The organism is Streptomyces sp. 3-6 (assembly GCF_056323165.1).
Window position 1 is genome coordinate 1 of sequence record NZ_JBWHZP010000006.1, and the last position, 57,349, is coordinate 57,349.

The 57,349-nt window shown below is 72.2% G+C and carries 48 protein-coding genes, 1 tRNA gene and 3 pseudogenes; 26 read left to right on the forward strand and 26 right to left on the reverse strand.

The window, feature by feature from the left end:
* Positions 1-168 precede the first annotated feature (168 nt).
* A pseudogene (locus AC02VZ_RS10390) lies at positions 169-402 on the forward strand (GIY-YIG nuclease family protein); the annotation flags it as partial.
* 102 nt (positions 403-504) lie between these two features.
* Here the strand turns inward: AC02VZ_RS10390 and AC02VZ_RS10395 are convergent.
* From AC02VZ_RS10395 to AC02VZ_RS10420, 6 genes are all read right to left on the reverse strand, one after another.
* Positions 505-636 (reverse strand): hypothetical protein, encoded by a 132-nt coding sequence (locus tag AC02VZ_RS10395; protein ID WP_269809373.1) that lies wholly within the window; start codon positions 634-636, stop codon positions 505-507.
* Between the two features lie 519 nt (positions 637-1,155).
* Entirely contained in the window at positions 1,156-1,446 is a 291-nt protein-coding gene (locus tag AC02VZ_RS10400; protein ID WP_432056575.1) for a hypothetical protein, read from the reverse strand.
* Positions 1,443-2,174 carry a GntR family transcriptional regulator gene (locus AC02VZ_RS10405; protein WP_432056574.1) on the reverse strand — a complete coding sequence of 244 codons (732 nt, stop codon included), beginning with the start codon at positions 2,172-2,174 and terminating at the stop codon, positions 1,443-1,445. The genes AC02VZ_RS10400 and AC02VZ_RS10405 overlap by 4 nt, the downstream gene beginning before the upstream one ends.
* Positions 2,143-2,412: a hypothetical protein gene (locus tag AC02VZ_RS10410; protein ID WP_432056573.1), complete on the reverse strand. Its 270-nt coding sequence runs from the start codon at positions 2,410-2,412 to the stop codon at positions 2,143-2,145. Before AC02VZ_RS10410 ends, AC02VZ_RS10405 begins: the two co-directional genes overlap by 32 nt.
* Before the next feature lie 199 nt (positions 2,413-2,611).
* Positions 2,612-2,905 (reverse strand): hypothetical protein, encoded by a 294-nt coding sequence (locus AC02VZ_RS10415; protein WP_432056572.1) that lies wholly within the window; start codon positions 2,903-2,905, stop codon positions 2,612-2,614.
* Positions 2,906-2,917: 12 nt separating this feature from the next.
* A complete protein-coding gene (locus AC02VZ_RS10420) occupies positions 2,918-3,196 on the reverse strand; it encodes a hypothetical protein (RefSeq protein ID WP_432056571.1) in 279 nt (92 codons plus the stop codon).
* A gap of 79 nt (positions 3,197-3,275) precedes the next feature.
* Between AC02VZ_RS10420 and AC02VZ_RS10425 the strand changes: the two genes are divergently transcribed.
* On the forward strand, positions 3,276-4,031 hold the full coding sequence (locus AC02VZ_RS10425; RefSeq protein ID WP_432056570.1) for a GntR family transcriptional regulator: 756 nt from the start codon (positions 3,276-3,278) through the stop codon (positions 4,029-4,031).
* 188 nt (positions 4,032-4,219) lie between these two features.
* On the opposite strand, the gene AC02VZ_RS10430 is transcribed toward AC02VZ_RS10425, so the two are convergent.
* Positions 4,220-4,306, reverse strand: a tRNA-Ser gene (locus AC02VZ_RS10430).
* A gap of 64 nt (positions 4,307-4,370) precedes the next feature.
* On the reverse strand, positions 4,371-5,912 hold the full coding sequence (locus AC02VZ_RS10435; RefSeq protein ID WP_476475218.1) for a S1C family serine protease: 1,542 nt from the start codon (positions 5,910-5,912) through the stop codon (positions 4,371-4,373).
* A 287-nt stretch (positions 5,913-6,199) separates the two neighbouring features.
* Here AC02VZ_RS10435 and AC02VZ_RS10440 point away from each other — a divergent pair, with 287 nt between their 5' ends.
* The 3 genes from AC02VZ_RS10440 (at position 6,200) to AC02VZ_RS10450 (ending at position 9,233) form a co-directional block, all read left to right on the forward strand.
* Positions 6,200-7,030 carry a glycerophosphodiester phosphodiesterase gene (locus tag AC02VZ_RS10440; RefSeq protein WP_476475219.1) on the forward strand — a complete coding sequence of 277 codons (831 nt, stop codon included), beginning with the start codon at positions 6,200-6,202 and terminating at the stop codon, positions 7,028-7,030.
* 218 nt (positions 7,031-7,248) lie between these two features.
* Positions 7,249-7,887, forward strand: coding sequence for an ATP-binding protein (locus AC02VZ_RS10445; RefSeq protein ID WP_432056567.1), 639 nt, complete (start codon positions 7,249-7,251; stop codon positions 7,885-7,887).
* Positions 7,888-8,264: 377 nt separating this feature from the next.
* A complete protein-coding gene (locus AC02VZ_RS10450; RefSeq protein WP_476475220.1) occupies positions 8,265-9,233 on the forward strand; it encodes a DUF5926 family protein in 969 nt (322 codons plus the stop codon).
* A 595-nt stretch (positions 9,234-9,828) separates the two neighbouring features.
* Here the strand turns inward: AC02VZ_RS10450 and AC02VZ_RS10455 are convergent.
* Both AC02VZ_RS10455 and AC02VZ_RS10460 read right to left on the reverse strand, forming a co-directional pair.
* On the reverse strand, positions 9,829-10,233 hold the full coding sequence (locus AC02VZ_RS10455) for a hypothetical protein (protein WP_432056565.1): 405 nt from the start codon (positions 10,231-10,233) through the stop codon (positions 9,829-9,831).
* Positions 10,234-10,767: 534 nt separating this feature from the next.
* Positions 10,768-11,433 (reverse strand): bifunctional DNA primase/polymerase, encoded by a 666-nt coding sequence (locus AC02VZ_RS10460; protein ID WP_432056564.1) that lies wholly within the window; start codon positions 11,431-11,433, stop codon positions 10,768-10,770.
* A gap of 504 nt (positions 11,434-11,937) precedes the next feature.
* Here AC02VZ_RS10460 and AC02VZ_RS10465 point away from each other — a divergent pair.
* The gene (locus AC02VZ_RS10465) at positions 11,938-13,464 is read left to right on the forward strand and encodes a PP2C family protein-serine/threonine phosphatase (RefSeq protein ID WP_432056563.1); all 1,527 of its coding nucleotides are present in this window, start codon (positions 11,938-11,940) and stop codon (positions 13,462-13,464) included.
* A gap of 129 nt (positions 13,465-13,593) precedes the next feature.
* Positions 13,594-15,060: an aminopeptidase P family protein gene (locus tag AC02VZ_RS10470; RefSeq protein WP_432056562.1), complete on the forward strand. Its 1,467-nt coding sequence runs from the start codon at positions 13,594-13,596 to the stop codon at positions 15,058-15,060.
* 114 nt (positions 15,061-15,174) lie between these two features.
* Here the strand turns inward: AC02VZ_RS10470 and AC02VZ_RS10475 are convergent, their stop codons facing one another.
* Positions 15,175-15,639, reverse strand: coding sequence for an ATP-binding protein (locus AC02VZ_RS10475; RefSeq protein WP_432056561.1), 465 nt, complete (start codon positions 15,637-15,639; stop codon positions 15,175-15,177).
* Between the two features lie 230 nt (positions 15,640-15,869).
* Between AC02VZ_RS10475 and AC02VZ_RS10480 the strand changes: the two genes are divergently transcribed.
* From AC02VZ_RS10480 to AC02VZ_RS10520, 9 genes are all read left to right on the forward strand, one after another.
* The gene (locus tag AC02VZ_RS10480; protein WP_432056560.1) at positions 15,870-16,688 is read left to right on the forward strand and encodes a hypothetical protein; all 819 of its coding nucleotides are present in this window, start codon (positions 15,870-15,872) and stop codon (positions 16,686-16,688) included.
* A gap of 302 nt (positions 16,689-16,990) precedes the next feature.
* Positions 16,991-17,731: a YcnI family copper-binding membrane protein gene (locus tag AC02VZ_RS10485; RefSeq protein ID WP_432056559.1), complete on the forward strand. Its 741-nt coding sequence runs from the start codon at positions 16,991-16,993 to the stop codon at positions 17,729-17,731.
* Between the two features lie 96 nt (positions 17,732-17,827).
* Positions 17,828-18,484, forward strand: coding sequence for an SCO family protein (locus AC02VZ_RS10490; protein WP_432056558.1), 657 nt, complete (start codon positions 17,828-17,830; stop codon positions 18,482-18,484).
* Positions 18,481-18,948, forward strand: coding sequence for a copper chaperone PCu(A)C (locus tag AC02VZ_RS10495; protein WP_432056557.1), 468 nt, complete (start codon positions 18,481-18,483; stop codon positions 18,946-18,948). Before AC02VZ_RS10490 ends, AC02VZ_RS10495 begins: the two co-directional genes overlap by 4 nt.
* Before the next feature lie 13 nt (positions 18,949-18,961).
* Entirely contained in the window at positions 18,962-21,370 is a 2,409-nt protein-coding gene (locus AC02VZ_RS10500) for a copper resistance CopC/CopD family protein (protein ID WP_476475221.1), read from the forward strand.
* 6 nt (positions 21,371-21,376) lie between these two features.
* Positions 21,377-22,666, forward strand: coding sequence for an iron uptake transporter deferrochelatase/peroxidase subunit (gene efeB, locus AC02VZ_RS10505; RefSeq protein WP_476475222.1), 1,290 nt, complete (start codon positions 21,377-21,379; stop codon positions 22,664-22,666).
* A gap of 69 nt (positions 22,667-22,735) precedes the next feature.
* Positions 22,736-23,668, forward strand: a complete 933-nt coding sequence (gene pheA, locus AC02VZ_RS10510) for a prephenate dehydratase (protein ID WP_432056554.1) — start codon at positions 22,736-22,738, stop codon at positions 23,666-23,668.
* An 849-nt stretch (positions 23,669-24,517) separates the two neighbouring features.
* Positions 24,518-25,795, forward strand: coding sequence for a serine--tRNA ligase (gene serS / locus AC02VZ_RS10515; protein WP_432056553.1), 1,278 nt, complete (start codon positions 24,518-24,520; stop codon positions 25,793-25,795).
* Positions 25,792-26,604 carry an HAD family hydrolase gene (locus AC02VZ_RS10520; RefSeq protein ID WP_432056552.1) on the forward strand — a complete coding sequence of 271 codons (813 nt, stop codon included), beginning with the start codon at positions 25,792-25,794 and terminating at the stop codon, positions 26,602-26,604. Before serS ends, AC02VZ_RS10520 begins: the two co-directional genes overlap by 4 nt.
* Positions 26,605-27,265: 661 nt before the next feature.
* Here the strand turns inward: AC02VZ_RS10520 and AC02VZ_RS10525 are convergent.
* From AC02VZ_RS10525 to AC02VZ_RS10540, 4 genes are read right to left on the reverse strand one after another with little or no spacing between them, the layout of a single operon-like run.
* The gene (locus tag AC02VZ_RS10525) at positions 27,266-27,985 is read right to left on the reverse strand and encodes an ABC transporter permease subunit (protein ID WP_432056551.1); all 720 of its coding nucleotides are present in this window, start codon (positions 27,983-27,985) and stop codon (positions 27,266-27,268) included.
* Between the two features lie 9 nt (positions 27,986-27,994).
* On the reverse strand, positions 27,995-28,906 hold the full coding sequence (locus AC02VZ_RS10530) for an ABC transporter ATP-binding protein (protein WP_432056550.1): 912 nt from the start codon (positions 28,904-28,906) through the stop codon (positions 27,995-27,997).
* A gap of 52 nt (positions 28,907-28,958) precedes the next feature.
* Positions 28,959-29,876, reverse strand: coding sequence for an ABC transporter permease (locus AC02VZ_RS10535; protein ID WP_432056549.1), 918 nt, complete (start codon positions 29,874-29,876; stop codon positions 28,959-28,961).
* Positions 29,866-30,828, reverse strand: a complete 963-nt coding sequence (locus AC02VZ_RS10540) for an ABC transporter ATP-binding protein (RefSeq protein WP_476475298.1) — start codon at positions 30,826-30,828, stop codon at positions 29,866-29,868. Before AC02VZ_RS10540 ends, AC02VZ_RS10535 begins: the two co-directional genes overlap by 11 nt.
* A 204-nt stretch (positions 30,829-31,032) precedes the next feature.
* Here AC02VZ_RS10540 and AC02VZ_RS10545 point away from each other — a divergent pair, with 204 nt between their 5' ends.
* The 4 genes and pseudogenes from AC02VZ_RS10545 to AC02VZ_RS10560 all read left to right on the forward strand — a co-directional run.
* Positions 31,033-32,790, forward strand: a complete 1,758-nt coding sequence (locus tag AC02VZ_RS10545; protein ID WP_432056548.1) for an SDR family oxidoreductase — start codon at positions 31,033-31,035, stop codon at positions 32,788-32,790.
* Between the two features lie 413 nt (positions 32,791-33,203).
* Positions 33,204-33,764 (forward strand): RNA 2'-phosphotransferase, encoded by a 561-nt coding sequence (locus AC02VZ_RS10550; RefSeq protein ID WP_476475223.1) that lies wholly within the window; start codon positions 33,204-33,206, stop codon positions 33,762-33,764.
* Positions 33,761-34,219 (forward strand): annotated as a pseudogene (locus tag AC02VZ_RS10555) (hypothetical protein). Before AC02VZ_RS10550 ends, AC02VZ_RS10555 begins: the two are co-directional and overlap by 4 nt.
* A 116-nt stretch (positions 34,220-34,335) precedes the next feature.
* Positions 34,336-34,584 (forward strand): annotated as a pseudogene (locus AC02VZ_RS10560) (LLM class flavin-dependent oxidoreductase); the annotation flags it as partial.
* Positions 34,585-34,637: 53 nt separating this feature from the next.
* On the opposite strand, the gene AC02VZ_RS10565 reads toward AC02VZ_RS10560, so the two are convergent.
* The 4 genes from AC02VZ_RS10565 to AC02VZ_RS10580 form a co-directional block, all read right to left on the reverse strand.
* On the reverse strand, positions 34,638-35,039 hold the full coding sequence (locus tag AC02VZ_RS10565; RefSeq protein WP_432056544.1) for a DNA-binding protein: 402 nt from the start codon (positions 35,037-35,039) through the stop codon (positions 34,638-34,640).
* A complete protein-coding gene (locus tag AC02VZ_RS10570; protein WP_432056543.1) occupies positions 35,036-35,284 on the reverse strand; it encodes a hypothetical protein in 249 nt (82 codons plus the stop codon). Before AC02VZ_RS10570 ends, AC02VZ_RS10565 begins: the two co-directional genes overlap by 4 nt.
* A 55-nt stretch (positions 35,285-35,339) precedes the next feature.
* A complete protein-coding gene (locus tag AC02VZ_RS10575) occupies positions 35,340-36,500 on the reverse strand; it encodes a hypothetical protein (RefSeq protein WP_476475224.1) in 1,161 nt (386 codons plus the stop codon).
* A gap of 99 nt (positions 36,501-36,599) precedes the next feature.
* Positions 36,600-36,911 carry a hypothetical protein gene (locus AC02VZ_RS10580; protein WP_432056541.1) on the reverse strand — a complete coding sequence of 104 codons (312 nt, stop codon included), beginning with the start codon at positions 36,909-36,911 and terminating at the stop codon, positions 36,600-36,602.
* Between the two features lie 101 nt (positions 36,912-37,012).
* Here AC02VZ_RS10580 and AC02VZ_RS10585 point away from each other — a divergent pair, with 101 nt between their 5' ends.
* Positions 37,013-37,906, forward strand: coding sequence for an LLM class flavin-dependent oxidoreductase (locus tag AC02VZ_RS10585; RefSeq protein WP_432056540.1), 894 nt, complete (start codon positions 37,013-37,015; stop codon positions 37,904-37,906).
* A 225-nt stretch (positions 37,907-38,131) separates the two neighbouring features.
* Positions 38,132-39,025 carry an HAD-IIB family hydrolase gene (locus tag AC02VZ_RS10590; RefSeq protein WP_432056539.1) on the forward strand — a complete coding sequence of 298 codons (894 nt, stop codon included), beginning with the start codon at positions 38,132-38,134 and terminating at the stop codon, positions 39,023-39,025.
* Between the two features lie 197 nt (positions 39,026-39,222).
* Here AC02VZ_RS10590 and AC02VZ_RS10595 read toward each other — a convergent pair whose 3' ends face one another.
* From AC02VZ_RS10595 to hisC, 5 genes are all read right to left on the reverse strand, one after another.
* Positions 39,223-40,296: a M23 family metallopeptidase gene (locus AC02VZ_RS10595; RefSeq protein ID WP_476475225.1), complete on the reverse strand. Its 1,074-nt coding sequence runs from the start codon at positions 40,294-40,296 to the stop codon at positions 39,223-39,225.
* A 159-nt stretch (positions 40,297-40,455) separates the two neighbouring features.
* A complete protein-coding gene (cydD, locus tag AC02VZ_RS10600; protein ID WP_432056537.1) occupies positions 40,456-43,983 on the reverse strand; it encodes a thiol reductant ABC exporter subunit CydD in 3,528 nt (1,175 codons plus the stop codon).
* A gap of 12 nt (positions 43,984-43,995) precedes the next feature.
* Positions 43,996-45,000 (reverse strand): cytochrome d ubiquinol oxidase subunit II, encoded by a 1,005-nt coding sequence (gene cydB / locus AC02VZ_RS10605; RefSeq protein WP_476475226.1) that lies wholly within the window; start codon positions 44,998-45,000, stop codon positions 43,996-43,998.
* 21 nt (positions 45,001-45,021) lie between these two features.
* Positions 45,022-46,527: a cytochrome ubiquinol oxidase subunit I gene (locus tag AC02VZ_RS10610; protein WP_432056535.1), complete on the reverse strand. Its 1,506-nt coding sequence runs from the start codon at positions 46,525-46,527 to the stop codon at positions 45,022-45,024.
* 294 nt (positions 46,528-46,821) lie between these two features.
* On the reverse strand, positions 46,822-47,901 hold the full coding sequence (gene hisC / locus AC02VZ_RS10615; RefSeq protein WP_432056534.1) for a histidinol-phosphate transaminase: 1,080 nt from the start codon (positions 47,899-47,901) through the stop codon (positions 46,822-46,824).
* A 466-nt stretch (positions 47,902-48,367) separates the two neighbouring features.
* On the opposite strand from hisC, the gene AC02VZ_RS10620 reads away from it, so the two are divergent.
* From AC02VZ_RS10620 to AC02VZ_RS10630, 3 genes are all read left to right on the forward strand, one after another.
* Positions 48,368-49,480: a LacI family DNA-binding transcriptional regulator gene (locus AC02VZ_RS10620; RefSeq protein WP_432056533.1), complete on the forward strand. Its 1,113-nt coding sequence runs from the start codon at positions 48,368-48,370 to the stop codon at positions 49,478-49,480.
* Between the two features lie 533 nt (positions 49,481-50,013).
* Complete coding sequence (locus AC02VZ_RS10625; RefSeq protein WP_432056578.1) at positions 50,014-51,105, forward strand: metallophosphoesterase; 1,092 nt, start codon at positions 50,014-50,016, stop codon at positions 51,103-51,105.
* Between the two features lie 183 nt (positions 51,106-51,288).
* Positions 51,289-52,155 carry a hypothetical protein gene (locus AC02VZ_RS10630; protein ID WP_432056532.1) on the forward strand — a complete coding sequence of 289 codons (867 nt, stop codon included), beginning with the start codon at positions 51,289-51,291 and terminating at the stop codon, positions 52,153-52,155.
* 648 nt (positions 52,156-52,803) lie between these two features.
* On the opposite strand, the gene AC02VZ_RS10635 is transcribed toward AC02VZ_RS10630, so the two are convergent.
* Positions 52,804-54,306: a VWA domain-containing protein gene (locus AC02VZ_RS10635; RefSeq protein ID WP_476475227.1), complete on the reverse strand. Its 1,503-nt coding sequence runs from the start codon at positions 54,304-54,306 to the stop codon at positions 52,804-52,806.
* Positions 54,307-54,746: 440 nt separating this feature from the next.
* Here AC02VZ_RS10635 and AC02VZ_RS10640 point away from each other — a divergent pair, with 440 nt between their 5' ends.
* Positions 54,747-54,992 carry a hypothetical protein gene (locus AC02VZ_RS10640; RefSeq protein ID WP_476475228.1) on the forward strand — a complete coding sequence of 82 codons (246 nt, stop codon included), beginning with the start codon at positions 54,747-54,749 and terminating at the stop codon, positions 54,990-54,992.
* A 286-nt stretch (positions 54,993-55,278) separates the two neighbouring features.
* On the opposite strand, the gene thiC is transcribed toward AC02VZ_RS10640, so the two are convergent.
* On the reverse strand, positions 55,279-57,099 hold the full coding sequence (gene thiC, locus AC02VZ_RS10645; protein ID WP_432056529.1) for a phosphomethylpyrimidine synthase ThiC: 1,821 nt from the start codon (positions 57,097-57,099) through the stop codon (positions 55,279-55,281).
* Positions 57,100-57,349: the final 250 nt, after the last annotated feature.

A 57,349-nucleotide genomic window follows, 5' to 3' on the forward strand; every position in this document is an offset into this window, starting at 1 on the left:
CCGCTTTCATCGCGGCCCACTCGGTGCCGTACTCCGGCCGCACCTCGGCGACCATCCGCACCGCACGACGGCGCAGCTCAAGCGGGTAGGGGGAAGGACGTGCCATGACTCGATCCTCTCAAACGATCGAGTCCCTACCGAACCCGGAACGGTTTAGGCAGCGGCAAGCGGATGACCTTCGGCAAGACCGGCGAAGCCACCCTGAGCCAGTGGATGGCGGACAACGCACGAGTGTGCTGGATTGAGCAGAGTGAACCGTGGGACCTGGAATCGCGGCTCATCTCCCAGCTCGACCTCCCGCTGAACCTCGACCAGAACCGCCACAACGCGTTCCACGGCCGTCTGAAGGAGTTGCGGGCCCAAGCCCGTCAGCGAGCACGGGAGTTGCCCATCAGCTCATAGGCCAGCCTGCCGCTGTCTGGCTTGGTGTCTCCACCACATACGGTGGGCTGTAGCGCGGAAGCCACAGCCCACCGTACTGTTGCTAGGTCCTCCTGGTCGCTGCTACTTGACGAAGAGGATGTGGTAGCACCCGGTCAGGACGATTGCCGTCGTCACGACCAGGGACTTCAGGCGGGCGGTTCGGCGCTCATCGGCAATGGCAAACCGAACCGTCTGCCCCATCTCCTTGAACATGTCTCTCATACTTTTTATTGCCTCCAATCTGTAGAGACACCGGACGGAGCCTCTACCCTTCCTGGTAGCGGAAAACAAAAAAGCCCGACCTCAATTTGCGCGACAAAAATATTGCGCAAAAAGAAATCAGGCTGCGATTTCGAACTCAAATATTAGATTGACAATGTTCGCGCCCTGAAGCGTCTGACATCGGCCCAATGGAAGCGTTCTGCCACCATCGCGTGTCGGATACCCGGGTCCTAGACCAAAGTAGCACAGGTGAGTCAACGTCAGCAAGGTTCACTCGTAAGGAAGTTCTGGGGGGCCCGTGCGATGTGCCTGCCGTTGCACAGCATCGCGTTACTACAATCCCGGCGACGGCCGTCCTCTCCATCTTCGACTACCGCTCTGAGCTGGGGCCTGCGTCCGAGGTCACCCGACGCCGACCGACAACGACAGAAGCCCACGGCATCTGAGCTGGTCAGAGCCGTGGGCTTTTTCAGTCTCGCTGGTCAGCCGGACCAGTGATCACTAGACCGGCTATTCATGCGTTGCCAGGCGATGGCCGCGGCTGGTCGCTACGCGGAGGGTGTCCCTCAGGGCTCCGGTCAGGTCTTTCGCCAGGAGTCGCAGGTCGTCCGGCTGAGTATCGGTGTCGGCGAGCATGTCCAGCGCCTCGTCCAGCAGTTCGGTCGCCATGCCGAGTTGTACCGATTCGGTGTTGTCGGCCAGGCGGGACAGGTAGCCGTTGTTGTCATCGGTGCTGAGGAAGCAGGGCTTGCCGTCGGGTCCCGTCCATGGGAGGAGCCGCAGCTCGTGTGACATCGTCACCCTTCCGTCTCCTTCTCGTCGATCACGTGGTGCGTGGTGAACACCGCGTCGGCGCGGTCCCCCGGCAGCACCAGGAGCGCGGCCTCGACCACGCGTCCGGCGGTGTCGGCCATCTGGCGTGTGATGGCGAGGACCGCCAGGGCAGAGCTGATCCGGAGGGTGGCTGCCTCCTCCGGTGTCGGGAGTCGGACGCTGACCCTCTCCCGCACTTCGGCCAGCGGTGGGCGGAGTTGCGCCAGTCGCGTCGTCACCCCCTGGTACGGGAGCGGCTCGCGGGGCGCGGCGGCTGGCGCCAGGTCGCAGGGGACGTAGATGCGGGCCAGGCTGTGTGGTCTCTCGCCCTCATGGCTGAGGCAGAGGAACTCGGTCAGCGGGCTACTGGCCGGCACCTCCAGCAGGGTCGCCAGATGCCCGCGGGCCCGGATCCGGGTGGTGTGGACGGTGACGCTCAGAGCGGTGTCGGCGGCGGTCTGTCCGTCGGAGGTTCGGCCCCCTCCGACGTACGTGATTCTGCGGAGCGGACGACGAACGAAGTTCCCCTTGCCGTGAGCCTTCTCGACGAGGCCTTCCCCTTGGAGCACGGCGAGAGCGCTTCGGAGCGTTGGTGTGCTGACCCGGTATTGCGCGGCGAGGTGGGCCTCGGAGGGGAGGCGTTCGCCGGGCTTGAGCCGACCCGTGGCGATCTGGTCTCGGAGGTCATCGGCGATGGCGTCGCGACGCGAGGGCATGGGATGGATCACCGCCTCGCACTCTCAGGAGCCGCAGGGCGATGAGCCGGGTCCTTGTGTGCATGGTCAGCAACTCGCCCGAGTCGAACACAAGTCGTTTGGCTCCGCCGGGTAGTTGGAAGATGTCGGTCACCCGGCACTGTTGGCCTCCGACTTGGATGACGTCGCCGCGCTGCACGCTGGCCGTGGTGATCTCGACGGGGGAGAGCACCGCGCCGCTGGGTGTTCCTGCCCTCACCGCGCCGCCTCCGTCGGTACTTCGGGAATGGCGATCGTGTGGCACGGGCAGTCGCAGGACTCGTAGATCACCGGTACGTCAACCGGTGCAGTGGCCGGGGACGATTCCGCGTAGGCGTGGTGCGTACCGATCCGGCAGGAGCTCGACCGGTAGGAGTCGGCTCCGGCCTGTGTGGTGTGGGGCTGTTGGCGAGGCGGCATCAGTGGTCACCTGCCGGGACGCCCCAGGGGCCGGCGAAGGGCGGGCAGGGCGCGGCCGTCGGGCGGTGCCGTGCACGTGCCTCGCTGGCCAGCACGTACGGGCGGACGAGCGCGGTCTCCTCGCCGATGAGTACGCCGGTGTGGTGTCGGCCGTGGCTCGGGAACGGCGGTGCGCCATGGGCGAGCACGGGCGATGCGGCCAGCGGCCGGGCGGGTGCGGGGCGGCGGTGCCGGCCCTTGTGGGGGTGCCGCGCGCTGATGCGCGAGGCGGTACGGCGGATACGATTGAACACGCTGTCCAGCTCCTATCGCTGATGGTCCGGTCCCCCGACATCGCCCGTCGCGGGGACCGTTTTGCGTACGACCGCCCAGAGGGTTCGGTCGTTCGAACTGGTGGCGAGGAGTCCGAATCGGCCGGCCTGCGCCACCGCGTCCAAGACCTCCCGCCATGACTCGGCGGAGAGGGGTTCCGGCACCTCCGCCTCGATGGCCGTGCAGTCGTCGCGCTCCTCCACACGGGTGGCGAGTCCGACGGCCGATAACCGGGCGGCGATGGCCTCCGCGCTCACCTCTGAAGCGGGCACAGGGCATCCTCCGGTCACCGGCGATCACTTTGAGTAAAGCTAGTTAACTAGATTAGAGCTAGTGGACTAGATTTTCCATATGCCTGAGCAGCCGCCCTATCTCCGCATCGCCGACGAACTACGGCGGCGGATCGCGGAGCGCGAGTGGACGCCAGGGGACCGGCTCCCCTCCCGCGCCCAGATCGCCCAGGAGTGCGGCGTGGGCGACAACGTGGTCCGCCGCGCACAGGAGCTGCTGATCTCCCAGGGTGTGCTGGAGGGCCGCGCCGGTTCCGGCACCTACGTCGCCGAGCCCCGGAAGCGCGTCCGGGTGGTCCGTTCGTCGGCGCGCGAGCAGCCCGAGGGCTCCCCGTTCCGCGCGGACATGAAGGCCGTGGGCAGGCAGGGCGACTGGGAGAGCCGGACCGACGCCAAGCTCCCGGCTCCGGCGGAGATCGCGGCGCGTCTCGGCATCGCCGAGGGGGAGCTGTGCGTCCGCACCGCCTACGAGTTCCTGGCCGACGGCAGGCCGGTGCAGTTGTCGACGAGCTGGGAGCCGTACGACCTCACCGCCGGCACCCTCGTCGTCCTGCCCGAGGGAGGGCCGCACGCCGGGGCGGGCGTCGTGAACCGCATGGCCGAGATCGGCATCGCCGTCAGCCATGCCGTGGAGCAGCCGGAGCCCCGGCAGGCCACCGCCGAGGAGGCGTCGCTCCTGGGCATCCAGAAGGGCTCACTCGTCACGCACATCCGGCGGACCTACTACAGCGAACAGGGGCGGCCCGTGGAGACCGCGGACATCGTGGTGCCCGCCGCTCTCTGCGAGATCGTCTACGAGGTTCCGATCAGCCGGTAGCCGGTAACCGGTAGTCGGCCGACTCCGGCACCCGTTGCCCATGCCCTCATGCAGTCGTCCGCGCGTGCCCCTTCCGTGCCCGATCGAGCGGGAAACCACGGGGAACACCGGGCAGCCACGGAGTCCGGGCAGGCGAACGGCCCCCGACCGAATTCCCAGGTCAGGGGCCGTTCGCACTGTTCTCAGAGCGGAGGCGGTGGGATTTGAACCCACGGTGACATCGCTGCCACGACGGTTTTCAAGACCGTTCCCTTCGGCCGCTCGGGCACACCTCCCCGCGCCGGCCGGTGATCGGCGGCGCGGGGACCAGGGTAACGGGTCGGTGCGGGCGGGGTGGGGTCAGCTGTCGCCGACGCGGGCGCCCAGGGTGAGTTCGGTGGTGCGTTCCTTGCCGTCCCGCTCGTAGGTGAGGGTGACCTCGTCGCCGGGCTTGTGGGTCCAGATCTCGCCGATGAGGGTGGGACCGGAGTCGATGACACGGTCGTCCAGCTTGGTGATGACGTCACCGGGCTCGAGGCCGGCCTTGTCGGCGGGGCCACCCGGGTCGACGGCCTCGGAGCCGCCCGCGCCCTGCTCGGTGATCTTGGCGCCGCCCGAGCCCTCCTCCAGGGAGACCGAGGCACCGATCTTGGCGTACACCGGCTTGCCGGTCTTGATCAGTTCCTGGGCGACGTACTTCGCCTGGTTGATCGGGATGGCGAAGCCGAGGCCGATGGAGCCGGCCTGGCCGGTGCCGAAGCCTCCGTTGCTGGTGGACTGGATGGCGGAGTTGATGCCGATGACGTTGCCCTGGGCGTCCAGCAGCGGGCCGCCGGAGTTGCCGGGGTTGATGGAGGCGTCGGTCTGCAGGGCGCTCATGTAGGACGCCTGGCTGCCGGTGCCGTCGCTGGAGGCGACGGGGCGGTTCTTGGCGCTGATGATGCCGGTGGTGACCGTGTCGGACAGGCCGAAGGGGGCGCCGATGGCGATCGTCGAGTCGCCGACGACGACCTCGTCGGAGTTGCCGAGGGGGAGGGGCTTCAGGTTCGACGGGGCGTCGTCGAGCTTGATGACGGCGACGTCGTAGCCCTGGGCGTGGCCGACGACCTGGGCGGCGTACTTCTTGCCGTCCGGGAAGGTCGCGGAGACCTTGCCGCCGTCGACCGCGTCCGCCACCACGTGGTTGTTGGTGACGATGTGGCCCTGGGTGTCGAAGACGAAGCCGGTGCCGGTGCCGCCCTCGCCGCCGCGGCCCTCGGCCTCGATGGTGACCGTGCTGGGCAGCGCCTTGGCGGCCACCGCCGCGACCGTGCCCGGGTCGCGCTTGACGTTGCCGCCACTGGTCGACGCGGAGACGGTGGTGGAGTCGCCGTCGTCGTTGTTCTTGGCCAGCGTGTAGCCGAGCCCGCCGCCGAGGCCGCCGGCGACCAGCGCGGCGACGCCGATCGCGGCGAGCAGACGGCCGAGGCCGCCCTCCTTCTTCTTCTTGGGCGCGGGGGGCGGGTACGAGGAACCCCAGCCCCCGCCGCCTCCCTGGCCGTCGCCTCCGCCGCCGTCACCGAACGGACCGTGGGCGCCGAAGCCGCCGCCCTGTGCCGGGGTGCCGGGCGGCGGGGGCGGGGGCCAGGAGGCGTCGGGGGCAGAGCCTTGCGCGCCGCCGTGTCCGGGCTGGTCGGGGGTGCCGGGGGTGCCGTGGACGGCGGTCGCCGCGCCGGGCGCCGGGGCTCCGTACGCACCGTGGTCCGGTGCGGTCGGCGGGACCGGGGGCAGGGGCGTCGTCGGGTTGCCGCCCGCGTCGGGGGCGGGGCGCTCCTGAGGTGCCGGAGCAGCGGGGGCATCCGTCCGCGTGGGCGGGGCGGACGGCGCCGGGGGGACCGCGGTGCCCTCGTTCTCGGTGCTCACAGCTTCTCTCCTCGATCCACGCTTCGTCTCGGTCGCATACGGACACGCGCGTTCAACCTCGTCGTCCGGTCCGACGCGATGCGGTCCGGCCGACCTTCTTTGTATGACGTCAGCTTTTCCCACGGGCCGTCAGGGCACGATAAGCCGTTCCTGTGCGTCCGGAGTCATTCTTTATATAGGGCATTCTTCACTTAAGGCGCGCCATTCCGATGCCTCCGACCGAACCTCCGCACCGTTCCTTCCGTACCGACCGCACGTGTACCCGCGCGCGGTGGCACCATGACGCGGTGACCCACGCACGCCGGCACCCGACCCAAGTCGTCGCACACCGCGGGGCGTCCGAGGACGCCCCCGAACACACCCTGGCCGCGTATCGCAAAGCGATCGAGGACGGCGCGGACGCGCTCGAGTGTGACGTACGCCTGACCGCCGACGGTCATCTGGTGTGCGTTCACGACCGTCGGGTCAACCGTACGTCCAACGGGCGCGGTGCCGTGTCGGCGCTGGAGCTCTCCGATCTCGCCGCCCTGGACTTCGGCTCCTGGAAGGCCCGCGACTCCTTCGCCGGACGGGCCGCCGAGGAACCGGACTGGGAGCACCGCCCCGAGGACCGGGAGGCCACCTCCGTCCTCACTCTGGAGCGACTGCTGGAACTGGTCGCCGACGCGGGGCGCCGGGTGGAACTGGCCATCGAGACCAAGCACCCCACCCGCTGGGCCGGCCAGGTCGAGGAACGGCTGCTGATCCTGCTGAAGCGGTTCGGGCTGGACGCGCCGGCCGACCCTGCCGACTCCCCGGTCCGCGTGATGAGCTTCTCGGCACGGTCGCTGCACCGCGTCCGGGCGACCTCCCCGACGCTGCCGACGGTGTACCTCATGCAGTTCGCCTCCCCCCGGCTGCGCGACGGGCGACTGCCGGCGGGCGTCGGCATCGCGGGCCCCTCGATCCGGATCCTGCGCAGCCACCCCACCTACATCGAGCGGCTGAAACAGTCCGGTCACCAGGTGCACACCTGGACCGTCAATGAGCCCGACGACGTGGACCTCTGCGTCGGCCTCGGTGTGGACGCGATCATCACCAACCGCCCGCGCGCGGTGCTCGACCAGCTCGGTCGCTGAATCCGCACACCCGGCACACCCCCGCCACCTGCGCACTCGGGCACCACACCGGAGAGCGTCAGCGCAGCGAAACGTCACGGATGCACCAGGATGACGCGCACCTCTTGACCACACCCTTACCTCCGGAGCATCCTCACGTCTCGGCCACACCGAAGAAATCCAGCCATACGATGACGGGGAGTGCTCCGGCGCGTTCGGTGCGTGTTCACTCGTTTCGAGTGCGTCACCGCACACGGATCGGCCGGTTTCCGGTTCAGGCCAATGGGGCATCCACACCGTGGCGTGGGGCAAAGGAGGTCTCGGGGGTGGCGTTGGTGGTGGCACAGGAGGTGCCCGCGTCGTCGTGCATGGCCGTACCCCACGGCCCTGCGGGCGTGGGGGAAGCGCGGCACCGCATGCGCACGCAACTGCGGGCGAGTGGCGTCGCGGACACGGTCATCGACGACGCCGTCCTGATCCTTTCGGAACTGCTGAGCAATGCCTGCAAGCACGGCAGGCCCCTCGGTGACGCCCTGGCGGGCGACGGGGACGTGCGCGCCGCCTGGCGGACGGACCCGTGCGGCCGGCTCGTCGTCGAGGTCACGGACGGCGGCGGCCCGACCCGCCCGGCCCCGTCCACCCCGTCGGTGACCGCGCGCGGCGGCCGGGGGCTGAACATCATCAGCGCGCTGGCCGACGACTGGGGCGTACGCGACGAGATCCCCGGCGAGGTCACGGTCTGGGTGATCCTCCTGGACGCCGTCCGCGACCCGGCCGCCCGGCACCGGCGGGCCGATTTCGCCGCACAGGTGGCGGCCCCCTCGGTGGCCGACATCCCCGGGCTCGGCTTCGCGGACGCCTTCGACGACCTCGACTGAGTGCCGCGGTCCGCACGACGGATGGACGGGCGGACGGGCGGACGGACGGGCGGACGGGCGGACGGACGGCGCAGGGGCGGGCTCGTGGCCCCCTCGGCCCTGCCGTCGTACCCTGCGGGCCTCCCCCGCGCCCTTGGCGCCCCCGGCTCACGGCTCGACCGGCGCGCGGCTCGACCGGCGACCGCTCCGGCGGCCCGGTGCCCCGTCCAACGCGCCGCAACCTCCCCGCCCGACGCCCGCCCGACTCCAGCCCGACGCCCACCCGACTCCGCGCGCACGGACACCCGTACTCCCGCGCGCACGGATACCGACCGGTGCCGGGCGAACGGCTAGGCTCGCGCCCGTACGAGACGAGCCGTAACCGGGAGACACCCACGATGGCCAAGAAGCGCCCCCAGACGAAGGCGGCCAAGCGCCCGCAGCTCACGGACGGGGAGATCCCGGTCGTCGGCGCGCGGGAGCCCTGCCCGTGCGGCAGCGGTCGCCGCTACAAGGCCTGTCACGGACGGGCCGCCGCGCACGCCGTGACGGAGCTGGTGCACCGCCCCTTCGAGGGCCTGGCGGGTGAGTGCGACTGGGTGGCGCTGCGGGAGCTGGTGCCCGCGGCCACCGTCGAGCTGACGCTCAAGGACGGCCTGCCCGAGGGCGTCCCCTCGGTCACCCTGGCGACGGTGCTGCCGATGGCCTGGCCCGCGCTGCGCCGTGACGACGGTTCCGTCCTGCTCGGCCTCCAGAACGACACCTCGTCGGGCGACATCAGCCGCGACCTGGCCGACACCCTGCGGCGCGCCCTGGAAGCCGCTCCGGGCAACCCGGTCCAGGGCCGGCGCGCCCCGGCGGACGCCCCCCGGCTGCAGGACCTGCTCGACCCCGAGGCCGCGTTCGAGCCGGTCGTGCACAGCGGCTTCGAGTTCTGGGTGCCCGACTCCGAGAACGCCACCCCGGACGTGACCGCCTCGCTGGAACGCGCCAACGCCGCCGCCATCCCCACCGTCAAGCTGACGGGCGTGGACGCGGCCTACTGGTGCGAGACGCCCGAGAAGAACCACCTGCGGTGGGTCATGCCGCACCCGGAGGAGCAGCTTCTGGACGCGCTGGCGCGGCTGCACGCGGCCGGACGCTCCTCCCTCGGGGAGGGCACCCGCCTGGTCGGTTCCTTCCGCGCCCACGGACTCACCGTGCCGGTCTGGGACCTGCCCCGTGAGGTCCGCGCCGAGGACGTGGAGAAGCCGGCGGCCGAGTTCGCCGAGCGGCTCGCCGAGGCACTCGCCTCCGAGGCGCCGCTGAGCGCCGACGAGCGCCGGGCGCGCGGCGGTCTGACGAACCGCCAGGTCACGCTGAGCTGACAGCCGTCCCCGGGCTCCGGTTGTGCGGTTGTGCTGACCGACCGATCAGCACAACCGCCCCGGCGGAATCACCCGCTCCATGCGCAACTCCCGGTCACCGCAAGCAAGTCGGTGACCGGAAAAGCTGAGATCGAATTTGCGAACAGCCGATCTCTTGTTACCGTTCCAGTAGCCCGGTTGCTGGTGCATCCCCCGTCGCCAGCAACCGGGTCTTTCCGTGCGGCGGGTTGTTCACAGAACGCGGTCGGGTGTCAACCGACAGTCCGCGCGGGCGAGTTGCCGACGCCGAACGCCCACCCGAGCGGTCCGCACTTCTCCGCGCCATCACGTCTCCGCCGACGCTTCACCGCGTCCCCGCCGGGTGCGCCATCCCGTCTCCGCCGACGTTTCACCGCGTCCCCGCCGGGTGCGCCATCCCGTCTCCGCCGACGCTTCACCACGTCCCCGCGGGTGCGCCCTTCCTACGCCCTGCCGGGACACTCGCCCCCGCCATCCCGCCGGTACGCGCCCCGCCCCACCCCCTTGCCGGTCCCCCCTGCCGGAGCACCTGTCCCACCGCCCGTCGCCTCCACCCCCCTCATCTCCACCACCCGCCTCAGTCGCCGGGCGGATTGCTTCCCGAGCGCAGCAGCAGGGGTCCGTGTCCCGCCCGGCCCGCGAACTCCGTGACCGCCTCGTGGTCGCCGAGGTCTCCCCGTCGCAGGCGGCGCGGCGTCTCGCAGACGGCCGGTTCGTCGTCGGGCTCCATCGCGCAGTGCACGCGCACGCTGCTCCCGTCGGGGGCGATGAGAACGAGGATGGCGGACAGCGCCGTGCCGGTGGCGTTGCGGTAGTAAGTGCGCCCCCGGATCTCGTCGCCCCGCGCGACGAGACAGGTCTGCGCCTCGATGCCCTCGGGGGAGGAGACCTCGGGACCGCAGCGCAGGACCGGGAACGCCGAAGCGTCGGGCGAGGTGCTGCCGGCGCGGCCTCCCGGGGCGTGCACCGCCCCGGACGCCACGGGGCCCCGGTCGCCCGCCGACCCGTCGTCGACGCGCTGTCCGGCGAGGGTTCCGCCGTCCGGGGACCGCGCGCCACCCCAGGCGCCCCGCGTACCCGGTGCGGTCCGCGCCGTCCCGTGCGCCGACGCACCGGGCGTGACGTCACCCGCAGCGCCTCCTCCGCTCCCGGCGCCCCGCGGACCGGCGGCCTCACGCACCCTGCCGCCGCCCGCACCGCCGCCGAGCGCCTCCCGCGCGGCGGTCGTCCCGGACGCGCCCCGTGACGCCGCCGGGGCGTCCGGCGACGCCGGCCCCGCGGCCGGTCGGCCCCACCGTCCCGCCTCGCCCGACGGGCCGGACGGTCCGCCGGACGCCGGGAGCATCGTGGGCGGCAGTGCCGCCACCAGGCACGCCGCGGCGGCGCCCACGAGGGCGAGCAGACGGGCGGGAGTCCGGGCTGTTCGGGGGTCGGTGGCGCGCCCCTCGGCATGACGCGGCATGGCTCCGCAACCTAACGCCCCCGGGCCGCCGCGGTGGGTGCCGCGCCGGGGCGTCTACAGCTCGGGCGCGCTCACACCCGTACGAGTGAGGGTGTCGACGACGGCGTCCACCACGGCCTCGACGTCGGGCACCCAGGGGGAGGCGGAGCCGGGCAGCGGTGCGCGCTCCCAGGTGATGTCGCCCTGGCCGGTCCCGGACGGCGGCAGGGCGAGGTACCCGCCCTCGCCGTGGAAGCGGAGGGAGCCGGGGACGAAGTCCTTGGCGTGGAGCAGCTCGCCGAGCTGTTCCAGGGAGTACGGCTTGACCAGGATCGACCAGCGGGTGGGTGAGGCGACGACCGGGCCGAGGCGCATGCCGAGCCGGTCCAGGGCGGTCAGTGCGCGGGCGGCCGGTTCCGCCGGCAGGGACACCGCGCACGGGGCCTGGCCGCCGGTGGCGAGGATGACGGGAGCGGTCGGCCGGTTGGCCCACCACCAGCGCACCATGCGCGCGTCGGTGGTGGCCGCGAGCAGGCCGGGGTCGAAGGGGTGCGCGCCCGGCACCGTGCAGTCCGGGTCGGGGCAGGCGCAGCGGGACCGGCTGTCCGGGTCCGCCGCCACGCCCGGGAGCACCGGCCACTTCCATTCGGTGGCGAAGGTCAGGGCCGCGCCGATCAGCTCAGACGTTCCGTCGCCTCGCCGGGACAGGAACCTGCGACGCCTTCCGGGGATCTCGCGCATGAGCGCTCGTTCCTTTCCGTTGCACGCCTGGCAACACCGTGGTCCACATCACAACATGTGTCGATCGCTTCACTGTGCGTACCTGTTGGCGCATCACACCCCTGCTCCGGGCAAGGGGAGCCCCTATGGGCCGAGCAAGGGCTGCCTCCGCGGCCGTTCCACCCATACTGCGTCCATCAGGACTGTGGGTACGGCGTGGGGGTGGCGAAGTCTGGCGTTTACCGTCGCGCGTATTTCTCTCCGCCTCCGCCACGGGAGGATGGGGCACGGTCGTCAGTGGTTAAGACGCTCGGGTCCGCCGCCAGGTTCCCGAGTGATTCCCGGCCACCCTGACCTTCTCCGAGTACGTACCCATCACGACCGCTGTGACGCTCCGTCGAGCAAGGCCAGTCGACCGCAATAAGCCTCCCCTTGAGGCAGTTTCAGGCCAATTCCTTCCCCCGGCAAGGGGCCGGGGGGAATTTCCTCTCCCGCCCCACAGACACCAGGAATCCCAGCAGGACAATGCTGGACATCTCCTCACGAGTACGTGTACATGTGGAGACACTGCCGGCGACGCAGAATGACATGGGGGTTTGCGATGCTTTTGAGCAGTACGTACCGGTCGGAAAGCCGGACGCCATGAACGCCCCGCACCCTCCGAAAGTGGCCGGAATCGATTCAACGGTTCCCGCGCCCGCACACACTGTCGCGTCCGTTTCGACGAGTACCTCCCCGGGCGCCCCGCAAAACACGCCTCACCCGCCCGGCGCACTGCTGCAGGACCGTCTCGCCGGCTGGGTGTCGGACCTGACCACCCTCCACGAGCTCACCGAGCGCCTGGTGCGCACGGACACGCTCGACGCGGCCCTCCGGGAGCTGCTGCGCGCGGGAGCCGCCCTGGTCGGTGCGCGCCGGGGCCTGGTGGTCCTGGAGCCCGCGGACGGTCTCGGTCCGGACACCACCGTCGGTCTCGGCCTGGGCCGCGCCGACCTCGGGCACCTCGAGACGGTGCCACGCCGCTCCCTGCCCGTCGGCAGGATCCTGGACGGCCTGCCCGGCACCGACGACGGCGTCGTCACGGCGGACCTGTTCGCCGAGAAGGAGCTGGACCCCCGCCACCGGGACGTCGCCGTCCGGCTCGGCTACGCCGCCAGCTACGCCCTGCCCCTGACCGCCGGTGCCACCACCGACGACGCGCGGCGGCTGGGTGCCGCGGTGTGGCTCTACGACGAGCCGGCCGAGCCGTCGGAGCACCGCCGCCATCTGGCGGGCCTGTACACCCGGTACGCCGCCGAGCACCTCGCCCGGCTCGCGGAGCTGGAGCGCACCCGCGCCTCGATGGCCACCATCGCCGACGAGCTGCTGCCCTCCCGCCTGCCCCGCGTCCCCGGCGTCCGGCTGGCGGCCCGGCACCACACCTGCGCCCGCGGCGGGGGCGACTGGTACGACGCGCTGCCGCTGCCGGACGCCGCGCTCGGCCTGGCCGTCGGCTCCGTCACCGGTTCCGGGCCCAGCGCGGTCGCCGCGATGGGCCGGCTGCGGGCCTCCCTGCGCGCGTACGCCGTGATGGAGGGCGAGGACCCGGTCGCCGTCCTGTCCGACCTGGAGCTGCTGCTGCGGCTCACCGAACCGGCCCGGTCGGCCACCGCCCTGTTCGGCTACTGCGAACCCGCGCTGCGGAAGATCACCCTGGCCGGGGCCGGGCACAGCCCTCCCCTGCTGCTGGGTGAGCACCGCACCGAGTTCGTGGAGACGTCGGTGTCCGCCCCCCTGGGCATGCTCGCCTGCTGGGAGGCGCCGAGCGTGGAGATCCACGCGGAGCGGGGCGAGACCGTGCTGCTCTACACCGACGGCCTGCTGCACCGCACCGGCGACCCCACCGACCGGGCCTTCGCCCGGCTGCACGCGGCGGCCGCCGGCGTCCCGGCGGCCCTGCGCGGCGACCCGGACGCGGTCGCCGACCACGTCCTGCGCACGGTGCTGCCCGACGGTCCGGACCCGGCGGGGACGACCGAGGACGTCGTCCTGCTGGCGGCGCGCTTCGACTAGGCGGGCGCGGGCGGCGGCCCCTGCCCGGGCCCACACCTTCCGGGTCGGCATCCGTAACAGGTCATCGCCCCCGGTGACCGTTTCACCCGGCCGTACGATGGAGGCTGGTCCAGTGCCGTATCGAGGAGGATGACCGCCGTGGCAGAAGAGCTCCCGGAGACCCCGGAGACTGCCGAAGAGGAGCCCGTCAAGCAGCGCAAGAACGGCCTGTACCCGGGTGTGTCCGACGAACTCGCCGAGAACATGCGCAGCGGCTGGGCCGACACGGAGCTGCACGACCTGGAGCCCGTCCCGCAGGCCGACCGGACCGCCGCCCGCCGTGCCGCGCTGTCCGCCCGCTTCCCCGGCGAGCGCCTGGTCGTCCCCGCGGGCAACCTCAAGACCCGCTCCAACGACACCGAGTACGCCTTCCGCGCCTCCGTCGAGTACGCGTACCTCACCGGCAACCAGACCGAGGACGGCGTCCTCGTCATGGAGCCCACCCCCGACGGCCACCGGGCCACGCTCTACCTGCTGCCGCGCTCCGACCGGGAGAACGGCGAGTTCTGGCTGGACGGACAGGGCGAGCTGTGGGTGGGCCGCCGCCACTCCCTCACCGAGGCCGAGAAGCTGTACGGCATCCCCGCCTCCGACGTCCGCGAGCTGGCCGGCGCGCTGCGCGAGGCCACCGGCCCGGTCCGGGTGGTGCGGGGCCACGACGCCGGGATCGAGGCGGCGCTCACCGACAAGGTCACCGCCGAGCGCGACGAGGAGCTGCGGGTCTTCCTCTCCGAGATGCGCCTGGTCAAGGACGACTTCGAGATCGGCGAGCTGCAGAAGGCCGTCGACTCCACCGTGCGCGGCTTCGAGGACGTCGTGAAGGTCCTCGACAAGGCCGAGGCTACCTCCGAGCGCTACATCGAGGGCACGTTCTTCCTGCGCGCCCGCGTGGAGGGCAACGACGTCGGCTACGGCTCCATCTGCGCGGCCGGCCCGCACGCCACCACCCTGCACTGGGTGCGCAACGACGGGCCCGTCCGCTCCGGCGACCTGCTGCTGCTCGACGCCGGCGTGGAGACGCACACCTACTACACGGCCGACGTCACGCGCACGCTGCCCATCAACGGCCGCTACAGCGAGCTGCAGAAGAAGATCTACGACGCCGTGTACGACGCCCAGGAGGCCGGCATCGCGGCGGTGAAGCCGGGCGCCAAGTACCGGGACTTCCACGACGCCGCGCAGCGGGTGCTGACCGAGCGGCTCGTCGAGTGGGGCCTGGTCGAGGGCCCGGTGGAGCGGGTCCTGGAGCTGGGCCTGCAGCGCCGCTGGACGCTGCACGGCACCGGGCACATGCTCGGCATGGACGTCCACGACTGCGCCGCCGCGCGGACCGAGACCTACGTCGACGGCACGCTGGAGCCCGGCATGGTGCTCACCGTGGAGCCGGGCCTGTACTTCCAGGCCGACGACCTGACCGTGCCCGAGGAGTACCGCGGCATCGGCGTCCGCATCGAGGACGACATCCTCGTCACCGAGGACGGCAACCGGAACCTGTCCGCCGCGCTGCCGCGCCGGTCGGACGAGGTCGAGCAGTGGATGGCCGGCCTGAAGGGCTGACACACACGGGCGCGAGGCCCCGAACGGGAGACGGCCGGGCATCAGGTGGTGCCCGGCCGTTGTGCTGCCCGCCCCATGCCCACCGGACCCCCTCCGTCGCGCCGTGCCCCGGCGCTAGACGGCGACGAGCGGGGCGTCCTCGCGCCACTTGAGGATCTTGTCGAAGCTCACCACGGCGCCACTGCGGTCCGGCTTGTTGCCGATGTGCACGTGGTCGGCGAGTTCCCGGATGAGGCAGAGGCCGCGCCCGTGTTCCGCGTCCGACGGTGCCGGGCGGGCCGGGGGGCGTGAGCGTCCGCCGGGGGCGGCCGGGAAGCCGGGCCCCGCGTCGGCCACCTCGATCCGGCACTTCTCGCCGTCGAGGTAGGCGGTCACCCGGTAGGCCTCGGATCCGCCGCCCCGGGTGCCGTCCCCGCCGTGCTCGACGGCGTTCGCGCAGGCCTCGCTGAGCGCGACGGACAGGTCGTAGGAGATGTCGGGGTCGACGCCCGCGGTCTCCATCGCGCCGAGCAGCAGGCGCCGGGCCAGGGGCACGCTCGCAGCGTCGCGCCGCAGATGGAGTGACCACCAGATGCTCATGCTCCAGCCTCCCGGCCGCGGCTCGACATACCGTTACGTATTGCCCTGAGTACCCACTCGTAAGCGCGCAGTCGACGTGATGCCGCCCATATGGCGGGTGCGCCGGGGAGCCGATCGGTGTATGCGGGACGGTGCGGGACGGGCCGTGGCGAAGGTGATCTTCCGGTCGTAGCGCATCTTGCGGACCTGCCGTACGGGGGCCGTGGGGCCAGTGCGATGATGAGGCCGCCATGACTGCCCCCCACCCGCGCACGGCGCGCACCGGACGAGGCCTCCGGGTCCTGCGGGCCGCGGTGTTCGCCGCGGTCTGTGTCGTGCTGGCCGGGGCAGGTCACACGCTCGCCGCCCACGACGCCGTCCCGCTGTGGACCCTCGTCGCGGGCTTCCTCGGCACGGCCGCCGTCGCGGTGCCGCTGGCCGGGCGCGCCCGGTCCGTCCCGGGCGTCACCGCCCTGCTGGCGCTCTGCCAGACCGTGCTGCACACGCTGTTCGGTCTCGGACAGCACGGCGCGTCCGCGGCGTCGGCCGCGGGATCCGCGTCGGCCGCGTCCGACGCCTCCCTCATCGCCCAGGCCGCGCGGCTGGTGTGCGGGACCACGGCCGCGGCCATCAGTCCCGCCGAGGCCCAGCGGATCCTCACCGACGCGCGGATCCCGCCGAGCCCGGGCGGCGGCCACACGGCACACGCCCAGGGGGACGCCGCGGCCTCCGCCGCGGGCTTCTGGGTGACGCTGCTGCCGTCCCTGCCGATGCTGCTCGGACACCTCCTCGCGGCCCTGGCCACCGGCTGGGTGCTGCGCCGGGGGGACCAGGCCCTGCTGCGGCTGGCCGAACTGTCCGCGCACGGGGTCGCCGAGGGCGCCCTCGTCCGGGCGCTCCGGGCGGCGCTCGCCCTGCGCGCCGGGCTCCCGGGGGCGCCGGAAGCGGCCCCCCGCGCGCCGCGCACCCCGCTGCCCGCGCCCCCCGTGCCCCACACCACCGCACTCCAGCACACGGTGATCCGCCGCGGTCCGCCGGCCGACGGCGCCGCCTACGCGCTCGCCGTCTGACGCGACACGACCCGATCCACCCCTCCGCGACCGTCACCGGTCCCACGGCACCCCCCGGTCTCCGGACCCGGCCCCCGGTTCTCCCGGGCCCGGTCCCGGCCCGCCCGGGCAGCCGCCGGGCCCGCGAGGCCGGTTCGCGGGTGAGGGCGGGGTGCCCGCGTGCGGCCTGCGCGCGAGCGGTCCCCGCACGTGCGCGCCGTGCCGCGTCCCCCGGGAGCACCGGCACCCGCGGCGCACGTGTCCCTCACCTCAGCGAACTGAACGAACCTCAACGAACTTCAACGAAGCGGAGTGCTTCTGCCATGAAGGCTTCCCGTCTCACCACCGTCGGCGCCGTCGCCGGCATCGCCGTGCTCGCCCTGTCCGCCCCCGCCCTCGCGCACGTCAGCGTGCAGCCCGAGGGCGAGGCGGCGAAGGGCGGCTACGCGGTCCTCAACTTCAAGGTGCCGAACGAGCGCGACAACGCCTCCACCACCAAGCTGGAGGTGACCTTCCCGGCCGAGCACCCGCTGGCGTCGGTGATGCCGCAGCCCGTCGACGGCTGGGACGTCAAGGTCACCAAGTCCAAGCTGGACAAGCCGCTGGAGATGCACGGCAAGAAGATCGACGAGGCCGTCACCAAGGTCACCTGGACCGCCGACGACGACGGCATCGAGCCGGGCTTCTTCCAGAAGTTCCCGGTGTCCGTCGGCACGCTGCCCGAGGACGCCGACGACCTCGTCTTCAAGGCCCTGCAGACGTACTCCAACAAGGAGGTCGTCCGCTGGATCGAGGTGCCGCAGGAGGGACAGGACGAGCCCGACTTCCCGGCGCCCGTGCTGACCCTGGCGGAGGCGTCCGGTGACGGCCACCACGGCGCGTCGGACGACAAGGCGGCCGACGACGCCGACACCGCCGAGAAGGCGTCCGCCGAGACCTCGGCGGCCTCCGACTCCGACGGCTCCGACACCACGGCCCGCGTGCTGGGCGTCGTCGGCATCGTGGTCGGCGCCATCGGCGTCGCCTACGGCGTACTCGCCGGGCGCAGGCGCACCACCGCCTGAGCCCGCCCCACCTGAAGGCGGCCACCGGGAGGCCCGCGGTTGCTCCGCGGCCTCCCGGTGCCCGCCGGAGCACTCACCCACCGGGACACCCACCTCATGCGCAAGAACACCCTCGCCGCGGCCGCGCTGCTCGCCGCGGCCTCCCTGACCCTGACCGCCTGCGGCGCCGCCGACGACAACGGGGACAAGCCGGTCGCCGTGGTCTCCGAGGAGACCGGAGCCGAGAAGGCGGCCACCCTCCTGGACAAGCCGTTCGAGAAGCCCGACCTCGTCCTCAAGGACACGAACGGCAAGGAGTACGACTTCCGCGAGGAGACCGCGGGCAAGCCGACGCTGATCTACTTCGGCTACACCCACTGCCCCGACGTCTGCCCGCTGACGATGAACAACATCGCCGTGGCGAAGAAGCAGCTGCCCCAGGAGCAGCAGGACCAGCTGCGCGTCGTGTTCGTCACCACCGACCCCGAACGCGACACCTCCGCCGCCCTGGGCAAGTGGCTCAAGGGCATCGACCCCCAGGTCGTGGGGCTGACCGGGGACTTCTCCACGATCCAGGCCGGCGCGCGCACCCTGGGCATCTCCATCAACCCGCCGCGCAAGGACGACCAGGGCAAGACGGTCTCCGACCACGGCACGCAGGTCATCGCGTTCTCCCCGAAGACCGACGCCGGCTACCTGCTCTACGACGACGAGGCCTCCGTCGACGACTACACGGAGGACCTGCCCCAGATCATCAAGGGTGAGGCACCGTGAGGCGCTTCGCGGGAGCCGCCCTCGCCCTGACGGGCGCGCTGGTGCTGGCCGGCTGCTCGGGCTCGGACGCGGACGGGAAGGACTCCGGCGGCACCCCGGACCTGTCGGTCGGCTCCGCCTACATGCCGCAGCCGGTGTCGGACATGGCGGCCGGCTTCCTGGTCATCACCAACAAGGGCGACGCGGCCGACCGGCTGACCTCGGTGGACAGCGACGTCGCCGCCTCGGTCACCGTGCACGAGACGGTGGACGGGTCCATGCGCGAGGTGGACGGCCTCGACATCCCGGCAGGCGGTCGCCTGGTCCTGGAGAGCGGCGGCAACCACCTGATGTTCGAGGACCTGAAGCGCGAGCCGAAGGAGGGCCAGAAGGTCTCCGTCGAGCTGCGGTTCGCCGAGTCCGACCCCGTCACCGTCGACATCCCGGTCAAGGCCGCCACCCACACGCCGAAGCACGGACACTAGGGAGAATCCCCCCGTGACCCAGACCATCGCGCCCCGCGTCCGGATCCTGGTGCTGCTGTTCCTGGCCGTCACCGGTGCGCTGCTCGCCGGGGCCTCCCCCGTCTCCGCGCACGCCGCGCTGACGGACAGCGACCCCCGGCAGGGCTCGGTGGTCGACACGGCCCCGGCCCAGGTGTCGCTCACCTTCTCCGAACCCGTCGCGATCAGTGACGACGCCCTGCGCGTGCTCGACCCCAAGGGCGAGCGCGTCGACCGGGGCGACCCGGACAACCCCGAGGGCACGACCTACACCGTGCGCCTGCACAGCGGGCTGCCCGACGGCACGTACACGGTGACGTACCAGGTCGTGTCGGCGGACAGCCACCCCGTCGCCGGTGCCTTCAGCTTCTCCATCGGCGCCCCCTCCGAGACCACGGTCTCCGTCTCCGGCCAGGGGTCCGACGACGGCGTCGTCGGCGTGCTGTACGGCATCGGGCGCTACGTGGCGTACGCCGGGTTCGTGGTGCTGGTCGGCGGTGCCGCCTTCGTCCTCGCCTGCTGGAGCCGCGGGTCCGGGGTGCGGGCGGTGCAGCGGCTGGTGGTCGGCGGGTGGCTCGCGCTCACCGCGTCCACGCTGGGCATGCTGCTCCTGCGGGGTTCCTACACCACGTCGGGGGCCGTCGGTGACGTCTTCGACCTGTCGCTGCTCGGTCAGGTGCTGCAGACGAAGACGGGTGCCGCCCTGGTCTCCCGGCTGCTGCTGCTCGCGGCGGCGGCGCTGTTCGTCGCCGTGCTGTTCGGTGCGTACGCCCGTCCGGCGGGCGCCGGCGGAAACGAGCACGACGGGGACAGCGGCGACGGCGGGGACGGCGAGAACCACCGGGACCACGGGGGCGGCGGGGGCCACGACGGCCGCGAGGGCCGCGCGGACGCGGTCGTCGGGAGCGGCGACGCGGGCGGGGGTTCCCGCGACGGGTCCGGCCCGGGCGACGACGGGGACGACCGGCAGCGGGACCTCACGTTCGGCCTCGCCATCGGCGGGACCGTGGTGGCGGCGGGGCTCGCGGCGACCTGGGCCCTGTCGGAGCACGCGTCCACCGGGATCCAGACGGGCGTCGCCATGCCCGTCGACGTGATCCACCTGCTGGCCGTCGCCGCCTGGCTCGGCGGGCTCACCACCCTCCTGGTCGCGCTCTACCGGGCGCCCGCGCGGACCCCGGTCGGACCGGAGGCGGTCCGGCGGTTCTCGAAGATCGCCTTCGGCAGCGTGGTCGCCCTGGTGCTGACCGGGATCTACCAGAGCTGGCGGCAGCTCGGCTCCTGGTCGGCGTTCACCGACACCCGGTACGGGCAGCTGCTGCTCGCCAAGATCGTGCTGGTCGCCGTGCTGGTCGGGATCGCCTACCTCTCCCGCCGGTGGACGGCACGTCTCGCGGAACCGGCGGCCTCGACGGCCCAGGTGCCGACCGCGCGCCGGGAGAAGGACGCGGAGACGGGGGCAGGGACGGGCGCGGAGACGGACGCGGAGAAGAGCGGGGGGAACGACCGGGACCAAGGCCGGGCGGAGGACCGGGACCGGGCGGAAGACCGGGCGAAGGTGCCGGTCACCGCGTCCGCCGGCACGACGGCGACGGCGACGGCGGACCCGGACGGTGACGACGGCGAGAACGGCGAGGGGGAGGCCGGCCGCGCCGACGCCGGTGACAGCGACGGCAACCGGAGCGCCGGCGACCGCGACCGCGATCGCCGCGACGGCGGGGCCGAAGCCGCGACCGGCGGCCCGGGGGACGAGCCCGGCGATGCCGGGGCTGCTGGGAATGCCGGGGCCGCCGACCCGGCCCGCCAGGCCGACGCCGCGCGGGCCGCGCAGCTGGCCCGGCAGCGGGCCGCGGTGGAACGGGCCCGGGAGAAGCGGGTGCGGGACGCCGACCCGAACCGGTTCGGGCTGCGCCGTTCGGTGCTCGCCGAGGCCGGCGTCGCCGTCGTGCTGCTCGCCGTCACCACCGTCCTCACCCAGACCGAGCCGGGCCGTACGGAGCAGGCGGCCCGGACCGCCGCCTCGGCCTCGGACGTGCCGTCGGCCGCCACCGGTCAGGGCTCCGGCGCGGTGACCCTGAACATGCCGTTCGACACCGGCTGCGCCCAGGGCAAGGGCGTCGTCACGGTCGACCTCGACCCCGCGCGGGTGGGCGACAACGCGGTGCACGTGTACGTGGAGCGCACCGACGGTACGCCGTTCGACATCCCCGAGGTGAAGATCGCCTTCACCCTCGCCGCGAAGGACGTCGGGCCGCTGCCCGTGGTCCCCGACCGCGTCTCCGCCGGACACTGGTCGGCGAGCGGGGTGCAGATCCCGTTTGCCGGAGACTGGAAGGTCGAGGTGACCGTGCGCACCTCCGACATCGACCAGGTGACCGTTTCCAAGAACGCGCAGATCGGCTGAACGACCATGCCCGACCAGTCCCTTCCCGAGACCCGTACCCCGGAGGCCCCCGAGGCGGCGAGTGCCGTGGGCGCCGCTCCGGACGGCTTCTCCCGGCGTCGTCTGCTCAGCACGGCGGGTGCCGCGGGGATCGTGTTCGGCGCGGCGGGCGGTGCCGTGGGATACGCGACGGCGCCCGCCGATGCGTCCACCCCGCTCGCCTCGGTGGGCGAACGCCGGCTGACGTTTCACGGGAAACATCAGCCCGGCATCACCGAGGGGCTCCGTGCGCGGGGCCATCTCGTCGCCTTCGACCTCGCGCCCGGGGCCGGGCGCAAGGAGGCCGCGGCGCTGCTGCGTCGCTGGTCAGAGACGGCACGCCGGCTGATGGCGGGCGAGCCCGCCGGGCGGGACGACACCGACGTGGCCCGTGACGCCGGACCCTCGTCCCTCACCGTCACCTTCGGTTTCGGGCACGGCTTCTTCGCGCGCACCGGCCTGGAGAAGCAGCGGCCGGTCGCCCTGGACCCGCTGCCGGACTTCTCCTCCGACCGGCTCGACAAGAAGCGCAGCGACGGCGACCTGTGGGTGCAGATCGCGGCCGACGACGCCCTGGTCGCCTTCCACGCGCTGCGGGCGGTGCAGAAGGACGCGGGGTCGGCGGCGCGGGTGCGCTGGCAGATGAACGGCTTCAACCGGACCCCGGGCGCCACCGCCCGCCCGATGACGGCCCGCAACCTGATGGGGCAGATCGACGGGACCCGCAACCCCAAGCCCTCCGACGCCGACTTCGACCAGCGGATCTTCGTCCCGGACAGGGGCGAGCCGGCCTGGATGGCCCACGGCTCCTACGTCGTCGTGCGCCGGATCCGCATGCTGCTCGACGACTGGGAAAAGCTGCCGCTCACCGAGCAGGAGGCGGTCATCGGGCGCCGCAAGTCGGACGGCGCGCCGCTGTCGGGCGGCACCGAAACCTCCGACATGGACCTGGAGAAGACCGACTCCCGGGGCAACCTGGTCGTCCCCTTCAACGCCCACGCGCGCATCACCCGCCCCGACCAGAACGGCGGCGCGGCGATGCTCCGTCGCCCGTTCTCGTACCACGACGGCATCGACGCCGACGGGGTACCGGACGCGGGGCTGCTGTTCATCTGCTGGCAGGCGGACCCGTTGCGCGGCTTCGTGCCCGTGCAGCGCAAGCTCGACCGGGGCGACGCCCTGACCCCCTTCGTCCGGCACGAGGCGAGCGGGCTGTACGCGGTGCCGGGCGGCGCGGCGGAGGGAGAGTACGTGGGTCAGCGGCTCCTGGAGGGGTGAAGCCCCCGCCGTCACTCCGCGGTGGCGCTTCCGGGGAGCGCGCGGGTGCGGGCCCATTAGGGTGAAGGCATGCCAGCGAGCTACGCGTACCTCGGCCCCGAGGGCACCTTCACCGAAGTCGCCCTGCGCACCCTGCCGGAGACGGCCACCCGGGAGCTCGTCCCGTACGTGTCCGTGCAGTCCGCGCTCGACGCCGTACGGTCGGGCGAGGCGGAGGCCGCGTTCGTGCCGATCGAGAACTCGGTCGAGGGCGGGATCACCACCACCCTCGACGAACTGGTCGCGGGCAGCCCGCTGATGATCTACCGCGAGGTGCTGCTGTCGATCACCTTCGCCCTGCTGGTCCGTCCCGGCACGAAGATGTCGGACATCAAGACGGTCACGGCGCATCCGGCGGCCCAGCCGCAGGTCCGCAACTGGATGAAGACGCACCTGCCGGACGTGCACTGGGAGTCGGCCGCCTCGAACGCGGACGGCGCGCGGCTGGTCCAGGAGGGGCGGTACGACGCCGCCTTCGCCGGGGAGTTCGCCGCCGCCCGGTACGGGCTCGTGCCCCTGGAGACCGGGATCCACGACGCGGAGAACGCCCAGACCCGGTTCGTGCTGGTGGGCCGCCCGGCCCGGCCGGCGGCGCCGACCGGGGCCGACAAGACGTCCGTGGTGCTGTGGCAGCGCGACGACCATCCCGGTGGGCTGCGCGACCTGCTGGGAGAGTTCGCCACGCGCGGCATCAACCTGATGCTGCTGCAGTCCCGGCCGACCGGAGCGGGCATCGGCAACTACTGCTTCTGCATCGACGCCGAGGGGCACATCTCCGACCGCCGGGTCGCCGATGCCCTGATGGGTCTCAAGCGGATCTGCCTCCAGGTGCGCTTCCTCGGTTCCTATCCCCGTGCCGACGACGGTCCGCAAGCGGGGCGGCCGACCCTGCCGGGGACCTCGGACGAGGAGTTCGCGGCGGCGGCGGACTGGGTGGCGCGCTGCCAGGACGGCCGTTTCTGACCCCGGTCGGGCGGTCTCACCCTCGTCGGGCGGCCTGACCCGGTCGAGCGGTCGGATCCCGGTCGAGCGGTCGGGGTGCGTGGGTCCGTCGGCCCAGTGCGTCCGACGGGTCTGAGGGATCAGATGGGTCTGAGGGGTCCGATGAGTCCGATGGGCCCGTCCGACGGGTCTGTTGGGTCCGTCCGACGGGTCTGTTGGGTCCGTGAGTTCGGTGCGTCCGGCGGGCCGGACGCACCGACGGGTTGGTGGCTCAGCTGCGTCCGGTGCGCTGCGGGCGTCCGGCCGTGGGCCGGGGTGCCTCACTCACGGGCCGACCGGGACCGGTCCGACCTGCTGATTTTCGCCATCCACAGAAGTTATCCACAGGTCCGCTTCTCGATCTGGGGACAAGTCGACACCAAGGGGTCACACGGTCGACAAATCGCCCATCGCACCATGATCACCCCCACTCCTCGACCTCTCACCCCTCGTCCACGCTTTTCCCTCGATCAACCCTTCAGGGTGATGCCTTTCCCCTCGAAAGTGGGGATAAAAGGAGGTCGCCCCGGGAATCCTCGACGTCGACCGAGCCTTTCGGAGTGATCAATTCCGATGTCCACAGATCTTCCCCACAGCCTGTGGAAAACTTTTCGGGCACTGGGGATCGCTGTGGACAACCAATCCTCAAGTCCCGTACTCCGCAAGGGAATCCAGTCAACCACCACCTGCGCCGCTCCCCCGTTCCAGGGATGCGGCCCTCCGAATTGACCTCCGGAACACTCCGCGCAATTACCCCGTAACGTCATGTATGGGATCCCGGCCGCAATAGTGGGTCGTGGCCCGCGACCGCACACCGGTAGCCTTGACCGCGTGATTGACCTTCGCCTGCTCCGTGAGGACCCCGACCGTGTGCGTGCGTCGCAGCGCGCCCGTGGAGAGGACGTCGCGCTCGTCGACTCCCTCCTGTCCGCCGACGAACGGCGCAGGTCGTCCGGCGTCCGCTTCGACGAGCTGCGCGCCGAACAGAAGGCGCTCGGCAAGCTGATCCCGAAGGCGTCCGGCGACGAGAAGGCCGAGCTGCTGCAGAAGGCCGGCCGGCTCGCCGCCGACGTGAAGGCCGCCGACGCCGAACGCGACGCGGCCGACGCCGAGACCCAGGAACTGCTGCTCCGACTGAGCAACCTCGTCCACCCCGACGTGCCCGTCGGCGGCGAGGAGGACTTCGTCACGCTGGAGACGCACGGCACCGCCCGCGACTTCGCCGCCGAGGGCTTCGAGCCCAGGGACCACCTGGAGCTCGGCCAGATCCTCGGCGCCATCGACGTCGAGCGCGGGGCGAAGGTCTCCGGCTCCCGCTTCTACTTCCTGACCGGTGTCGGCGCCCTGCTGGAGCTGGCACTGGTGAACGCGGCGATCGCCCAGGCCACCGCCGCGGGCTTCACCCCGATGCTGACCCCGGCCCTGGTGCGCCCCGAGTCCATGGCGGGCACCGGTTTCCTCGGCCAGGCCGCGCAGGACGTCTACCACCTCGAGAAGGACGACCTCTACCTGGTCGGCACGTCCGAGGTGCCGCTGGCGGCCTACCACATGAACGAGATCATCGAGGCGGACCGTCTGCCGCTGCGCTACGCGGGCTTCTCGCCCTGCTTCCGCCGGGAGGCCGGCTCGCACGGCAAGGACACGCGCGGCATCTTCCGCGTGCACCAGTTCGACAAGGTCGAGATGTTCTCGTACGTGGCCCCCGAGGACGCGCAGGCGGAGCACCGGCGGCTGCTGGAGTGGGAGAAGCAGTGGCTGACGTCGCTGGAACTGCCGTTCCGCGTGATCGACGTCGCCTCGGCCGACCTCGGCTCCTCGGCGGCGCGCAAGTACGACTGCGAGGCCTGGATCCCCACCCAGGGCAAGTACCGCGAGCTGACCTCCACCTCGGACTGCACCGAGTTCCAGTCCCGGCGGCTGCAGATCCGGATGCGCGAGGACAAGAAGGTGCGCCCGCTCGCCACGCTCAACGGCACCCTGTGCGCCGTGCCGCGCACCATCGTGGCGATCCTGGAGAACCACCAGCAGGCCGACGGATCGGTGCGCGTGCCCGAGGTGCTGCGTCCCTACCTGGGCGGCCGTGAACTGCTGGAGCCGATCACCAAGTGAGTACCGCACCGCCGCCCTTCCCGTACCGGCTCGTCGCGACCGACCTGGACGGAACGCTGCTGCGTGACGACCACTCGGTGTCGCAGCGCACCCGGGACGCCCTCGCCGCGGCCACCGCGGCCGGCGCCGCCCACATCGTCGTCACCGGTCGCGCGGTGCCCTGGACCATGCCGATCCTCGACGACCTCGGGTACCAGGGCCTCGCGGTGTGCGGGCAGGGCGCGCAGGTGTACCACGCGGGCGAGCACCGGCTGCTGACGTCGGTCACGCTGGACCGGCAGCTGGCCGGCGTCGCGCTGGCCAAGATCGAGGCGGAGACCGGCCCGCTGCACCTGGCGGCGAGCCGCGACGGGCTGGACGGCGAGGTGCTGGTGGGGCCCGGTTACGAGGTCGTGGGCGGGCTGCCCGCCACCCCGTTCACCGACGCGTCCGACCTGTGGACGGCACCCCTGAACAAGCTGTACATCCAGCACCCGTCGCTCACCTCGGACGAACTCGCCGACGTCGCCCGGCGCACCGCGGGCGGCTTCGTCACCGTCACCATGGCGGGCGAGGGCATCGTCGAGCTGCTCCCGCTCGGACTGTCCAAGGCCACGGGGCTGTCGCTCGCCGCCCGCAGGCTGGGCGTCAAGGCCGCCGAGACCATCGCGTTCGGCGACATGCCGAACGACGTCCCGATGTTCGCCTGGGCCACCCACGGCGTGGCCATGGCCAACGCTCACGCGGAGCTGCGGGCGGTGGCCGACGAGGTGACGGCCTCCAACGAGGAGGACGGCATCGCCCTCGTCGTGGAGCGCCTGCTGGCCTGACGTACGGCGCGGGGACCGGGACCGCCTGCGACCTGCGCCGGAACCGGCACGGAGGCCGCCGGTGCCGGGCCTCAGGGACCCGGCGCCCCGCTGTCCCGGCGTCCCGGCGTCCCGGCGTCCGGATGCACGGATCGAACGTGCGCGGGCTCGCGCCCGACCGCGGTCCGCCCGCGCCCGGAACGGTGCTTCCGGACCCCCGTGCGAACCGGTGCCGTGCCTCTCGTCCCGTCCTCCGGGTGGGCGGCCCACGCGCTGTGCGGGCGCGTGCTCGAAGCGGCCGCCCCGGGCAGCTCCCGCGTGGGGGCGGACTCGACGGAGCGCTGGAACCGCTTCCGGAGCCCGCCGCGGGCTGCCCCGAAGGGAGCCGGACCGGCCGCCGTGCAGGCGTCGTCCCGCTCCTCTCCCGGACCATGACACCGGACCTTCCCGGCGTTGCGGACACCCCCACTGTGCCCCGCCGGACTGCACGGACGCCACCGAGTAAAGGGCGGGCGGACCGGGCGGGCCAGCGGCCCGGAGCGAGGCCCGGGCGGACGCAGCCAGGACGGAACGCGCCCGGGCGGCACCGGGAACGCACGCGGCGGGCGGCGCGTCCGGCGTCTGCCGGGACGTCACCGCCCGCCGTCGCGGACCGGTCAGGGATGGCCGCCGTCCCGGACGGTCACTCCTCCCCGGCCAGGGTCAGCGCGCGCAGCTTCTGCCCCGCGTACCAGGTGGCCAGCACCGTCACCACGACCAGCAGGACGGTCGCCGTCGTCAGACCGACGTCCGAGGTGACCAGCGTGCCGTCGTCGACCCGCTCGGCGACGGCCAGCGCCCACTGCTGGACGCTCAGGGTGCGCGCCCCGGACACCAGGGAGCCGAACAGCGCCTCCCAGACCAGCGCGTACACCAGCCCGAACACCACGGCGTGCCGCGAGACCGTGCCCAGCAGCAGGAAGATCGCCGCGTAGGCGATGGAGGCGACCAGCGCCGCGACCGTGTAGGCGACGGCGATCTGCTGCCCGTTGCCGTTGAGGATGAAGCCGGCGATCAGCGTCGGCACGGCCGAGAAGACCATGGTGACGGCGATCGCGACGATCAGCTTGGTGAAGATGATGGTGGGCCGCTTGATCGGCTTGGACAGCAGGTACACCACCGAGCCGTCGTCGATCTCCGGACCGATGGCGCCGGTGCCCGCGATGACGCCGATGATCGGCACCATGGTGGCGAGCGCGAGCCCGCCGAGCACGTCGGCGGCCGTCTGGTCGTCCACGCCGGCGAGTGCGCGCACCGCCACGGAGATCACGATCAGCAGCAGGGGCAGCGCGCCGAGGATGAGGGCCCGGCGCCGGCCGAGCAGGGCCCGATAGGTGAGCCGGGCGACAGTGGGGTCGTACATCAGGGCCTCCTACGCCGCGACCAGGTACGAGAACACGGACTCGAGGGACTCGTCCGACGGCGAGACCGTGAGCAGGCGGATGCCCCGCTCCTTGGCGACCCGGGGCAGCAGGGCCGTGAACCGGCCGAAGTCGACGGCCTGGATGAGCAGAGCGCCCTCGCCGTGGTCGACCTCGATGCCGGACGTCGACGGGTCGGCGATCAGCGCGGCGGCGAGCGCCCGGTCGTCGCTGGAGCGCACGAGGTAGCGGTGCGGCCGGTCCGTCATCAGGCGCCGGATCTTGCGGAAGTCGCCGCTGGCGGCGTGCCGCCCGGCGACGACGACCTCGATGTGCCAGGCGAGCTGCTCGACCTCCTCGAGGATGTGGGAGGAGAACAGCACCGTGCGGCCCTCGTCGCCCATCCGCCGGAGCAGGTCCATCAGCTGCATCCGCTGGCGCGGGTCCATGCCGTTGAAGGGCTCGTCCAGCAGGAGCAGGGACGGCTCGTGCACCAGGGCGGAGGCCATCTTCACGCGCTGCCGCATGCCCTTGGAGTACGTGGCGATCTTGCGGTCCTGCGCGTACTCCATCTCGACCGTGGCGAGCGCCTTCTGCGCGGCCCGGGCGCCCAGGCCGTGCAGCTCCGCGTTGGCGAGGACGAACTCGCGGCCGGTGAGGAAGTCGTACATCGCCTCGCGCTCGGGCACGACGCCGATGTGCCGGTAGATCTGCTCGTTGCGCCACACCTGCTGCCCGTCGAGGGTGACGGTGCCGGTGGAGGGGGCCAGGAAGCCGCCCATCATGTTGATGAGGGTGGACTTCCCCGCGCCGTTGGGGCCGAGCAGACCGGTGACGCCCGGGCCGATGGTCATGGTGACGTCGTTGACGGCGACCACGTTGCCGAACCAGCGGGAGACGTGGTCGATGGAAAGAGTGCTCATGAGCGCAGCCCATTCCTTGGAAGCGTGGTGGCGGGTGACGGGCTGGGCGGGGTCACGTTCCCACCTTCTTGTAGCGGCGCACCAGGAGGCCGTAGCAGCCGGCGATCAGCCCCAGCGCGACCAGGACGTACACCACGCCCTCGGCGGTGCCGGGTCCGGTGCCGCCCGGGAAGGTGGACGTGGCGCCCAGGAAGGCGGACTGCACGCCGTCGAGGACGGTGATGGGGGAGAACAGGCCGATCCAGGCCACGGTGGCGCTGCCGCTGCCCTGGTAGTCGGCGATCGCCTGGAGCGTGGAGACGGCGCCGTAGGAGATGGTCAGGACGGCGATCACGGCGGCGATGCCGAAGCCGCGGCGCGGGGTGACCGAGGCGATGACCAGGCCGATGCCGGCGAAGAGCAGCGAGAGCAGTGCCACGGAGACGAGTCCCTGCGCGAATCCCTTGGTCTGGTCGGCGAAGTCGAGTTTGGCGAGCAGCGCGCCGATGTACAGCACCAGCAGCGGGGCCGCGGTGAGGATGAACAGCGCGGACGCGAGCGCCGCGTACTTGGCGCGCACGTAGTCGGACGTCTCGATCGGCCGGGAGAAGTACAGCGGCACGGTCTTGAAGCGCAGGTCGCGCGAGACGGACTGGGGTGCCTGCGAGGCGACGTACAGGCTGATGACGGCCTGCATGATGATCGCGTAGCGGGTGTACTCGACGGGCAGGTCGTTGGCCTTGGTGGTGACGGCGACGGCGACCATGATGGCGGCCGGCACGCACATCACCACGAACAGCAGCATCGGCAGCACCTTGGACTTCACCGACCGGCCGAGGCCGTAGGAGCCGCGCAGCGACTGCGAGTACAGCGACAGCCTCGCGTACGCGCGGCCGAGCCGGGGGCCGTCGTAGGAGCGGTAGCCGATGTTGTGGATACGGGTGTCACCCGATCCGGTGGCGGGTGTGCCCACGGACTGCTCAGCTGCCATGACCGACCGCCTCCTTCCGCGTCTCGTCGCTGCTCTGGAAGACCTCGGCGATGTGGTGGCGGCGCTGCTCCATGCGCACCAGGCCGAGACCGAGGTCGGCGATGACGTCGCGGACCAGGTCGTACGTCTCCTCGCCCCGCGCGGTGAGCAGCAGCACGTGTCCGGCGCCCGGCAGTCCGCTGCCGTCCTGGACGGTCACCCCGCGGGCGTGCAGGGCGTCCCGGACCGCGCGGGTGCCGTCCGGGTGCTCGTCGGTGTCGGTGACCTCGATGGCGAGGGTCGTGGTGCTCTGCGTGAAGTCCCGCGTGGAGCTGGAGCGCAGCAGCCGGCCGCCGTCCACGATGACGACGTGGTCGCAGGTGCGTTCCAGCTCGCCGAGCAGGTGCGAGGTGACCAGGACCGAGATGCCGAAGTCGGTGTGGATGCGGCGGATCAGGCCGAGCATCTCGTCGCGGCCGACCGGGTCGAGGCCGTTGGTCGGCTCGTCGAGGAAGACCAGCTGCGGGTCGTGCACCAGGGCCTGCGCGAGCTTCACCCGCTGCTTCATGCCGGTCGAGTAGCCGCCCATGGGGCGGTACCGCTCCTCGTAGAGGCCGACGTGGCGCAGGGTGTCCGCGGTGCGTTCCCGGGCGGCGGTCGCCGGCAGCCCCGACATGCGGGCCATGTGGACCACGAACTCGGTCGCCGAGACGTCCGGCGGCAGGCAGTCGTGCTCCGGCATGTAGCCGACCCGCTCACGGATGGCGGACCCCTCGGTGGCGACGTCGAGGCCGAGCACTTCGGCGCGGCCCTCCGTGGCGGGGGACAGACCCAGCAGGATCTTGATCAGTGTGGACTTGCCGGCCCCGTTGGATCCGACGAGTCCGGTCACACCGGGCCCGACGTCCACGGAGAGCCGGTCAAGCGCGGTCACCCGGGGGAACCGCTTGCTCAGGCTTTCGGTCGCGATCACAGTCACGACGTAGACGGTAGTGACCCGCGGCACCCCGGTCGTCAGACCCCAGAGCCGTCTTGGTGTCCCCCTGGAGTCGTACGGGCCCGTAGGGGAAGCCCTGCCTGAGGCCCATACGGCGGCCCGGCGCGGCCCCACGGGCGGCACGGGGGAGGCCGGGAAGCGCTGTTGACGGATGTTCTGACGACTGCGAGATTCGCCGGTATGACGGGGATCGAGGGGGCGCGTGAGCGCCGGGTGCACGCGGGTGACGTCGAGTTGTGCGTGGCCGAGCTGGGCACCCCCGGGCGGCCCACGGTCGTCCTGGTGCACGGCTATCCCGACAGCAAGGAGGTGTGGGGGCGGCTCGCGCCGCGCCTCGCCGAGCACTTCCACGTCGTCGCCTACGACGTCCGGGGCCACGGGCGGTCCACGGCGCCGTCGCCCCTGCGCGGCGGGTTCACCCTGGAGAAGCTGACCGACGACTTCCTGGCCGTGGCGGACGCGGTCAGTCCGGGCCGCCCGGTGCACCTGGTGGGGCACGACTGGGGCTCGGTGCAGGCCTGGGAGTTCGTCACCGTGGCCCGCACCGAGGGCCGGATCGCGTCCTTCACCTCGATGTCCGGGCCGTCGCTGGACCACTTCGGCCACTGGCTCGACCGCCGGCTGTCGCGGCCCACCCCGCGCCGGGTCGGACAGCTCCTCGGGCAGGGCGCCAGGTCCTGGTACATCTACCTGCTGCACACCCCGGTCGCCCCCGAACTGGCCTGGCGCGGCCCCCTCGGCAAGCGCTGGCCGCGCATCCTCGAACGCGTCGAGAAGGTGCCCGGCGGCGACTACCCGACCGCCTCCCTGCCGGACGACGCGGCCCACGGGGCCTGGCTGTACCGGGACAACGTCCGGCCCCGGCTCCGGTCCCCGCGCCCCGACGCGTACGCCCACGTGCCCGTCCAGCTGGTCACCCCGCTGGGCGACCGCTTCCTGTCGGAGCGGCTGTACGACCGGCTGGAGCAGTGGGCACCGGACCTGACCCGGCGGACGCTGCCCGCCGGGCACTGGGTGCCGCGCACCCACCCGGACCAGCTGGCCACCTGGGTCACCGACTTCGTCGGCTCCGTCGAGGACGGCCGCACGCGGGCGGCGGCGCCCGCCCCGTACGCCGACCGGTTCGGCGGACGGCTCGTGCTCGTCACCGGGGCGGGCAGCGGGATCGGACGGGCGACCGCGCTGGCGTTCGCGGCGGCGGGCGCCCGGGTGATCGCGGCCGACCGGAACGCCCAGGCCGCCGAGGGCACCGCGCGGGAGGCCCGGCGCGGGGGCGCGGCCGGGGCGTGGGCGGAGACGGTGGACGTCTCCGACGAGGGCGCGATGGAGAAGTTCGCCGAGCGGGTGGCCACCGAGTACGGCGTGGTGGACGTCCTGGTCAACAACGCCGGCGTGGGCCTCGGCGGTTCCTTCCTCGACACCACGCCGGAGGACTGGAGGACGGTCCTCGACGTCAACCTGTGGGGTGTCATCCACGGCTGCCGCCTCTTCGGCCGGCAGATGGCGGAGCGCGGCCAGGGGGGCCACATCGTGAACGTCGCCTCGGCGGCGGCGTTCCTGCCGTCCCGGGCGTTGCCCGCCTACAGCACGTCCAAGGCGGCCGTGCTGATGCTGAGCGCCTGCCTGCGCGCGGAGCTGGCGGAACGGGACATCGGTGTGACGGCGGTCTGCCCGGGCTTCGTCAACACCGGCATCACCTCCACCGCGCGGTTCGCGGGCGTGTCGGCGCAGGAGGAGCAGCGGCTGCGGAAGCGGGCGTCCGCGCTGTACGGCCGGCGCAACTACCCGCCGGAGAAGGTCGCCCGGGCGATCCTGCGGGCGGTGGTGCGCGACGAGGCGGTGGTCCCGGTGACCCCCGAGGCCCGGGGCGGGTACGCGCTGTCGCGGTGGATGCCGGGGACCCTGCGGCGGATCGCCCGGGTGAAGCCGCGGATCTGACGGCCGACGGGGAGCGCGCCGGGGGACTCCACTGGGAGCGGGTCGCACCCGAAGGGCCCGAGGCGCACCTGGCCGACTGCGTGGTGACCACCCGGGGCCCGAACGGGGTACCGAGCAGGCCCGTCGGACGTCCGGGGTGTGCCGTCCCCAGGGGTTTCCGCCGGTCGGCCAAGGGCTCCGGGACACCGGTGGACCCGGCTGCCCTCCGTCGGCACCGGACGCGGGGCCGGGCCCGTGCGGGCCAGGTCCCCGCACCCCCGACTGCGGGGCCGGGTCGCCCGTTCCGGTGATGTCGGCCGTGACTGTCCACAGGATCGTCACTTTTCCTTGTGGATAACTGCCCCTGGCTGTGGATCAAACCTCCATTCGGAAACCCTTCGCGTGATCCTCGTTACGTCCGGCAGTCTGGAGCCATGAACCCACAGCGGACGGTGAAGGTGTCGAAGTACCTCTCCCGGCATCTGCGCCACCGGCCCGGGCAGATCGGCCTCACGCTCGACGAGGGCGGCTGGGTCGAGATCGACGCCCTGCTCGCGGCAGCGGACGCCCACGGTTTCCGGATCACCCGGGACGAGCTCGCCCATGTCGTCGCCACGAACGACAAGCGCCGCTTCGCCGTCGAGGGCACCCGGATCCGAGCCCGTCAGGGCCACAGCGTCGAGGTCGACCTGGGGCTGGCGCCGGCCGTCCCGCCGCGGTACCTCCACCACGGCACGGTCACCCGTTTCCTGGACGCGATCCGCGCCGAGGGCCTGCGTCCCATGACCCGGCACGACGTCCACCTCTCCGCCGACCGGGATACGGCGGCCCGGGTCGGAGCCCGCCGCGGGCGCCCCGTCGTGCTCACGGTGGACGCCGGAGCCCTGCACGACGCCGGCCACGTCTTCCGGGTGAGCGCGAACGGCGTGTGGCTGACGTCCTCGGTCCCCTCCAGCCACCTGCGGTTTCCCCCGGGCGTCGGCGACGCGACATGATCGATCCCATGAACCAGCTGCCCACCACTCAAGCCGCGGTGACCGCCCTGCGCGCACTCGCCGAGACGTACGCGCGCGAGATCGAGGTCTCCCACGACATCGGCGCGGACCAGACCTCGCGGCGCACCGCGGCGGGAGTCGGAGTCGCCACCGACGCGGAGGGCTCCCTGCCGCACGAGGCCCACGTCGAGTTCGGGGGGAGTCCGCGGGTACGGGTGCGGCTCTACCCGGACGACGACGCCCTGATCGACGTCTAGGGCGTCGAATGCCCCGACGTCCCCCGGGACGACGTCCCGGCCTTCCTCCGCTCCGTCTTCGAGGACCGGGCGTGGGTCAGGGCACGGCGTTTCCCCCCGGGCTACTTCCTGATCGTGCCGATGCCCGGGGACCGGACGCACAAGGAGTTCATCCCCATGCTCCTGCTGACTCCCTGGCTCAGCGCGCGGGTGCGCTGACGGCCGACGGGCTCGGCAGCCGGGCAGCGCACCCGGGTCGCCGGCCCGCCGGGCGCGATCTCCGAGGCCGGCGACGGTTTCACGTGAAACACCGGGCGGCACATAGGCTCGGCGGCATGAGTCTGCGTCTGAGCACCGTGATCCTCCCCCACCGCCGCTGGCACGAGGGTGGCCGCGCGGCCTGGGAGCGGGCCGAAGAACTCGGCTTCCACACCGCGTACACCTACGACCACCTCTCCTGGCGCACCTTCCGGGACGGCCCCTGGTTCGGTGCCGTGCCGACGCTGACCGCCGCCGCCGCCGTCACCGGCCGGATGCGCCTGGGCACCCTGGTGACGTCAGTCAAGCGTCGTTCACCCATCACGGCCTGACTTGGGAAGACGCACGTCGGGGCGTGTTGGTCCCGCCCGAAGGCGGATCAGATCGCGATGAGCCGGACGCGGCTACCGCACAACTTGGCCATGTCGTCGACGTCCGACGTGAGCATCGCCACCGGGCCTGGCTGGCGGAGCGCCAGCTCGGCGACGGTGGCATCGATCGCGTACTTGTGGCCGTGGAGGCCGGCCTCTTTCAGCAGCCCGGCGGCGGCTCTGGCCGCCTGCTCGGTCACCGCTTCCACTTTCACCTGGGAGAGGACCCAGTTCAGTCGGGCGGTGTTCACCCGGGCGTGCATGACTTCCACGATGGTGTTGGAGCAGACCACAAGATCGGCAGCCATCGAATGGAAGGACCGGATCATCGCAAGCACGGCCCGGTCCTGCGAGATCCAGGCGGACAGCCCTTGGGAGTCCAGTACGGCGGTCTCGATGCGGTGGTTCACGCGGCGCTCGCCGACTCCTCATGCTCGGCCGTGCCGAAGATTCTGGCCTGGGCCGCGGCCAGCTCCTCGTCGGTGAACGCGCCGCGCTCCTCCTCGTAGCGTCGCAGCTCCTCACCGAGCAGCTGGTGCCTGATCTGGCGGGCAACCGCCTCCGCGACGTAGCCGGAGACGTTGTCCGTGAGCCTCTTCAGCTCCGCCACCTGCTCAGTGGGCAGAGTGACGGTGATGCGGGTCGTATCAGCCATGGAGCCAGCATACTGCAGTATGCGCGCCGTCTGTCGGGCTTCTCCGCGTACGACCTCAGCGTCGTTCCGCGCTGAGCAGTTCACTCAGGCGGTCGCCGATCACGGACACCCCAGGGCGCGGGTCGCTCTCGTAGTACCAGGGCTTGCGCCGGCGCAGCAGCGCGTCGCCGTGCTCGCTCCAGAAGAATCCGGGCCTCCTCAGCAGTTTCCGGAACACGGCGTCCGTTGTCTCCGGGTGAGCGGCGACCAGCCGGCGGATCGGCAGTGGCGTGATCGACTCCTCGCGCAGGTACGTGCGCAGCAGATCCTGGTGCTGGCTGCGGCCTGGAAGGGCGGGGTCCGCGAAGAGGTCCCGCAGCATCCCGTAATCGGCGTAGAAGTTGAGCCCGTCGACCTGGTCGTAGATGACGCCGACGGTGTCCGAGTCCGCCAGTTCTGACGGCAGCTCGAACGAGGGCACGTCCGGGCCGGGGCGCCGCCGGGCTCGGGCATGGCCGGACTGTCCCGCGACGGTGACTTCCTGGCGGTGGCGGTAGTAGGCGTTGAGGAGGTCCTCGGCTTCGGCAGGCGGAAGGACCAGTTCGTCGTCGCCGCAGAACTCGACGAACGCGGCCCGGTCCTCCCTCATCCGCTGCCACCCCTGCTCGATCTTCTCCGCGTTGCGGAAGACCAGTTCGGGGTGGTGCGTGGCCAGTTGCAGAGCGGCTTGGGCGATCTCGGTGGCGCTGGACCTGGGGTAGCTCGTCATCGCTCCGGACACCAGCCACGTCCCGCCGGCCGACTGAACGGGTACGAGGCAGGTGTGGAGGAACCCACCCTTGGACACTCCACGGAACGCCGCCCGCCCGACATTCGAGTACGTGCGGTACTCCAGGTCGTCGACGAGATTGAGCAGGACGACGGCACCCCCGTCCTTGCGCCGGACCTCGAAGATGCCCTCGACCGGGTCACGCCAGCCGAGCAGCATCTCCCGGTCCGACGGGGTCAAGTCCTTCCGCCCGGCGACGAAACGGTCCACCACGGTCAAACCGTCCGGCAGCCGGTACCGCAGGATGAAGTGGTCGGTGACCCGGATCGCCTCACCCTCGTCCAGCTGCCGCGCAGGCCCAGCGACCTCCAGCAGGAGGGGTGTCAACCACCGGTCAAAGCGGGCACTCTGCGCGAAGGTGACCAGCTCCCCCTTCAGCTCGGCGCTGCGCTCGATGAGATCAGCCAATGACAGTTCATGGGCACCCTGATGCGCGCCCTGTGCGGCCTCTGCCACGTTCAGCCCTTTCGTACGAGCCAGTTCCGCGGAAGTGAAAGGTCTCCGGCCTCAACCCGCCCAGTGGCGGTACGCCTCGATCCACTCCGCGCCCTCGGGAGCGGGGCTGGGCAACGGCAGATCCAGGATACCGATCGACTGCTGGACACGGCCACGCGAGCACAAGGCGACGATCCTGCCGTCGGGCCTGAGGTCGATGCCGCACACCGTCACCTCGACGCCGAGAACCGTGGTGGTGAAGGGCAGGTCAAGGTACTCCTCAAGCATGGTGAACAGGCCGATCCGCTGCTCGTCCTCGCCGTAGGCGTCCACCGTCGCCTTTTCGATCATGGCCTCAAGCTCAGCCCTGTCCAGCGTGCCCATGACGCCACGGTAGCTGCCCCCACCGCGATGTCGACGCGGCTTCCCGAATCCGCTCCGCCGACATATCCAGGGCAGCGTGAGGCCCGCGTATCGTCGAGGTCATGCGTCTGAGCACGGTGATTCTTCCCATCCACCGGTGGGCTGAAGGACAGAAGATCTGGCGGCGGGCCGAGGACCTCGGTTTCCATGCCGCGTACACCTACGACCACCTGTCGTGGCGGTCGTTCCGGGACGGTCCGTGGTTCGGCGCGATCCCGACGCTGACAGCGGCAGCGACGGTCACAAAGAGTATGCGTTTGGGTACCCTCGTGACCTCGCCGAACTTCCGGCATCCGGTCACCCTCGCCAAGGAACTCATCTCCCTCGACGACATCTCCGGCGGCCGGGTCACGCTCGGGATCGGTGCGGGCGGCACCGGGTTCGACGCCACCGCGCTGGGCCAGGAACCGTGGACCCCGCGGGAGCGGGCCGACCGCTTCGCCGAGTTCGTCCCGCTGCTCGACCGACTGCTGACCGAGGACTCCGTGTCCTACGAGGGCGACTTCTACGCGGCGCACGAGGCGCGGAACATCCCCGGCTGCGTGCAGCGGCCCCGGCTGCCCTTCGCCGTGGCCGCCACCGGCCCGCGCGGCCTGCGGCTCGCGGCCCGGCACGGGCAGGCGTGGGTGACCACGGGGGATCCGAGGCTGTTCGAGAACGGAACCCCGGAGCAGTCGGTCCAGGCCCTGCGCGACCAGTCGGAGAGGCTGGCGGACGCCTGCGCCGAGCTGGGACGGAACGCGGACGACCTCGACCGGGTCCTGCTCACCGGGTTCACCCCGGACCGCGGCCGGCCCCTGCAGTCGCTCGACGCGTTCGTCGACTTCGCGGGCCGCCACGCGGAGCTGGGGTTCACCGAGATCGTGGTCCACTGGCCCATCCCGGACTCGGACTTCGCCGCCGACGAGAAGGTCTTCGAGCAGATCGCCATGGAGGCACCGGCCCACCTGCGCTGACGGAGGGAAACCCCGTCACGGCTGTCCCGACGGGGTGCCCGGCACCCGGCACCGGGCGCTCCGGGCGTCCCCCGCCGGGCGGCCCCGTGGTGGTGACGGCCCCGGGCCCGGGGTTCGAACGACGGCGTCCGTCGCACGCGGGTCGACACGGCGTTAGCACCATGTCGGCGCAGGTGGGAGGGCCGTCACTCAGATGTGCGGAGTGCCGCACGCCCGTGCGGGCATATGCGGGACAATGGACGCGTGACCTCAGCGACCCGCCGGCCCGAGACTCCGGCCTCCCCCCTCACCCCACCCCGGCTCATCGCCACCGACCTCGACGGCACCCTGCTGCGCGACGACAAGTCGGTGTCCCCCCGCACGGTCGCCGCGCTGGCCGCCGCCGAGGAGGCCGGTATCGAGGTCTTCTTCGTCACGGGCCGCCCCGCCCGCTGGATGGACGTGGTCAGCGACCACGTCCACGGCCACGGCCTCGCCATCTGCGGCAACGGCGCGGCCGTCGTCGACCTGCACGGCGGGCCGGGTGCCCACCGCTTCGTCAAGGTGCGTGAACTCGCGCGGGACAACGCGCTGGACGCCGTGCGCCGGCTGCGCGAGGCCGCCCCGGGCACGATGTACGCCGTCGAGCAGACCTACGGATTCCACCAGGAGCCCGCCTACCCGAAGTTGCACATGGAGATCCCGGACACCCTGGCCCCCGCTGAGGAGTTGCTGGCGCCGGACGCCCGCACCGCCGACGAGCCGGTGCTCAAGATCCTCGCCCACCACCCCTCGCTCGACCCGGACGCCTTCCTCGCCCTCGCCCGGCTCGCGATCGCCGACCGCGCCAACGTCACCCGCTCCAGCCCCAGCGCCCTGCTGGAGATCAGCGGCCCCGAGGTCTCCAAGGCCAGCACGCTCGCCCTGTGCTGCGCCGAACGCGGCATCTCCCACGAGGAGGTCGTCGCCTTCGGCGACATGCCGAACGACGTCGAGATGCTCACCTGGGCCGGGCGGTCCTACGCGATGGGCAACGCCCACCCGGACGCCCTCGCCGCCGCGTCGGGACGCACCGTGGCCAACAACGACGACGGTGTGGCCGTCGTCATCGAGCGGATCCTCCAGGAGCACTACGCGTAGGGCGCCTCAGCACCGGCCGCGCGGGACGAGCAGTGGAGCGCTGGGGGGTCGGACGCGCATTACGCGTAGGGCGCGTTCGCACCGGCTGCGGGGGACGAGGAGCGGAGCGCTCGGTCCCGGACGCCGGCCGTCCCCGGCCGGGCGCCGCCACCTCCCCCGGATCCGCCGCTCGTCGGTGCCACCGGGCCCGCCGCGGCTCACAGCGACACGTCGCGACGGGCCAGCCACGACACCGGGTCCACCGACGACCCCGTCTCGGGGGTGACCCGGACCTCGAAGTGCAGGTGCGGGCCGGTGGAGTTGCCGCTGGTGCCGGACTGGCCGATCCACTGGCCGGTCCGCACCCGCTCGCCCTGGTCGACCGCGGCGGCGGCGAGGTGGGCGTACTGGGTGAAGTACCCGCCCGCGTGCTCGATCACCACCTCGATGCCGAAGGCCCCGTGGCAGGACACCTTCACCACCGTGCCCGCCCCCACGGCCCGCACCGGCGTGCCGATCGGCACCGCGAAGTCCTGACCGGTGTGCCGGTTCGCCCACCGCGCCCCGCCGGCGCCGTACGAGGCGGACAGCGCGTAGGCCTCCACCGGCGCCACCCAGGGGCGGTCGTACCGCGTCTCCGGCTGGTCGAGCCGGACCGCGCCGCGGCAGGCACCCGCCGCGACCGAGGCGTCGGCCTGGCCCTGGAGCTGCCGGCGGGCCGCCTCCAGCTTCCGTTCGATGCCCTTCCTCACCTGGGCGAGCCGCTTGTTGCGCCGCTCCAGCCGCTGCCATGCCGCGGCGGCCTTCGCCTCGTCCCGGGACAGCCGCCGCTCCGCGCGCCGGCTCTCCTCGATCGCGTGGTCGAGGGCCAGGTCCGCCTTCCACAGGGCGCGCTGACCCCGCATCACGCCCTCGGGGTCCTCGGCGAGGATCATGTGCGCGGTGAGCGGCAACCCGCCGCCGCTGCGGTACTGCGACCGCGCGATCCGGCCCAGGTCCTCGTTCAGGTCGTCGACCTTGCGCCGTTCCCCCTCCAGCAGCTTCTCCAGCCGCCGCGCCTGTGCCCGCTGCTTCTCGGCCGCGCGTCGTCCCTCCTCGTAGGTCCGGGTCGCCGCGGCGGCCTCCTCGTACAGCCGCACCACCTCCGCGCCCACACCGGACGCGGTGCCGTGACCCGGCACGTACGCCCCGCCGTCATCGCCGCCACCGCCGTCGGAGGGCCGGGCGGCGAGCACGGCCAGCGCGCACAACGACACGGCGGCGAACAACGGGTGACAGCGGATGAGGCGCATGACTGCCACCCTGTGCCCGGCCCGCCACCCCGTCCTGTTCACCGCGTACGCCCGGGGGAACGGGGCGCCCCGGATGGCCCAGTGGGCCGACTCCGGCGGCGAGTTGACGCGCCTTCACCGCGTCACCGGGTGCTGTCCCCCCGGTGACGCGGTGACCTGTCAGCGGGCGCCGACCAGCAGGTCCGCCTCCTGCTCCCGGCGCACCATCGCCCGCAGCGGCCCGTCGGTCCCGGCCAGCTCCGGGTACGTCCCGCGCTGCACCACGCGCCCCTCGTCCAGCACGATCACCTCGTCCACCGCCTCCAGACCGGCCAGCCGGTGGGTGATGAGCAGCGTCGTGCGCCCCTCGGTCGCGGCCAGCAGGTCGGCGGTGAGCGCGTCGGCGGTCGCCAGGTCGAGGTGCTCGGCCGGCTCGTCCAGCACCAGGACGGGGAAGTCGGCGAGCAGCGCCCGGGCCAGTGCGAGACGCTGGCGCTGGCCGCCGGACAGCCGGGCACCGTGTTCGCCGACGAGGGTGTCGAGCCCGTCCGGCAGGCTCCGCGTCCACTCCAGCAGCCGGGCCCGGCCGAGGGCGTCGTACAGTTCCTCCTCGGTCGCGTCCCGCTTCGCCAGCAGCAGGTTCTCGCGCAGCGAGCTGTCGAAGAGGTGCGCGTCCTGCGCACACAGCCCCACCAGGCGCCGCACGTCGTCCCCGTCCAGCGCGAACGCGTCCACACCGGCCAGCGTGTACCGGCCGGCCCGGGGATCCAGGAACCGCAGCAGCACCTGCGCGAGGGTGGTCTTGCCGGAGCCGGACGGACCCACGACGGCGATCCGCCGGCCCCGTTCCAGCGTCAGGTCGAGGCCGGTGAGGGCGTCCCGTTCCTGCCCCGCGTACCGGGCGGACAGCCCGCCGAGGACGAGCGGGAACGGTGAGGCGGGCGCCTGGCGCGGCCGCTCCGGCTCACGCACCGGCACCGGAGCGTCCAGCACGTCGAGGACGCGCTCCGCGCTGGTGCGCACCCGCTGCCGGTACTGGACGGCGAGCGGCATCCCGAGGACGGCCTCGAACGCGGCGAGGGGCGTGAGCACCACGACGGCCAGGGCCACCCCCGGCAGCCGGTCGGCGGCCACCGCCTGGACGCCGACCAGTGCGGCGGCGGCGACGGTCAGGCCCTGGATCAGCGCGGTGAGGCCGTCCCCGAGGGCGGTGGCGGTCGCGCCCCGCGAGGCGATCCGGGTCAGCGCGCCGTCGGCCCGCCGGGCCGCGGCGGTCCGCTCGGGCAGGGCACCGGCGACGGCGAGTTCCGCGGTGCCGGTGAGCAGGTCGGTCACCCGGGTGGCGAGGACGCCCCGCGCGGGCGCCAGCCGCAGCTCGGCCCGGCGGGCGACGGCCCCGGTGAGCAGCGGCACACCGGCGCCCGCCGCCAGCAGACCGGCCGCCAGGACGGCTCCGGCCTCGGGCAGCAGCCAGGCCGTGAAGCCGACGGACAGGGCGGAGACCAGGACGGCCGCTCCGGCCGGCAGCAGCCACCGCAGCCAGTAGTCCTGCAGCGCGTCCACGTCGGCGACCAGCCGGGACAGCAGGTCCCCGCGCCGTGCGCGGCGCAGCCCGGCCGGGGCCAGCCGTTCCAGCCGCCGGTACACGGCGACCCGGGTGTCGGCCAGCATGCGCAGCACGGCGTCGTGCGACACGAGCCGCTCGGCGTAGCGGAACACGGCACGCCCGATGCCGAAGGCGCGGGTGGCCGTCACCGCCACCATCAGATACAGCACCGGCGGCTGCTCGGAGGCACGGGAGATGAGCCAGCCGGACGTCGCCATGAGGCCGACCGCGCTGCCCAGGGCCAGGCTGCCCAGCAGCAGCGCCAGGGCGAGGCGCCCCCGCCGGGCGCCGGACAGGTCACGGACCCTCGCGAGCACCCCGCCGGCGCCGGAGGGGACCGGCGTACCGGCCGACACCCCCGCGGCCGGCTCGGGTTCCACCGCGGCCGGGGTGGTGACGACACCGGAGGGCTCCCGCGCGGGCCCCGTGGGGTCCCGGTCGGCGGGGGTGTGCCCGGCGGACGCGGTGGCCGCGGGTTCCGCCAGCCGCACCACACGGTCCGCGACGGAGAGCAGCGCGGGGCGGTGCACCACCAGCAGCACGGTCCGCCCGGCCGCCAGCCGCCGGACCGCCGCCACCACCTCGGCCTCGGTGGCCCCGTCCAGGGCGGCCGTCGGCTCGTCCAGCAGCAGCACGGGCCGGTCCGCGAGGAACGCCCGCGCCAGCGCCAGCCGCTGACGCTGCCCGGCGGACAGCCCCGCCCCGTCCTCGCCCAGCGGCGTGGCCGCTCCCCGGGGGAGGGCGTCGACGAACTCCAGGGCACCGGCGTCCCGCAGCGCCCGCCGCACGGCGTCCTCGTCCGCGTCCGGACGGGCCAGCCGGACGTTGTCCGCCACCGTCCCGGCGAAGAGGTGCGGCCGCTGCGGCACCCAGGCGATCCGGCGGTGCCAGTCGGCACGGTCGATCCCCGCGAGGTCCGCTCCCCCGACCAGGACGCGTCCGGCACTGGGCCGTACGAAGCCGAGCAGCACGTTCAGCAGGGTCGACTTGCCCGAGCCGCTCGGGCCGACCAGGGCGACGGTCTCCCCGGGGCGGACGGTGAGGGACACGTCGGTCACCGCGGACGCGGCGCGCCCGGGGTAGCGGACCGACACGTTCTCGAAGGTCAGGTCACCGGCCGGTGCGGGCGCCGTCCCGGACTCCGGGACGGCCGTCTCCAGCACCTCGAAGATCTCCTCGGCCGCGGCGAGCCCTTCGGCGGCGGCGTGATACTGGGCCCCGACCTGCCGGAGCGGCAGGTACGCCTCCGGAGCGAGGATCAGGATGACCAGTCCGGTGTACAGGTCCCCCTCGCCGTGCACCAGCCGCATGCCGATGGTGACGGCGACCAGGGCCACCGAGAGCGTGGCGAGCAGTTCCAGCGCGAAGGAGGAGATGAAGGCGATCCGCAGCGTCCGCATGGTCGCCCGGCGGTAGTCGGCGGTGATCCGCCGGATCGACTCGGCCTGCGCCTTGGCCCGGCCGAACACCTTGAGCGTCGGGAGCCCCGCGACCACGTCGAGGAAGTGCCCCGACAGCCGTGACAGCAGCTGCCACTGACGGTCCATCCGGGACTGCGTCGCCCAGCCGATCAGCACCATGAACAGGGGGATGAGCGGCAGGGTGCCGACGATGATCGCGGCCGAGACCCAGTCCTCGGTGACGATCCGCGCCAGCACCGCCACCGGGACCACGACCGCGAGCCCCAGCTGCGGCAGGTAGCGCGAGAAGTAGTCGTCCAGGGCGTCGACGCCCCGGGTGGCCAGCGCCACCAGCGACCCGGTCCGCTGCCCGCCCAGCCAGGACGGGCCGAGCGCGGTCGCCCGCTCCATCAGCCGTCCCCGCAGCTCCGACTTGACCGCGGCGCTCGCCCGGTGCGCGGCCAGTTCGGTGAGCCAGCCGACCAGCGCCCGGCCCACCCCGACCGCGACCAGGAGCAGCAGGGGAGTGGCGAGGCCCGACACGTCCAGGCCGTCCTCGAAGGCGCCCACCACCACCTCGGCGATGAGCATGGCCTGTCCGATGACGAGCCCCGCGCCGACGGCCCCCAGGGCGACGACCGCCAGCAGGAAGAACCGGGTGGCGCGGGCGTACCGGAGCAGTCGCGGGTCGATCGGTTTCACGTGAAACACACCTCAGTGCACGGGATCGGCGATGTGCTGGGTGCCGATCCGCTTGCGGAACACCCAGTACGTCCAGCCCTGGTAGAGGATGACGACCGGCGTGGCGATCACCGCGAGCCAGGTCATGATCTTCAGGGTGTAGGGGCTGGACGAGGCGTTGGTGACGGTCAGGCTCCAGGCCGGGTCCAGCGTGGACGGCATGACGTTCGGGAAGAGCGTCAGGAAGAGCATCGCCACGGCGGCCACGATCGTGACGCCGGACAGCGTGAACGACCAGCCCTCCCGGCCGGCCCGGTTGGCCGCCAGGGCGGCGACCAGCGAGGCGACCGCCACGACCAGGGCGACGAGGCTCGCGCCGTCCCCGCTGCGCACCTGCGTCCACAGCAGGAAGCCGAGCGCCAGAGCGGCCGTGGCCAGCCCCACGCGCTCCGCCAGGCGGCGGGCCCGTTCCCGGATGTCGCCCAGGGTCTTCAGCGCCGCGAACACCGCGCCGTGGAAGGTGAACAGCGACAGGGTGACCAGACCGCCCAGCAGGGCGTACGGGTTGAGCAGCTCCCAGACGTGCCCGACGTACTCGAACTCGGCGTCGATCTTCACGCCCCGCACGATGTTGCCGAACGCCACGCCCCACAGGAAGGCCGGCAGGAGCGAGGTCCAGAAGATCGCGGTCTCCCAGTTGCGCTGCCATGCCTCCTCCGGCCGCTTGGCCCGGTACTCGAAGGCGACGCCCCGGATGATGAGGCAGACCAGGATCAGGAGCAGCGGCAGGTAGAAGCCGGAGAACAGCGTGGCGTACCACTCGGGGAAGGCGGCGAAGGTGGCGCCGCCTGCCGTGAGCAGCCACACCTCGTTGCCGTCCCAGACCGGGCCGATGGTGTTGATCAGCACCCGCTTCTCGGTCCGGTCACGGGCGAGCAGCCGGGTGAGGATCCCGATGCCGAAGTCGAAGCCCTCCAGGAAGAAGTAGCCGATCCACAGGACGGCGATGAGGACGAACCAGACGTTGTGCAGTTCCATGACGGTGGTGCCTCCCTCGGCCTAGTACGAGAAGGCCATCGGCTTGTCGGCGTCCCGGAGGTCGCCGCCGAGCTTCTTGGGCGGGTTGAGGTCGGACTCGGTGAGCTCCGGCGGTCCCGCCTTGACGTACTTGGCGAGCAGCTTGACCTCGATGACGGCCAGGACGGCGTACAGGGCGGTGAAGACCGACATGGAGATGATGACCTCGGCCTGGGACACCCCGGGGGAGACCGCGTGCCGGGTCTGCATCAGGCCGTAGACCACCCAGGGCTGACGGCCCATCTCGGTGAAGATCCATCCCCAGGCGTTGGCGATCAGCGGGAAGGCCATCGTCCACAGGGCCAGGCGCCAGTAGAGCCGGGTGAGCCGGTCTCCGAGCGGCTTCTTGAGGAGCACCAGGTGCGGCACCTCGTCCTCCCCGGTGCGCAGGGCGGGCGGCAGCATGAACCGCTTCCGGGTGAGCCAGAGCCCCAGCAGGGCGAGCGAGAAGGACGTCATGCCGAAGCCGATCATCCAGCGGAAGCTCCAGTAGGCGACCGGGATGATGGGCCGGTAGTCGCCGGGGCCGAACTCCTTCTGGAGGGCCTCGTTGGTGTCGTTGATGCCCGGCACCTCGGAGTCGAAGTCGCCGTGCGCGAGGAAGGACAGGAGGCCGGGGATCTCCAGGGCGACCTTGTTGTGCCCCTCGTCGACGTCCCCGTAGGCGAAGACGGAGAAGGGAGCGGGGCCCTCGGTCTCCCAGAGCGCCTCGGCCGCGGCCATCTTCATCGGCTGCTGCTCGTACATGACCTTGCCGAGGGTGTCGCCGCTGACGGCGGTGAGCAGGCCGCCGACGGCCATGGTGACGAGGCCGAGCCGGAGCGACGTCCGCATCACGGTGATGTGCTTCTTGTGGATCAGGTGGAAGGCAGCGATGCCGACCACGAAGGCACCACCCGTCAGGAACGCCGCCGCGAAGCTGTGGAAGACCTGGTTGAGAGTGGTGTTCTGGGTGAGCACCAGCCAGAAGTCGGTGAGTTCGGCGCGGCCCTTCTCCTCGTTGATCCGGTAGCCGACCGGGTGCTGCATCCAGGAGTTGGCGGCGAGGATGAACCAGGCCGACAGCAGCGTGCCGAGGGAGACCATCCAGATGCAGGCCAGGTGGATCTTCTTGGGCAGCTTGTCCCAGCCGAAGATCCACAGGCCGATGAAGGTGGACTCGAAGAAGAAGGCGATCAGGGCCTCGAAGGCGAGCGGGGCACCGAAGACGTCACCGACGAACCGTGAGTAGTCGGACCAGTTCATGCCGAACTGGAACTCCTGCACGATGCCGGTGACCACACCCATCGCGATGTTGATCAGGAAGAGCTTCCCCCAGAACTTGGTCGCCCTGAGGTACTTCTCCTTCTCCGTGCGCACCCAGGCGGTCTGCAGCCCGGCGGTGAGGGCGGCCAGCGAGATCGTCAGGGGGACGAAGAGGAAGTGGTAGACGGTGGTGATGCCGAACTGCCATCGCGCCAGGGTCTCCGGCGCCAGAGCCAGATCCACGTCGTGCTCCTTACTTCGCCGTGGTCGTTACGGCCGCTTGCTCCCGTTCGTCCCGGAACATCTCGGGACAACAGGCATACGCTTGTGAACGCGTTCACATTCACAAGCAATTATGACGTACTGCTTTTCGCATCCGGAAGGGGGGTCCCCTGTGATGTCAACCCCTCCGCGTCACCCAGGGCGCCGGACCGCCCCGGCGGCCGTCCGCGCGGGGTGCGGCCGGCTCCCCCGCACACACGCGGGCGGCCGGCGGGATCACCCGCCGGCCGCCCGGACACCGTGTCGTCGTGGAGGTCAGGCCTCCCGGCGGAACGCCTCCGCCGTCTTGAGGAAGATGTCGTTCGCCTCGTTCTCCCCGACCGTCACCCGCACACCCTCGCCCGGGAACGGCCGGACCACGACACCCGCCTGCTCACACGCCTGCGCGAACGGGACCGTGCGCTCCCCCAGCCGCAGCCAGACGAAGTTGGCCTGGGTCTCGGGCACCGTCCAGCCCTGCTCGCGCAACCCCTCGACCACGCGGTTCCGCTCGCACACCAGCGATCCCACCCGGCCGATGAGCTCGTCCTCGGCCCGCAGCGAGGCGATCGCCGCCTCCTGGGCGATCTGGCTCACCCCGAAGGGCACCGCCGTCTTGCGCAGCGCCGCGGCCACCGGCTCGTGGGCGATCGCGAAACCGACCCGCAGCCCGGCCAGCCCGTAGGCCTTGGAGAAGGTCCGCAGGACGCAGACGTTGGGCCGGTCCCGGTAGATCTCGACGCCGTCGGGCACCTCGGGATCGCGGATGAACTCGCGGTACGCCTCGTCCAGCACCACCAGGACGTCCTTCGGCACCCGGTCGAGGAAGCGCTCCAGCTCGGCCCGCCGCACCACGGTGCCGGTCGGGTTGTTGGGGTTGCAGACGAAGATCAGGCGGGTGCGGTCGGTGATCGCGTCGGCCATCGCGTCCAGGTCGTGCACGTCACCCGGCGTCAGCGGGACCTGCACGGACGTGGCCCCGCTGATCTGCGTGATGATCGGGTAGGCCTCGAAGGACCGCCAGGCGTAGATCACCTCGTCGCCGGGGCCCGAGGTGGCCTGCAGCAGTTGCTGGGCCACCCCCACCGAACCGGTCCCGGTGGCCAGGTGCGACGCGGGCACCGCGAACCGCTCGGACAGCTCGGCCATCAGGGACGTGCACGCCATGTCCGGGTACCGGTTGAAGGACGAGGCCGCTGCCGCCACGGTCTCCATCACCCCCGGCAGCGGCGGGTAGGGGTTCTCGTTCGAGGACAGCTTGTACGCCGCGGGACCGCCCTCGGCGGCCGGCCGGCCCGGCTTGTAGGTGGGGATCCCCTCCAGCTCGGCGCGCAGCCTGGGGCTCGTCTCGCTCACCGCAGTCCTCCTCACGAAGACCGGCGGCCCATGACCGCCGCCGACATCCAATACTGCTCACCTTATGAGGATTCCCCTCCGCTGCGTAGGGCCGCAGCGGGGCGGGATGCCCGCACCCCGGCCGGCGCCGTGACCGCCCCGGAGCCCCCGACGCGGCGGCAACGGGGCAAGATCACCCGAAGGCAGACGAAGCGCGCGGCAACAGGGGGCGCGCCTCACATATATCTACGCGCCGGTGGTTCACGCCGTGGCGCGCATCCCTCGTGCAGGTGAGTTGAGACCTCTTCGCAACATCGCACCCTTGGCAGGCACGTGCGCGCCGACACGTCACTTCCGTGAATTGGACGCTTCAACTACCTTGGTTTCCCAGGGGATTGGCCGCTGATGATCTTGCAAAAACGTGCCTGTCAACGCGTGCATATGCGTCCGCCCTACCCCACCGCATGAGCCCTACTATCGGCTCGCCATGACAGCAGCAGGGAAGCACCAGGTGAGCCGCGCGGAAACCTCACGTCGAGGCAGCCGGCCGGGTCGAGCGGGCATCAGGGATGTGGCCGCCGCCGCCGGAGTCTCCATCACGACCGTCTCCGACGCCCTGAACGGAAAGGGCAGGCTCCCGGACGCCACCCGGCGTCATGTGCGCGAGGTCGCCGACAGACTGGGCTACCGCCCCTCGGCCGCCGCCCGCACCCTCCGCACCGGCAAGTCGGGACTCATCGGCCTGACCGTGACCACGTACGGGGATGAACCTTTCACCTTCACGGAGTTCGCGTACTTCGCGGAGATGGCGCGCGCCGCCACCTCCGCCGCGCTCGACCGCGGCTACGCCCTCGTGATCCTCCCGGCGACCTCCCGGCACGACGTGTGGTCCAACGTCGCCCTGGACGGCACGGTGGTGATCGATCCGTCCGACCACGACCCCGTCGTCAGCGAACTCGTCCGGCAGGGCTTACCGGTGGTCTCCGACGGCCGCCCGGCCGGCTCCGTGCCGGTCACCGCCTGGGTCGACAACGACCACGAGGCCGCCGTCCTCGGCATCCTGGACCACCTCGCCGACGCCGGCGCCCGCCGCATCGGCCTGCTGACCGGGACCACCACCGACACCTACACCCGCCTGTCCACCACCGCCTACCTGCGCTGGTGCGAGCGGGTGGGCCAGGATCCGGTCTACGAGTCCTACCCCGCACTCGACCCGTGCGCGGGGGCCGTCGCCGCCGACCGGCTCCTCGCCCGGCCCGACCGCCCGGACGCCGTCTACGGCCTGTTCGACCCCAACGGCACGGACCTGCTCGCCGCCGCCCGCCGCTACGGCCTGCGCGTCCCGGAGGACCTGCTCCTGGTCTGCTGCAGCGAGTCCGCCGTCTACGCCAACACCGAGCCGCCGATCACCACCCTCTCCCTCAAGCCGCGCCGCATCGGCACGGCCGTGGTGCAGCTGCTCATCGACGCCATCGAGGGCGTCGCCTCGGACCAGCCGGTGGAGCAGGTGATACCGACGGAACTGATCGTGCGCACCTCCTCACAACGCCGGCCGCCGCGCACGACGGTCAGCCCGCCCAGGTCCCCCGAGCGGACCTGACACCCGCACGACGGCCGGCCCGCCCGCTCGGCCAGCCCGCCCGGACATCCCGAGCGGACCTGAACACCTCGGCCGCACCACGGGGTGCGGCCGGGGTGACGGGGGACGTCCGCCGGGACGCCGGGGGAGGACCGCACAGCGCTACCGGATGGCCGCGCGCCGCCGGGGCGGGGCGGGGCGGCGGGCGCGCCTCGCGGAAGGGCAGGGGCGGCTCGCGGAAGGGGAGGACGGGACGGCGTTGGCGCCTCGCGGGGGTGAAGGGCGGGCCGCTCCACGCCACTCCTCCGGGGGAATCGGGCCGCCCGCACGGCGCATCAGCGCCCCTTTCCCGCCCACCGATCTCCCGTGCCGAGCGGGCCCCGGGACGGAGAAATGGGGCGTAACCCGGACGAAGAACGCGGCTGGGTGGAGCGTTGCCCTGATTCACCACCCCTGGGTCATCACATGGCGGGATTCGCATTCCTATGATGGGCCCACGACACCGCGGACCGCTGCGACCAGGCAGTCCGATGCGGTGCAGACGCGGCGCGATGGTGGTGGAGGGGTCGATGACTCAGGGGGCCGGTCAGGGACCCGAGGTGCAGCGCACGGCGACGTTGCGCGACTTCCGGGTGCCCGCGTACGTCCACGAGACCGGCCCTTACGTCCACAGCACGCATCCCGGCGACGTCGTCCCGCCGGCCGCGGAGCCCCACCCCGACGGATACACCCCCACCCAGCGGGACCTCCCCGTCATCAATCGGGGGGACACGGTCCAGGTGACCGTCGCTCCCGGGGCCGCCCCCGCCCCGCAGTCCGTCACCGGCCCCGGGCCGCTGTACGTGGTCGGGGACGTCCACGGCTACCTCGACGAGCTGGTGGCCGCCCTCCAGGAACAGGGCCTGATCGACGCCGCGGGCCAGTGGTGCGCCGGCACCGCCCGCCTGTGGTTCCTCGGCGACTTCACCGACCGCGGCCCCGACGGCATCGGCGTCATCGACCTCGTGATGCGGCTGTCCGCCGAGGCCGCGGCCGCCGGCGGCTACTGCAAGGCCCTGCTGGGAAACCACGAGCTGCTGCTGCTCGGCGCCAAGCGGTTCGGCGACACCCCCGTCAACTCCGGGGCCGGCACCGCCACCTTCCAGGCCGCCTGGCTCCTCAACGGCGGCCAGAAGACCGACATGGACCGCCTGCAGGACCACCACCTGCAGTGGATGTCCCGCCTGGACGCCGTCGAGGAGGTCGACGGCCACCTGCTGCTGCACTCCGACACCACCGCCTACCTCGACTACGGCCGCTCCATCGAGGAGGTCAACGACACCGTCCGCGAGACGATCACCCGCAACGACGCGGACGAGGTCTGGGACCTGTTCCGCAAGTTCACCAAGCGCTTCTCCTTCCGGGACGAGGGCGGGGCCGACGCGGTGCGCTCCCTGCTGGATACGTACGGCGGCACCCGGGTCGTTCACGGGCACAGCCCCATCCCGTACCTCCTGGGCGAAGTCGGCTCCGAGGACGGCGAGGACGACCGCGGACCCGTCATCGAAGGGCCGCACGTCTACGCCGACGGACTCGCCATCGCGATGGACGGCGGCGTGACGATGGCGGGAAAGCTGCTGGTCCGGCAACTTCCGCTGCACATCTGAGGCGTCACCGGACCGCCCGGCGCCGGCCCCGGGGCGCGGCGGTCCGTCGTCAATTTCGGTAAACCCCCTGTCACCGCGCGCCGTCACCGCTCTACCATCGGCTTATCCGTAGCAGGCTCCCCTCCGTTTCTGCCCGACGGCTCGTCAGCATGCCGAGCCCCAAGCCCTACGGAGCATCGGGGGATGCACATGAACAGCGTTCCGCAGTACCTGATGAGCGAGGACCGCCAGGAGTACGAGCGGCTTCTCGATGAGGCGCTGCGCACCGCACCACACCGTCCCGAACTGAGCGCTGCCGGACAGCGGCTCAACACCGAACAGCTGCGCACCATGGCGCTCAACGCCACCGCGATCATCGCGGCGGCCGCGGCGACCGAGTACCAGCACTACGTCAAGGTCCGTGAGGAACTGCGCCACCCGCCCACCCGGCCCGCCCCGGCCGCCCGGGAAGCGGGCGCCGAGGAGTCCGGCGGCGCGATGGGCCTCGCCGCCACCATGGGCGAGGTCGCCGAGACCGCCGGCGCGGGAGCCGTCGCCGTGGTCGCGGTCCTGGCCCCCGTCCTGGCCGGCACCGCGGCCGTGATCTTCCTGCTCGTCGGCTACGTCCTGCGGGCCGTCGACCCGGACGCCGGCTTCGCCCGGACCATGCTCACCACCGGCTGGGTGTTCGGCGCGGTGACGGCGGTCGCCATCCTGGTCGCCGCGGTGGGCCTGCTGCTCACGGCGCTGCGCAACAAACCCTCGGCGCGCGGCGGCTCGTACGCGGAAGCCGACGGAGAGCTGGCCCGGGCCCGGGAGGCATGGCGCGAAGCCCTGCTGGAGCGGGGCATCGTGCCGTTCCTGCGCGACGCCCTGGCCGACCCGGGCACCGCCGCCGCACTGCACCCCTCGGCACCCGGTGCCCCGGCCGGGCGCATGCCGCAGCTGGGCTACGACCGGCCGGGTTTCACCAGCCCGGGCGAGGGACGGGCGCGCGGCTCCCGGCCGAGCTACTCGAGCCCGCACTACAGCAGCCCGGACTTCGGCGGCCCGGAACACCAGCCGGAGTGAGCCGCCCTCCGGCCACCGGCTCTCCCTCGGCCGGCCGGGGCGGGCCCGGGCTGAGGCCGGAGCCACGGCCGAGTGCGCCGTGAACACCGCGCCGGTCCAGGCCCGGCGCACGGCGCACGGCGGGCACGGCGCTCGCCGGGCACGCACGCCGGCCGGCGTCCTCGTGCTCGCGATCAGGGTGCGGCGCCTCCTGCGGCGCCTCCTGCGGCGCGTCCCGGCCGTCGCGTCCCGGCCGTCGGGTCCGGCGTCGCGTCCCGGCCGTCGGGTCCGGCCGTCGCGTCCCGGCCGTCTGCCCGGCGGGCGGTGCGGCGCGCAGTGCGGCGCGCAGTGCGGGCCATGATGTTCGACCGCGCCAGGGGGCACGCGCGGGCCGACGGCCCCATGGCGCGCGCCCTTGTCGGCTCGGCCGGCGAGCCCCGGTGGGCTTTGCGGTGCCGCTGCGGTCCGGCGCGCCGCCGCTCGGGCGCCGCGTGCGAACGGCCCCGGGTCCGACGGTGCCCGCGGTCGCCCCGGATGCGCCCGCGGTCGTCCGCGGACACGTACGGAGGCGGGTACGTGCGGACGTGCGGGAGGTGGGTATGAGCGGGCGGGCGGGAGGTGGGTCCGTCGTCCGGTGGTCCTTGCGGTCCTTGCGTCCGTCGGGGGGGGTCAGAGGATGCCCGCCCTGCCCGCGGCCGTGATCCACGACGGGAACTCGGACAGCAGGCGGTCGTACAACTCCGGGTCCGGCACCGTGCTGATGTCGTCGACGGCGAAGAAGCCGACGTTGTCGACGCGTCGGCCGGGCAGCGTGTCGAACCGCTCCAGGACGCCGTAGTCGGCCCGGCCGAGCCCCACGAACTGCCAGAAGATGGGCTCCTCCACCGCCTCACGGAGCTCCCGTTCGATGTCCGCGTTGCGGTAGACGCCGCCGTCGGAGAAGAACAGCACCAGGGTGGGTGCCGCCGCGGGGTGGGACCGCACGAAGGACCGCACCTCGGCGATGACCTTCTGCTCCTCGTTCTGGATGCCGACCTCGCGCATGTCGACCTGGCTCGGGTCCAGTCCCTTCTTGCGGCCCCGTCGGAAGAGGCTCATCTCCCCCACCCGCACGTGGAGCCGCAGCCAGTCGGGCAGTTCGCCGAGGGTCAGGTCGGGCAGCCGGGCCGGACGGGAGGCGAACGTCCACGCCTGCATCTCGCCGTCGTCATCCAGTTGCGCCGCCACCGCCGCCATGCGCTCCACCACGTCGGCCACGATGCCCTTGGAGTACAGGTAGGACATCGACCCGGAGGCGTCCAGGACGAGCACCACGCGGGCCGTGATCCCGGCCGCCCCGTGCTTGCGCAGGCTGACCGCCACCTGCTCCTTGCGCAGCGACAGCCGCTTGCGCATGTCCACCGGCAGCCGTTCCTCCCCCTTGGTGAGCCGGGGAGCCGCCGGGCCGGGCGGCGGCGCGGACGCGGTGAACGGTGCGGGGGCGGGTGCGGGCGGGGGTACGGAGGGGGGCGCGGGGTGGGGCGGGGGCACCGCGGTCGGCGGCACCGGCGCCGAGGGGTACGGCGGCTGCGCGGCCGGGGCCGGGGAAGCGGCGGGCGGAGCCTGCGGGGGCGCGGCGGTGGCAGGAGTGGCCGGGGCATCGTCGTCCACCGAGATGCCGAAGTCGGTGGCGAGTCTGGCCAGCCCGGAGGCGTAACCCTGCCCCACGGCCCGGAACTTCCACGCCCCCTGCCGCCGGTACAGCTCGCCTCCGATGAAGGCCGTTTCCGTCCCGGCCGCCATGTCGAAGCGGGCCAGTTCGGCTCCGGTCCCGGCGTCCAGGAGCCGCAGCACCAGTCCCGGCACCTGGCCGAAGGTGCCCCCGTCCGCCGACGCGCACAGCACGATGCGGTCGACGGCGGGTTCCACCGAGCGGAGGTCGACCTCCAGGGTGTCGGTCGTGCCCCCGTCGGCGGAACGCTTCCCGCGGTGCGTCACGGCGTTGGACGAGTGACGCGGCTGGTTGTAGAAGACGAAGTCGCCGTCGTCCCGCACCCGGCCGGCCTCGGTGAGCAGCAGGGCCGAGGCGTCGACATCGGGCACCCCGGGACCGGTCCCCCAGGCCAGTTCGACGCGCACCACGGGGGCATCGACCGGGAGGTTGGAACCCTTGCTCATCGGTGTCGCAGTCATGCGGCCAGTCTGCCTCCCCACGTGTCCGAAACCCACCGTGCCGAGTACGGGGAGCACCCGGTTGTGCCAACCGGCCGGCCAGGACCCGCCGGCTCCGCCGCCCGCGCGGCGCCACCCTCGGACGGGCGGACGCGTTCCCTCGGACCGCACGCAGGGGCCCGAGGGACGTCCGCGCACCGCGCCCAGGGCCGTGGCGCCCGTACGTCGCCCGGCGGTCACCACCACGACGTGATACCCGTCCCGGCAGCACCTCCCTCCCACACCCCTGGTGGCTTCCCGCTCACGCACACGGCGCCGCTCTCCCTCATCCACATCCGTCCGGTGGGATCCACTCATGCGACCGCGCACGACAGGACCAGGACGAACCGCCGCGGCGGCGGTCATCGGTCTGTGCCTCACCTCGGGGTCGCCACCTGCCGTTCGTACGAGGGAGAAGGCCGGTGGGGCCGTACACGGTGCGGGTGAGGACGGAGACCGCCCCGCGGGTCGGTGACGAAGCCGTGGCCCACCGGGAGACGGACGCCTCCGGGCCGGAGAACGACCGCCGCAACCGGCAGTACGTCGTGGTCCGCACGGGAAACACCATCGCCGCGTTCAGCGAGCTCAGCACCGGCGAGGACCTCTCGTTCCCCACCGAGCTGATCAGCCGCCAGGTCGAACGCCTGCGGAATACCCAGCGGCCCTGATCACGTCTCGCCGACAGGAACCTGCCGGATGGCCTACGGGCCCCTGTCGGCGCCCGCCGCCCGCCCGCCTGCCCGACGGTCCGACGGTCCGACGGCCCGACGGCCCGTCAGTCCATCGGTCCATCGGTCCGGTCCGAGGTCCGAGGGCGGGGCCCGGACATCCCGCGTGCTCCCCGGCTGCCCACCGGCCCACTCACCGTGCGTCCCCCCGCGGGCACGAGGGGGGACGCACGGCGCCGGCTGCCCCGCAAGGCAGCGCAGCGCCGTGCCGTGCCGTGCACGCGCGTCAGTCGGCGATCGGCAGGTACACCCGGTTACCGCCCGCCGCGAACTCCTTCGACTTCTGCAGCATGCCCTCGGCGACCTCTTCGGCGGAGGCACCGTCGGCCGCCGTGCCTCCGAACCGCTCGGTGATGTTGTGGCTGATCTTCATCGAGCAGAACTTCGGCCCGCACATCGAGCAGAAATGAGCCGTCTTGGCCGGCTCCGCCGGGAGGGTCTCGTCGTGGAACTCCCGCGCCGTGTCCGGGTCGAGGGCCAGGTTGAACTGGTCCTCCCACCGGAACTCGAAGCGGGCGTCGGACAGGGCGTCGTCCCACTCCTGCGCTCCCGGGTGTCCCTTGGCCAGGTCGGCGGCATGCGCGGCGATCTTGTACGTGATCACGCCGGTCTTGACGTCGTCGCGGTTGGGCAGACCCAGGTGTTCCTTCGGGGTGACATAGCAGAGCATCGCCGTGCCCCACCAGGCGATCATGGCGGCGCCGATGCCGGAGGTGATGTGGTCGTAGGCCGGCGCGACGTCCGTCGTCAGCGGGCCGAGCGTATAGAACGGAGCTTCATCGCAGATCTCCTGTTGCAGGTCGATGTTCTCCTTGATCTTGTGCATCGGGACGTGGCCCGGGCCCTCGATCATGGTCTGTACGTCAAAACGCCTGGCGATCCGGTTGAGTTCCCCGAGCGTGCGCAACTCCGCGAACTGCGCGTCGTCGTTGGCGTCCGCGATCGAGCCGGGCCGCAGGCCGTCGCCCAGCGAGTACGTGACGTCGTAGGCCGCGAGGATCTCGCAGAGTTCCTCGAAGTTCTCGTAGAGGAACGACTCCTTGTGGTGCGCCAGGCACCACGCTGCCATGATCGAACCGCCCCGCGAGACGATGCCGGTCTTGCGGCGGGCGGTGAGCGGCACGTACGCCAGGCGCACGCCCGCGTGGACCGTCATGTAATCCACGCCCTGTTCGGCCTGCTCGATGACCGTGTCCTTGTAGATGTCCCAGGTCAGCTCCTCGGCCCGGCCGTCGACCTTCTCCAGGGCCTGGTAGAGCGGGACGGTCCCGATCGGTACGGGCGAGTTGCGCAGCACCCACTCCCGTGTGGTGTGGATGTTGCGGCCGGTGGACAGGTCCATCACCGTGTCCGCGCCCCAGCGCGTCGCCCAGGTCATCTTCTCCACCTCCTCCTCGATGGAGGAGGTGACCGCCGAGTTGCCGATGTTGGCGTTCACCTTGACCAGGAACCGCTTGCCGATGATCATCGGCTCGGTCTCCGGGTGGTTGACGTTGGCCGGCAGCACGGCCCGTCCTGCCGCGATCTCCTCGCGCACCACCTCGGGAGCGACGTTCTCCCTGAGGGCGACGAACTCCATCTCCGGTGTGATCTCGCCGCGCCGCGCGTAGGCGAGCTGCGTGACCGGCCGGCCGGGGCGCCCCCTGCGCGGCTGACGCGGCCTGCCGGGGAAGACCGCGTCGAGGTTGCGCAGGCCGCCCCGGGGCGAGGTGTGCCTGATTCCGTCGTCCTCGGGGCGCACCGGCCGTCCCGCGTACTCCTCGGTGTCGCCCCGGGCGACGATCCAGTGCTCCCGCAGGGGTGCCAGTCCCCTGCGCACGTCCGTGTCGACGTGCGGATCGGTGTACGGGCCCGAGGTGTCGTACAGGGTGACCGACTGGCCGTTGGTGAGATGCACCTGTCGGACCGGCACCCGCAGATCGGGGCGGGTGCCTTCGACGTACGCCTTGTGCCAGCCGATGGACGGCGGGGTCTCCCCGTTCTCGCTCACCGACGCATCCGTCGGGTCCTGCGTGGAGACAGGCGTGCGTGCGTCCTTGTTGGTCATGAGACCTACTCCCTACGCCGGCATTACCCGGTAACAGGTTCGGCGGTCGACGCAGCGGCTTCCGTCAGTCGGCGTTTCGTGTGCAACATCACTCGGACTCGGTGATGTTTCCTGTGAAACGTCGCTGGAACGGAGGTCAGCGCCCTCTCAGCCCGGTGCTCCGAGCTCCCGCGTGTACAAAGTTGCCCCCACGCTAGCCTCCGTTCTGGCGCGGTGACCAGAGGGCCCTCCCCGTTCTTGCGATGATCGG

Bases quoted from the DNA above. Each gene is read 5' to 3' on its own strand.
- AC02VZ_RS10545 (WP_432056548.1), top strand. From the start codon at position 31,033: ATGACGGGGATCGAGGGGGCGCGTGAGCGCCGGGTGCACGCGGGTGAC.
- AC02VZ_RS10595 (WP_476475225.1), bottom strand. From the start codon at position 40,296: ATGCGCCTCATCCGCTGTCACCCGTTGTTCGCCGCCGTGTCGTTGTGC.
- AC02VZ_RS10580 (WP_432056541.1), bottom strand. From the start codon at position 36,911: ATGGGCACGCTGGACAGGGCTGAGCTTGAGGCCATGATCGAAAAGGCG.
- AC02VZ_RS10570 (WP_432056543.1), bottom strand. From the start codon at position 35,284: ATGGCTGATACGACCCGCATCACCGTCACTCTGCCCACTGAGCAGGTG.
- AC02VZ_RS10475 (WP_432056561.1), bottom strand. From the start codon at position 15,639: ATGAGCATCTGGTGGTCACTCCATCTGCGGCGCGACGCTGCGAGCGTG.
- AC02VZ_RS10535 (WP_432056549.1), bottom strand. From the start codon at position 29,876: ATGGCAGCTGAGCAGTCCGTGGGCACACCCGCCACCGGATCGGGTGAC.
- AC02VZ_RS10450 (WP_476475220.1), top strand. From the start codon at position 8,265: ATGGCCAAGAAGCGCCCCCAGACGAAGGCGGCCAAGCGCCCGCAGCTC.
- AC02VZ_RS10460 (WP_432056564.1), bottom strand. From the start codon at position 11,433: ATGCGCGAGATCCCCGGAAGGCGTCGCAGGTTCCTGTCCCGGCGAGGC.
- cydB (WP_476475226.1), bottom strand. From the start codon at position 45,000: ATGGAACTGCACAACGTCTGGTTCGTCCTCATCGCCGTCCTGTGGATC.
- AC02VZ_RS10395 (WP_269809373.1), bottom strand. From the start codon at position 636: ATGTTCAAGGAGATGGGGCAGACGGTTCGGTTTGCCATTGCCGATGAG.
- AC02VZ_RS10470 (WP_432056562.1), top strand. From the start codon at position 13,594: ATGACCGCCGTGGCAGAAGAGCTCCCGGAGACCCCGGAGACTGCCGAA.
- pheA (WP_432056554.1), top strand. From the start codon at position 22,736: ATGCCAGCGAGCTACGCGTACCTCGGCCCCGAGGGCACCTTCACCGAA.
- AC02VZ_RS10620 (WP_432056533.1), top strand. From the start codon at position 48,368: ATGACAGCAGCAGGGAAGCACCAGGTGAGCCGCGCGGAAACCTCACGT.
- thiC (WP_432056529.1), bottom strand. From the start codon at position 57,099: ATGACCAACAAGGACGCACGCACGCCTGTCTCCACGCAGGACCCGACG.
- AC02VZ_RS10425 (WP_432056570.1), top strand. From the start codon at position 3,276: ATGCCTGAGCAGCCGCCCTATCTCCGCATCGCCGACGAACTACGGCGG.
- AC02VZ_RS10590 (WP_432056539.1), top strand. From the start codon at position 38,132: ATGCGGGACAATGGACGCGTGACCTCAGCGACCCGCCGGCCCGAGACT.
- AC02VZ_RS10405 (WP_432056574.1), bottom strand. From the start codon at position 2,174: ATGCCCTCGCGTCGCGACGCCATCGCCGATGACCTCCGAGACCAGATC.
- AC02VZ_RS10490 (WP_432056558.1), top strand. From the start codon at position 17,828: ATGCGCAAGAACACCCTCGCCGCGGCCGCGCTGCTCGCCGCGGCCTCC.
- AC02VZ_RS10525 (WP_432056551.1), bottom strand. From the start codon at position 27,985: ATGTACGACCCCACTGTCGCCCGGCTCACCTATCGGGCCCTGCTCGGC.
- AC02VZ_RS10550 (WP_476475223.1), top strand. From the start codon at position 33,204: ATGAACCCACAGCGGACGGTGAAGGTGTCGAAGTACCTCTCCCGGCAT.
- AC02VZ_RS10630 (WP_432056532.1), top strand. From the start codon at position 51,289: ATGCACATGAACAGCGTTCCGCAGTACCTGATGAGCGAGGACCGCCAG.
- AC02VZ_RS10465 (WP_432056563.1), top strand. From the start codon at position 11,938: ATGCTGGACATCTCCTCACGAGTACGTGTACATGTGGAGACACTGCCG.
- AC02VZ_RS10480 (WP_432056560.1), top strand. From the start codon at position 15,870: ATGACTGCCCCCCACCCGCGCACGGCGCGCACCGGACGAGGCCTCCGG.
- efeB (WP_476475222.1), top strand. From the start codon at position 21,377: ATGCCCGACCAGTCCCTTCCCGAGACCCGTACCCCGGAGGCCCCCGAG.
- AC02VZ_RS10585 (WP_432056540.1), top strand. From the start codon at position 37,013: ATGCGTCTGAGCACGGTGATTCTTCCCATCCACCGGTGGGCTGAAGGA.
- AC02VZ_RS10530 (WP_432056550.1), bottom strand. From the start codon at position 28,906: ATGAGCACTCTTTCCATCGACCACGTCTCCCGCTGGTTCGGCAACGTG.
- AC02VZ_RS10635 (WP_476475227.1), bottom strand. From the start codon at position 54,306: ATGACTGCGACACCGATGAGCAAGGGTTCCAACCTCCCGGTCGATGCC.
- AC02VZ_RS10485 (WP_432056559.1), top strand. From the start codon at position 16,991: ATGAAGGCTTCCCGTCTCACCACCGTCGGCGCCGTCGCCGGCATCGCC.